Below are 54,289 nucleotides of genomic sequence, written 5' to 3' on the forward strand. Positions count from 1 at the left end.
GATTTCGCCCCGGCAGGCGACCCCCTTTTCTTTGCTGCGCCAAAGAAAAGGGGGGAAAAGAAAGGCGCTGAATGCCGCCTTCGGTCTAGGACCTTCAGGCGATTGCACGGCCAGCTCACATGGCTCCATCACCGCTTCTCTGCCTACCTCGGGCAGGACTTCGAAGGCGCCCGGAGTACCGGTCGTCCCGACCAGAGAGGACCATGGCCGCCAAGCACCGAAGAAGAGACCCCCAACCCGCATCAGCCACCCACAAGCCTCTCGTTGGGGGTCTCGTCATCGCAGAGAGCCCGTGATGGTTTGCAGTGGTCTAGTCGGCCGGTACTCCGGCCAGCTTAGTGCCCGGGTTTTCGCAGTCCCAGAAGGGCTGTGGGAGCCATGTGAACCAGCCGTGCAATCGCGCGCCGCCCTAGGCGGCGTGCGTGCACTGGCGCCTTTCTTTGCCCCGCGTTTCTTTGGCGCCGCAAAGAAATGCGGGTCGGGGTACGGGGGTGAAGCCCCCGAGGGCTGCACCGAAGAAGAACAAGTACATGGCCGCGCTTGACCAACTGATCGACGCCCTGCGCAAGCTCCCCGGCGTGGGCCCGAAGAGCGCCCAGCGCATGGCCTATCACCTGCTGCAGCACGACCGCCTGGGCGCGCAGCAGCTGGCTGCGGGGTTGACCGAGGCGCTGGCGCGGATCCAGACCTGCACGCGCTGCCACAGCTTTGCCGAGGCGCCGGTCTGCGCCGTGTGCAGCGACAGCACGCGCGACCCCGCGCTGCTGGCCGTGGTCGAAAGCCCGGCCGACCAGGCGGTGCTGGAGCGCAGCGGCTCCTACCGCGGCTACTACTTCGTGCTGGGCGGGCGTGTCAGCCCCATCGAGGGGCGTGGCCCCAAGGACATCGGCGCCGAGGCGCTGCTGCACCGGGCCACCGACGGTCTGGTGCGCGAGGTCATCCTGGCCACCAGTTTCACCGCCGAGGGCGAGGCCACGGCCTATCTGCTCGGTGAGGCGCTCAAGGCCCAGGGCCTGAGGGTCAGCCGGCTGGCGCGGGGTGTGCCGGTGGGCAGCGAGCTGGAGTTCGTGGACTTGGGCACGCTGGCGCACGCGCTGGCGGATCGGCGCTGATGGCGCTGCTCGTTCGGGCGCTGAACCCGCAGTCGGCGGCCGAGATCGACCGCGTGGCGCAGGGCATGCAGGCCACCTTGGTCGAGGTGGAGGGTGAGGCGGTGGGCCTTGCACTGCACAGCCTGGACTGGTTGCGCGCGCGCGTGGTCTGGCATCTCGAACACCCCTGCGCGGCGGTCTGGCTGGCCGTGGAAGGCGCCAGCATCCTCGGCCACAGCCTGGTCCGCGCCGAGCCGGCGGGGCCGGAAGAGACGCTGGCGGCCGGCCATTGGGGCCTGGTCACAACCACCTACGTCTGGCCGCCGGCGCGCCGTCGCGGCATCGCCCGGCAACTGCTGTTGCACGACGAAGCCTGGATGCAGGCCCAGGGCCTGAGCCATTCGCGCACCTGGACCGGTGCGAACAACCACCCCCTGATCGCGCTCTACGAGCGCCAGGGCTATGCCATCACGCAGCGGGCCGCGCATGCGAGCTCCGGCAGCCCGATGGTCTGCCTGAGCCGGGCCTTGGCCGCGTCTTGATGCCGTCCCCACGCTTGCCTTGGATTGAACTGGAGTTGCCTGCATGACCACCCTTGCCAACCTCTGCATCCTGACGGCCTGCGCACTGCCCATCGTCTGCGCCGGCCTGGCCAAGTCCAGCGGCTGGGGCCGCCGCCCCAAGGACGGCGGCTACAACAACCGCGATCCGCGTGCCTGGCTGGCGGCCCAGACCGGCCGCGCCGCCCGCGCCAATGCCGCCCAGGCCAACAGCTTCGAGGCCCTGCCGCTCTTCATCGCCGGCGTGCTGATTGCCCAGCAGGCCCATGTGAACCAGGCCACGGTGGATGCGTTGGCGCTGGGCTTCATCGCCGCGCGCCTGGTTTACATCGTCTGCTACATCGCCGATCAGCACTACGCCCGCAGCGCCATCTGGGCGGTGGGCGTGGCCTGCAGCGTGGCGCTGTTCTTCGTTTGAATCAGCTGGTCTTGGCCCGCCGCGTGCTGGCCTTGACCGCCGCCTTCACCGTCTTGCCGGACTTGGCAGCCACCGCCTTGGCGCCGGCCTTCTTGCCGCTGGCGAGCTTGGCGGCCGGGCGGTTCGGCACGTAGCTGGTCAGCTTGGCGCCGGGCTTGACGCGGGCGGTCAGGCTGAGCTGGTTCCACTCGGCGAGCTGGGCCACGGTGACGCCGTTGCGGCGCGCCACGGAGGCCAGGGTGTCGCCCTTGCGCACGGTCACCTTGATGGCACGGCGCGCCGGCGCATCCGGCGCCAGGGCCAGGGCGGCGGTTTCGGCCAGGTGCTCGCTGACATCGTGGTCGCGCTTGGCGGTGCGCGGCACCAGCAGGGTGCTGCCGGCCTTGATGGTCATGCGCGGCGGAATCAGGTTGATCTCGCGTAGCTCGGCTTCGCTCATGCCGGCCCATTTGGCGGCCTCGGCGGGCTTCATGGTCTTGGGCAGCTGCAGCGCCGTCCAGCTGGCCTTCTGGCCCTGGTGCGCTTCTAGTGCCTGCACAAACTGGGCCGCGTTGTCGTACGGCAGCAGCAGCTGGGGCGTGGCGGCGGCCAGGATGATGGGCTTGTTCATCTGCGGGTTGAACTGGCGGAAGCGCTCCACGCTCAGGCCCGCCAGCCGGGCTGCCAGCTCCACATCGATGTCGCCCTCGATCTGCACGCTCAGGAAGTAGGGGTGGTTGGCCAGATCGGGCAGCTGCACGCCGAAGTCCTGCGGGCGCAGCACCAGGTTCTTCACCGCCTGCAGCTTGGGCAGGTAGTCGGCGGTCTCATTGGGCATGCGCAGGTTCGCGTAGCTGCGCTCTTTGCCCTCGCGGTCCAGGCGCTTGATGGCGCGGTCCACATTGCCCAGGCCCCAGTTGTAGGCGGCCAGAGCGAGCTGCCAGTCGCCGCCATAGCGCTTGCCCAGCTGGGCCAGGTAGTCGAGCGCGGCGCGGGTGCTGGCCAGCACATTGCGGCGGTCGTCACGGAACAGGTTCTGCTTGAGCGAGAAATCTTTGCCGGTGGCGCTCATGAACTGCCACATGCCCACGGCCTTGGCGTGGCTCTGGCTTTCCGGGTTGAAGGCCGATTCGATGAAGGGCAGCAGGGCCAGCTCCATGGGCAGGCCGCGCTTTTCCACTTCTTGCACGATGTGGAAGAGGTAGCGGCCGCCGCGCTCGGTCATGCGGCCCACGTACTCGGGCCGCTTGGCGTAGAACTCCTCCCACTTCTGCACGCGCGGGCCGGTCAGTTCTTCGAGCTGCATGGCCGCGCGGATGCGCATCCACAGGTCCTTCTGGGCTTCGGGGGCCTGGAAGTCCACCGCGGGCTGGTCGGGGTTCAGGTCGTCCTGGGCCTTGGCGGTGGCGTGGTCGATCAGCGCAGGGTTGAGTTTGGGCAGCTCTGGCGCCGCGGCCGGGGCGGGGGGCACGGCGGCGGTTTGCGCCGCCTCCTGGGGCTGGGCGCGCAGGCTGCCGCTGGCGCCGTGGTCAGGGGCGGTGGCGCAGCCGCTCAGCAGGGCCAGCACGGCCAGGGTGCTCAGGGTCAGGGCATGTCGCAGGACGGGTTGCATCGGGGGTCCTTCAGAACTGGTTCTTCCATTGGCGCAAGGCGGTGAAGACCGCTACGGCGTCGTCGCTGGGAGCTGGCTGCGGGGCGCGCTGGCGCGCCGCATCACGCACGCCGGGCTCGCTCCAGCGCAGGAAGGGGTTGGTGGCGGCCTCCAGCGCGAGCGTGGAGGGCAGGGTGGGTTGGCCGGCGGCGCGGGCGGCCTCGTCGGCCTGCTGGCGCGCGGCCAGCGCGGGGTTGGCGGGTTCGACGGCCTGGGCGAAGCGCAGGTTGCCGAGCGTGTATTCGTGGGCGCAGCACACGCGGGTGGCGGGTGGCAGCGCCAGCAGCTTGGCCAGCGAGGCCTGCATCTGCGCCGGCGTGCCTTCGAACAGGCGGCCGCAGCCGGCACCGAACAGGGTGTCGCCGCAGAACAGGATGGGAGGCTCGCACTCGACCACAAAAGCAATGTGCCCGGCGGTATGGCCGGGCACATCGAGGACGCGGATGTCCTGCCCCAGCAGCTGCAATCGCTCGCCCTCGTGCACGCGCTGCGTCAAGCCTTCGATCGCCTCGCCGGCCGGCCCGATGACCGGGCCCTCGAAGCCGCTGGCCTTCAGCGCAGCCAGGCCGCCGACGTGATCGCCATGGTGGTGCGTCACTAGAATCGCCGCCAGACTCAGGTCCAGCGCCTGCAGGGCGTGCCGTACAGGCGCCGCCTCGCCGGGGTCCACCGCGAGGGCGTCCCGGCCGTCGTGCAACAACCAGATGTAGTTGTCCGCAAAGGCGGGCACGGGAAGCAGAGACAGCACGGGTGACGGCGGTTCGTGAGAGCAATCAGCGGGGGCCCATTCTAGAAGTCGCCTCCTGGCTGCAGACCCCCTTGGGCCGCTACCTGCTCGATTGGGAGCAGCGCTGCCTGGATGAAGCCGTGGTCGACCTGTTCGGCTTCCATGCGCTGCAACTGGGCTGGCCGCAGCTGGCGGGCCTGCGCGCCAGCCGCATGCCACAGCGCTGGCTGGCGCTGCAAGGTGAGGGCCAGGCCGCCCTGCATTGCGACTTCGACGACCTGCCCTTCGAGAACGACAGCCTGGACCTGCTGGTGCTGCCCCACACGCTGGAATTCGCCCCCGACCCGCACCACCGCCTGCGCGAAGCCGCGCGCGTGCTGCGCCCGGAAGGCCGCCTGCTGCTGCTGGGCCTGAACCCGGCCAGCCTGTGGGCCCTGCGCCAGAAGGTCTCTCCCTGCCTGCCCCAGGCCGGCGAGTTCATCGGTTACTGGCGCCTGCGCGACTGGCTGCGCCTGCTCAGCTTCGAGATCGGCCAGGCCCGCTTCGGCTGCTACCGCCCGCCGGTGAACCGCGAGGCCTGGCTGGCGCGCGGCGCCTTCATGGACCGCCTGGGCCCCACCTGGTGGCCGGTGTTCGGCGCCGTCTACTTCATCGAGGCCATCAAGCGCGTGCACGGCATGCGCCTGATTGGCCTGGCCAAGCCCAATGGCCGGCGCCGCGCCGCACCGGCGGTGGCGCTGCCCTCCAGAACACACCGCAACGATTCGCCATGACCGACACCCCCAAGATCAAGAAGCCTGAGGTCACGCTCTACACGGACGGCGCCTGCAAGGGCAACCCCGGCCCGGGCGGCTGGGGCGTGTGGATGATTGCCGGCGCGCACCAGAAGGAGCTCTGTGGCGGCAAGCGCAGCACCACCAACAACCAGATGGAGATGACCGCCGTCATCGAGGCCCTGGCCACGCTCAAGCGCAGCTGCAAGATCACGCTCTATACCGACAGCGAGTACGTGCTCAAGGGCATGACGGAGTGGATGCCGGGCTGGGTCAAGCGCGGCTGGCGCACCGCCGCCGGCCAGCCGGTCAAGAACGTCGAACTCTGGCAGCGCCTGGCCGCGCTGGCGGCTTTGCACGAGATCGATTGGCACTGGGTCAAGGGCCATGCCGGGCATGAGGGCAATGAGCGGGCGGATCAGCTGGCGAACAAGGGGGTGGAGATGGCGTTGCAGGGCAAGGGCGCTGACTGAGCACCGCAGGGCAGAATCCGGCCCCCCGACCGGAGACAGCCCATGAGCATCAAGAGCGACAAGTGGATCCGCCGCATGGCGGAACAGCACGGGATGATCGAGCCCTTCGAGCCGGGCCAGGTGCGCGAGGTCAATGGCCGGCGCATCGTCAGCTACGGCACCAGTTCCTACGGCTACGACATCCGCTGCGCGCCCGAGTTCAAGGTCTTCACGAATGTGCACAGCACCGTGGTGGACCCGAAGAACTTCGACGAAAAGAGCTTCGTCAACATCGATGCCGAGGTCTGCATCATTCCGCCCAACAGCTTCGCGCTGGCACGCACGGTCGAGTACTTCCGCATCCCGCGCAATGTGCTCACCATCTGCCTGGGCAAGAGCACCTACGCGCGCTGCGGGATCATCGTCAACGTCACGCCCTTCGAGCCCGAGTGGGAAGGCCATGTGACGCTGGAGTTCAGCAACACCACGCCGCTGCCGGCCAAGATCTACGCGGGCGAGGGCTGCGCCCAGGTGCTGTTCTTCGAATCGGACGAGGTCTGCGAGACCAGCTACCGCGACCGCGGCGGCAAGTACCAGGGCCAGAAGGGCGTCACGCTCCCGAAAACTTGACCCCCCCGAAGCGCCTGCGGCGCCTCCCCCCAGGGGGCGCCTCCAGCCTGCACCCGCAGGACGGGTGCAGTCCTTCGGAAGGGGTCGGCCGGCTCGCCGGCCTCGCTCCTTCCTCAGCCAGCGGCCCGGCAAAGCCGGTTCCGCGGTGGCACTTGATCAGACCGGCTTCAGGCCTGCTTTGTGCTTCGTTGGCTCAAGGTGCACTGTCAGAAATGCCCAACGCGTAGCGCGTGTGGAAGCGGCGGCCGGCCGTGTCCACGGCGGTCAGCCAGATGTCGTGCCCCAGTTCGCCCTGGCCGGGCGTGAGGGCCACGCGCAGCACCGGGTCTTCGGTGACGTCCAGTACGTCCAGCGGCAGGCTGGCAATGCGGTCGGGGTAGCGCACCACCAGGCGGATCTGGGCCAGGCGCAGGTCCGGGTTGGCCTGGGCCCAGGTGGCCCATTTGAGCGTCAGGCCTCGGCCGAGCGAGGCGAGGGTCAGTGGCGTGGCGCTGGCCACACCATCCAGCACCGGGTGGCGGGCGGCGGCCACCTCGCTCAGCATGGCCGCATGCAGGTAGGCGCTGCGGGTCTCCTGCACCGCGCCGGTCACATTGCGCGTGAAGATGGCCTTGTAGGCGGCGCCATTGAGGCCGTCGGCATTGCCTAGCCAGCCCACCGAGCTGGCGCGCAGCTGGTGGTCCTGCGGGGCGCCGGTAGGCACCACGCCGGCCGCGCCGGTGGGCGCCACGCAGAGCTGGCGCTGGTTGCAGGCGGCCAGGGGCAGGGCGTAGCCGAGCGGGGTCTGCACCGTGCCGGCCAGCAGCAGATAGCTGGTGAAGGCCTCGTCGGTGGCCTGCAGGCGCACTTCCACGCCCGAGAAGGGGTTGGCGCTGGCGCTGCTGCCGCTGCTGCCGCTGCTCGTTTCTGACGAACCATCGCGCTTGAGCAGCTGGGTGCTGGAGGCGTAGGCCTCGAAGGACAGGGTGTGGCCGTTGCCGATCAGCGACCAGCGCTTGGCGGCGGTGTTGTAAGTGGCGGCGTCGAGCAGGCGGCGCACCGGCTTGCCGCTGCGGTCGCTGAGGGTGCTGGCCACCAGCACGCGCAGGCAGTCGCCCTTCTTGACGACCGTGTCGGCGCAGCCCAGCACCTGCAGCGGGCCGAGCTGCAGGCCGTCGGTGGCGGCTGCCGTCAGGCTGCCCACCAGCGCGTCGACATTGCGGCCGTCGTGCTTGTCGTAGCCCGTCAGTGCGGTGCTGGCCTTGTAGGTGGCGGCGCTGGTGCTGACCTGCGCCAGCAGCGGGTTCAGGGTGCTGACGATGCCGTCCAGCGTGGCCGCGTTCGTCACCACCGAGGCCGCGGCGCTGGTCACCTTCAGCGTGCTGGTGATGGCCGAGGCCGGCGTGCCGGTGCTGCCCTTGGCGAGCTCGGTCTTGGCCGTGGCCAGGCTCACCTCCACCTCGGGCGTGGGGTTGGCCAGGAAGCGCGTGCCCAGCAGCAGCTTGCCGCTGGCGCCGTCCACCTGCAGGCGCAGCCCGGCCAGCATCAGATCGGCAGCGCTCTTGGGCGTGGCCAGGCGGCTGTCGGTCAGCAGGTCGAAGGCGTCGAGGCTGGTGATCTTGGCGTCCGAGGCGGCGGTCTTGATGAGCGTCTTCAGGAACGTGCCGGCGCCGCTGATGAGCGGGGCGGTGTCGGTCAGCTTGGCCTCGGCCGGCTTGGCGAAGGCGGCCTGGGGGGCGGCACCGAGCGCCAGCGCGCTGACGGCCTGCGAGAGCGGCGTCAGGTGCACGGTGGTGCTGGCGTCGTTGGCGGCCGCGGGCACCAGGGCGTGCAGCAGCACGGGCAGGCCAGCGGAATCGATGCCGCGCGCCTGCAGCATCAAGGGCAGGCTGGGGCTGGCGGCCGAAAGCTTGAGGGTGTAACGCCCATCGCCCGCATTGCTGCTGGTGCTGCCCAGGGCCGTGCCCTTGGCGTCCACCACGCTGATCTGCGCCCCACCCAGGGGCACGCCGACCGACACCACGCCGACCAGCGTGGGCGGCACGGCGGGCGTGGTGGGGGTGGTGCCTCCGCCCCCGGTCGAACCGCCGCCCCCACCGCCGCCACCGCAGGCGGTCAGGAGCAGGACGAACAAGAGGGACAGGAGAGCGCGCATGGTCAGAACCGGGGGCAGGGTGTGCAAATTCTCGGCCGCCCCTTGATGCGGCCATGGCAGAACAGGCCGGTGTTCGCCACCCTGATTTGAAGACCCTAGGCCAGACGCTGCACCATCCACAGGCTGCCCATGGCGGCCGCCAGCGTGGAGCCCAGGCCCAGCACCCAGCGCGGGTAGCCGGCCCAGCGCCGCAGCACCCACAGCAGGCCCATGGCCAGCAGCACCAGGCCGACCTGGGCCAGCTCCAACCCCAGGTTGAACTGCAGCAGAGCCCAGGCCAGCGCGCCGGCGGGCAGCTCCAGTTCGGCCAGCACGCCGGCAAAGCCGAAGCCGTGCACCAGGCCGAAGCCCAGGGCCACGCCCCAGCGCGGGCCGGGCAGGAAGGGGCGCAGGTTGTCCAGCGCGGCCAGCACGATGCTGAGCGCGATGGCCGGCTCGATCCACTGCGGCGGCAGCTGCACCCGTCCGTAGGCCGCCAGGGCGAGCGTCAGGCTGTGCGCCAGCGTGAAGGCGCTGACGATGCCCAACACCGCGCCCAGGGCCTGGCCCGGGCGCTGCAGCGGCTTCCAGCCCGGCGCACTGCGCCGCCGCGCCAGCACCGCCGGCAGCAGCAGGCAGAGCAGGAAGAGCAGGTGGTCGTAGCCGGTGATGAGGTGGTGCATGCCCTCGCGCCAAAAAGAGACCGAGGCGGGCCGTTCGGCTGGGAGCGCGACGGCCTGCAGCGGCTGGGTCCGGGGCTCAAGCTGAGCTTGCAGCCGGGGCTGCGTCCTTGCTTCCAGCCATTCGCTCGGTTGCAGCGGGTGCAGCAGGCTCAGCTCCGTCGCCTGTTGTTCGCGCTCGATCCTCAGCAGGGCGCGATGGGTCGGGTCCAGCTCGCCCAGCAGGGTGTAGCGCAGCACCGCACCCACGCCGATCGAACAGGGCGCCTGCAGCCGCAGCGCGGCATACACACCATCGGCGCGCCGCTCCAGGCCAAAGCCCTGGGGGCTGAAGCCGGCTGCGCAGCCTTGCAGGCGCAGGCCGGCCAGGGCGTAGCGCTCGATGGCCGGTTGGGCGGCCTGCACCTCGCCCCAGCTGAGCCGGCCGTCGGCATTGGCGTCCAGGTCCAAGGCGGCGTCCAGATCGCGCAGTGCCAGATCGACGCGCAGCTGCGCGCCGCCTTCGCTGGCGCGCAGGTCCAGATAGGCCTGGCTGCTGGAGTGGGCGCTGGCCAGCAGCGGCAGCGCCAGGAAAAGGCTACAGAGCCAGGGTTTGCAGGCGTTCATCGCGCAGTCCGATCTGCTCACTGAGTTGTAGGGCCTGGCGCAGGGCTTGGGGCTGGCCGGCGGCCTGGGCGGCCTGGGCCAGCAGCAGCAGGTCGGCGCTTTCGCGCTGCTGCCGGGCGTTGCGCTGGGCCAGCGCCAGCGCCTGGCGCGGCGTCTGCTCGACCCACAGCGCGAACTGGGCCTGCTCGCGCAGATGGGGCAGGGGCTCGCGCGGGTCGGCGGCGTGGCGCTCGCGTGCCTGCGCGAAGCGCGCGCGCAGCTCGGCGGCCCAGGGGCCGGCGCGGGCGTCGCCCAGGGCCTGGGCCAGCGCGGCCTGGCGCACCGCCACGGCGTCGCTGCGGGCCTGGCCTTCCAGCAGGGTCAGGGCTTCACGCAGCCGCCCCTGGGCCTGCAGCAGGTCGGCCAGCGCGCAGCGGGTGTAGAGATCGTCCTGCAGCAGCAGGGCGGTGCGCAGGCCGGCCTCGGCCGGGCCGGGCAGACCGGCGCGCTGGGCCTGTTCGGCTTCCGCCAGCCAGAGCCAGGCCTGGGCCGATGCATCGCCGCGAACCTGGGCGCGCAGGCCCGCCCATTCGGGCAGCGACCGCGCCGGCTCGCGCAGGCCGCGCACTTCGAGCGCGCAGGCCTGCAGCAGCCAGCCCGGGGGCAGCTCGGCACAGGCGGCTTCACTGGCCTGCAACTGGCCCTGGGTGCGGCGCACGCCGGCCAGCAGCAGCGCGGCCTGGCTGCGCAGCCGGGCCTCCAGCGCCGGCCGGCCCAGCAGCGCCTGCAGGCCCTGGGCGCTGGCCTCGAAATCATGCAGGTGCTGCTGCACGCGCGCACGCAGCAGGGCGACCTCGGGCGGCGGCGCCGCCTCGGCAAAGCCCTGCAGTGCCGCCAGCGCGCGCCCGCCCAGCCGGGCATCGCCCTCGGCACGGGCGCGCGCCAGCAGGCTCTGGCCCAGGGCCAGCGCGGCCTGCTCGTCGCGCGGCTGCTGCTGCAGGCGGCGCTGCCAGCCGCGTTCGCGCGCGCGGCTGGCGGGGTCGCCGTCCAGCCGCTGCACGATCTCGGCCGCGCTGCGCGGCTGCAGCGGCGCCGCCAGGGCGCCGGCCGTGCAGAGCAGGACCACCAGCAGCAGGGCTTTCATGGCTCCTCGGGCTCCGTGCTGTCGCTGCTGGCCAGCTGCGCCTCGCCCAGCTCCAGCGGCTCGGCCGCCTCGCTGCTGCTGGCGGCGCTGCTGCGCACGAAGGCGGTGGCGGCGCTGGCGCTGGTAGCGGCGCTGCTGGGCACCTGGCTGCCGGGCTGCGGTGGGTCCGCGGGGGCCGGAGCCGGCGCGGGGGCGGGGGGCATGGGTGGGACGCTGTAGTCGTCGCCGCTGCCGCAGGCCGTCAGCAGGGCGGCGGCGCCCAGCGCGAGTAGATGCTTGTGCATGGTCGGCCCCCGCTCAGAAGTTCTTCGCGCCGGGCAGCGGCGTGTTCAGGTAGGGGAAGGCGCTGCGGTAGTCGGCCGCCTGGGTGCGGCTGCCGTCCACGAAGGGCACGGCGCCGGCCGGGGCGTCGGCGGGCTTGCAGCCCACCTTGAGCGCATCGGCCTCGCCGGTCAGCACGCACAGCGCGCCCATGGCCACGCGCAGGGCGACGTCCACCACGTCGTCACCGGGGCGGCGGCCGTTCGGGAAGCCGGCGTTGTCACCCCCCGCCACGCCCAGCGGTTTTTGCTGCGCGATTGGGGTGATGGCGATGCTGGTGTTCAGGCGCAGCATTTCGGCCAGCGGGCCGCCGGTGCCGAGGCCGGTGATGCGGGCCGGCCGGTTGACGCCGGGCAGGCCCGTCAGGAAGGCCGTCATCAGATCGGTGCGCGGGAAGTTGGTCGGTGCCTTGGCGCCGAACAGCACCTCGATGAGTGCCGGCAGCGTGGGATGGGTGACGTAATCGGCGAAGTTGGCGGCGTCGTCCTTGGGCTTGCTGGCGTTGAACTTGTCCTTGTCCTTGAGGCCGATGACGACCTCATTGACCAAGGGCATGCCCAGCCGTGAAACCTGTACCCAGGCGCCACCGGTCTTCTCGCTGGCCTGCAGGCCGGAAGCCGGCTTGCCATTCAGCAGCCGGGCCTGACGCAGGCTGGCTGTGGTCCAGGCGCCGACCACCGGGTCGCTGCCGGCGGTCAGGCAGGCCGCGGGCAGTTCCAGCGCCAGCGTGGTGACGTTCTTGTCGGCGATCGTGCCGGCGCCGAAGGCCGCGGCATTGGCCTCGTTGGTGATGACGGCGGCCGGGGCGTTGACGAGGTCGAAGATCGTGCCCAGGGTCACCGGGAAGGGGTCCTGGCGCTGGCCGACGAACACCTTGCCCGGCGTGCTGCAGCCGGGGATGCTGATCGGGTGCACATGGCGCTGCGCGTAGGCTTCGTAGCTGGCTGCATTGCCCAGCGTCTTCTCGCCGAAGTAGTCGATCGGCTTGGCGAAGCTGGTGGCGCCGCTGCCGGCGTGGGTGATGGCCTGGCGCTGGCCGCTGCGGCGGTCGCCACGCACCAGGCTGAGCTCGAAGCTCTCGGTGTAGGCCAGCGGGTCCGTGGCGGCGCCGCTCACCGGCCCGGCCTGGCGCAGCGGAATGGCGACCGACTTGCCACCCACGTTCAGCGCGATGCCGCCTCCGTTGGCCGCCAGCGTGTTCTTGAAGCGGAACTGGAAGCTCAGGTCTTCGACGCCGTCGCCGTTGTTGTCGACATGGATCTCATACAGCGCGTTCGGGTCCAGACTGAAGTAGTTCGGGCCGCCGTAGCCATCCTGCAGCGGCAGGTAGTTGGCGATCAGCGTGACGAAGCCCTCGCGACCGGATTCATACGAGCGGAACAGATAGAAGTCGGTGCCGTCCACCTTGGGGGCGGTGGTGATGAAGGGCGCCTCTCGGTGCGAAGAGGCTTGGGCCGCGGGCGTGACCAGGGCAGCCAGCAGCAGGGCGCTGGCCAGGGCGGTGGGCTTGAAAAGCATCGAGGGGCTCCGTGGGATGGCCGGGATTGGCCATGGCAACCCTTACGGCGGGGAACCGGGCGGTGGATTCGCGCCAGCGCTGCGGACATGCCCCTGCATCCAGCCCGGTGCCGCCCGCGTAGCGCGCGCCCGCCCCGGGTGCGGCGCCGAAATGGCGGGTTTTCGGGCCGCTTTTCCGGCTCAAGTCCGGCGCTGCGCCGCGGCAGCATGGCGGCCATGGTGATCGACCTCCGCCCCCAAGCCGACCCGGATGCTCCCGGCGCCTCCTGGTTCGATGCGCGCCTGGACGGCCTGTTTTCGCTCGGCAGCCTGGGCGCGCCGGCCCGCCTGGACGAGCTGCAGGGTTTTGCCCGCCTGATGCAGACCCAGGGCCAGGGCGTGGAGGCCACGCGCATGCTGTTCGACGCCCCTTACGCCCACACCTTGCTGCAGCAGGGCCGGCTGAGCGCCTGCGCGCCCCTGGCCGAGCTGGCCGAGGCGCTGTTCCAGCGCTACCAGCGCGCCGGGCAGTGGCTCGGCCTGGTGAACTGAAGGCGGCTGGGACGACAGGGACAATGGGCCAATGGCCCTCAAATCCACCATCTTCAAGGCGAACGTTGCGATCGCCGACATCGACCACGGCTACTACGCCGACCACAACCTGACCCTGGCCCGCCACCCGAGCGAGACCGACGAGCGCATGATGGTGCGCCTGGTGGCGCTGGCCCTGCACGCCCACGAACTGCAGACGCGCTGCAATGGCGATGCCACGCTGGCCTTCGGCGCCGGCCTGTGCGACCCCGACGACCCCGATGTGGTGCTGACCGACTACACCGGCGCCAAGCGCCTGTGGATCGAGGTGGGCCAGCCCGATGACAAGGCGCTCAGCAAGGCCTGCAGCAAGAGCGAAGCGGTGGTGGTGTACGCCTACGGCCCGGCGGCCGAGGTGTGGTGGAAGGGCATCGAGACCAAGCTGACGCGCCTGGACAAGCTGCAGGTCTGGCGCCTGCCGCACGAGGCCATGGCCGAGCTGAACCGCCTGGCCGAGCGCAGCATGCAACTGCAGGCCACCATCCAGGAAGGGCATCTGATGCTGACCAGCGGGCTGGGCAGCGTGGACCTTCAGCCGCTGCGCTGGAAGTGAGGCCGGAACGGCGGCGTGACGGGGTGATCCTCCTGGTCTGAGCGCCGGCGGCGGGGGGTGTTGGAGGCGGCCGCACGGGCCGCGGCGGGCCGCGTCGCTGGCAGGGCCTGTTCCTGCAGCAGCCAGCTCCCCAGCTCGGTCACGCTCGCGAAGCTGTGCCGGCGGCCGCTCAGCACATGTTCGATGGAGCCGGCCACGCCGTTGGCGGGGGTGCGGGCGACCTGGACTTGCAGGGCATACAGGTGAGGGGCAGGGCAGTTCATGGCGCAGGCCGGGGCAGCAATCAATGCCACCATGCTGGCAAAGCCCGCGCGCCAAGTCGTCAGGAAGCGGTTTGTTTCAGGTCGGGCTTCTCCACACGAGCCCCGGAGGCCATGCAACCCCTGCACTTCGAACCCTTCTGCCTGGACATCGCCAACGCCCGCCTGACAAGGGCCGGCGCGCCGGTCGAACTGCCGCCCAAGGCTTTTGCCGTGCTCGCCCATCTGGCCCAGCGGCCGGGCGAGCTGGTGCTCAAGGATCAGCTGCTGGATGCGGTGTGGGGGCGGCGCTTCGTCAGCGAGGGGGCCATCAAGACCGTGGTCAGCGAGCTGCGCGCCGCCCTGGGGGATGACCCCCGCGCGCCGCGCTGGATCGAGACCGTGCAGCGGCGCGGCTACCGCTTCGTGGCGGCGGTGCAGGGCCAGCAGCAGGAGCCTGCTGAAGCCGCGGCGCCGCAGCCGCCGCAGGGGCCGGAGCGCTCTCCGCCACGCCCCGGCAACCTGCCCACCGGCCTGGGCGCGCTGCTGGGCCGTGCGGACGAGCTGCGCACGCTCGCCAGTCTGGGCCGCGCGGCTCGGCTGATCACCGTGACAGGCACGGCCGGTGTGGGCAAGACCCGCCTGGCCCTGGAGGCCGCCGCCGCGCGCCGTGCCGCGCAGGCCGACGGCGTCTGGCTGCTGGAACTGGCGCCGCTGCAGGCGCCCACGGCGCAGATGCTGCGCGCCACCATTGCGCGGACCGTGCTGGGCAGTTCCATCGGCAGCGAAAGCGACGCGGGCCTGGTGCGGGCACTGCACGGCCTGGAGCTGCTGCTGGTGGTGGACAACGCCGAGCATGTGCTGGAGCCGCTGGCGCCGTTGCTGGCTCATCTGCACACCCAGCTGCCGGGCCTGCACCTGCTCGTCACCAGCCGCGAGCCGCTGCACATCCCCGGCGAACAGCTGCTGAACCTCGCCCCCCTGGCGCTGCCGCGCGAGGAAGCCGGCGGCACCACCCCGCCCGCCCCGGCGGACGGGGCGGCGTCGTTGCGCCTGCTGGTGGCCCGCATCGAGGCCCGACTGCCGGGCTTTGCGCCCGATGCCGCGCAGCAGGCGGCGCTGGCACGGCTGTGCCGGCTGCTGGATGGCCTGCCCTTGGCCCTGGAGCTGGCCGCCGCGCGCGTGCCGGTGCTGGGCGTGCATGGCCTGGTCGAGCACCTGGAGGCCGACGACCGAGCGGCCATGCGCCTGCAGCTGCTCACCCAGGGCCCGCGTACGGCCGTGCCGCACCAGCGCACGCTGCGCGCCACGCTCGATTGGAGCCATGCGCTGCTGACACCGGACGAGCGACGCCTGTTTCGCCGCCTGGCGGTGTTCCGCGGCGGCTTCACCCTGGCTGCAGCCCAGGCGGTGGCGGCGGACAACGGGGAGCCGCCCTGGTCGGTGCTGGACCGGCTGGATGCGCTGGTGGCCAAGTCCCTGGTGGTGGCGCAGCGCGCGGGCGATGCGGCCCCGCGCTTCGGCCTGCTGGAGAGCCTGCGCGAGTACGCGTGGGAGCAGTTGGACGCCGCGGGCGAAGGCCCCGGCACCGCGCGGCGGCATCTGGCCTGGGCCTGCGCCCACTGGCGCGAGGCCGCGCGCACGGCCCTGAGCGAGCCCGTGCTGCCCTGGAGCGAGCGCCTGCTGCCGGAGCTCGACAACCTGCGCGCCGCCCTGCGCTGGGGAGCCGAGGCCTGTGGCGCCGCCAGCGCGGAAGCCACCGTGGTGGACGACGTGCTGGGCCTGCTGGCTGCCTCGGCCCCGTTCTGGCAGCGGGTGGGCCTGAGCGCCGAGGGCGGGCGCTGGTGCCAGACGCTCGGCGAGTGGGCCGCCGGCCACCCGGACCCGCTGCGCCGCGCCGACCACGATCTGACGGTCGCCACGCTGTGTCGCTTCACCCCGCTGGGCACGGCCGAGGACAACCTGGCCCGCGCCCATCGGGCCGCCGCCGCCTACGCCGCGCGGGGCGACATCGACAACGAGTACCTGGCGCAGTACCTGTGCTGGGTGCTCGCTTTGGAAGTGAGCGAGGCCGTCGACCGCCAGGAGGCCTTGGCTCGGCTGCAGGCCCTCGTGCAGCCGCACTGGGGGCCGCTGGAAACCCGCTTCGTGCGCTCCATCGTGGCTCAGGAGGCGCGCCTGCGCGGCGACACCGAAGCCTTCCTGGCCACCAGCCGCGCGCTGGTGGCGGACCTGCAGGCGGCGGGTGCGCAGGTCGAGAGCTGGACCACCACCTTCATGCTGATGCTGGCCGAGCACGACCAGGGCTCCGCCGAGCGCGCGCTGGCGCTGGGGCAGGCGGCCTTGGATGACATCCGAGCCGCCGGGCTGCTGCGCAGCCAGGCCCAGCTGCTGTGCATGCACACCGCCATGCGGGCCGAGGCGGGTGACTGTGCCGGCACCCGCACGGCGCTGGTGGACGCGCTGCCGTTGCTGGGGGGCATGCAGGCCTGCGAGGTGCTGCTGCTGGCGCTGGCCTGGCTGGCCTGGCACGAGGGCCGTGCGTCGGATGCCGCGCGCGTGCTGGCCTGGTTCCGTTCGCCCCAGCGCCCGAGCGGCAGCTACGGCCCGCGCACCTTCACCCAGCGCACGGCCCAGGCCTTGGCGCAGCAGCTGGAAGCCCGGCTCGGCACGGCGGAATGCACCCGCCTGGCAACCGACGGCGCGGCCCTGGGCGACGCCGAGGCGGTGCGCCTGGGAACCCGCTGAGGCCTGCCCGCCCCGCAGCCGGGGGGGGCTTGGGCACCAAATCCTGACCAAAGCCTGACGACTCGAACGGGTGACCCGCAAACACTGCGGCCATCGCAATGCCCAGGAGTCGTCATGCATCCCACCGCTGCCCTGCTCAAGGCCGCCCGATGGGCACTGGTCTCGGCCGCCACCCTGCTCGGCGCGGGGGCGGCCACGGCCCAGCCCGTGCACCACCTCAGCGCCCAGCTGCTGCTCGGGCAGATCCAGCAGTTCCAGGCGCAGGGCGTGTTCGCAGACGCGCAGGGCGTCTCGATCAACCGCTACGGCGGTAGTTGGAGCGGCAGCGACCCCTCCTTCATCCGCTTCGCCGGCGCGCAGAACGGCGTGCTGCCCGGCAACCACAGCAGGTGCTCGTCCTTCCTGACGCGGCTGTTCCAGTACCAGTACGCCTGGAGCTGGAACCAGGAGGCCTATCGCTTCACCGACCCCAAGACCCAGGGCTCCGTAAAAACCGCCAGCCCCGAGGCCTATCAGTACGTGGGCCTGATCCAGCAGGGCAAGGGCTTCACCGAGATCCAGGCTCTGAACCTGGCGCAGCCGGGCGATGTGCTGGCCTGGTGGGTGGTGGGCAGCAGCTCGAACGACCACGCCATGCTGATCGACGAGGTGCGCTGGAACACCCTGAAGACCTACCCCGGCGGCCTGCCCAACAGCAACCCGGCCCTGGTGGGCACGCAGTACGTGGAGGTGCGGGTGATCGACAGCTCCAGCGACACCCACACCCAGGACACCCGCTTCGTCATGAAGGACGGGGAGCTGACCCACATCGCCGGCCTGGGCGGCGGCACCATCGGCCTGCTGCTGGACGCCAATCTGCGCGTCATCGGCCGCACCTGGAGCCTGCCGACCAGCGACTACTACGCCAAGCCCGACACCTGGGTGAAGAGCCTGAACGAGCGGCTCAAGCTGGCCCCCAGCTGGGGCTTTGCCATCGGGCGCCTGCAGGCACCCTGAGCCGACCCGGCCGCGCCGTCCGTCCCTGCCATTCCTTTCGTTTCCCCTTGAACCTTGGGAGCATCCCTGTGAAACAAGCCCTCCAGCAAGTTCTGGCCGCCACCGGCCTTTGCCTCAGCAGCTTTGCCTGCCACGCCGCCCTGACCGTGTACGCCGGAGGCGGTGGCGGCATCCCGGTGCAGGGCCTGGTCAATCCCTATCCGCTGGTCATCGAGGCCGGCGGCGGCACCATCGTCGATGTCGATGTGAAGCTCAAAGGTTTGTGGCACACCTACCCGGATGACCTGGACATCCTCTTGGTCGGGCCGCAGGGCCAGCAGGTGATGCTGATGAGCGATGTGGGGGGGCAGTTCGACGTGTTCGGCGTCCATCTGCTGTTCGACGATGGTGCGGCCGACTCGATTCCCGACAAGGATCAGTTGGTGTCCGGAACCTACAAGCCCAGTGACAACAACCTGCAGGTCGAGGTGCCCTTCGAAGCCCCCGCGCCGGCAGGCCCTTACGGCTCCATGCTGTCGGTCTTCAACGGACTGGACGCGGCCGGCGCCTGGTCGCTCTTCATCCGCGACGACACCAGCGGCGATTCAGGGGCCTTCAATGGCTGGGAGCTGCACATCACCACCGCTGACCCGGCCCGCGCGGTGCCCGAACCCGCCTCGGCGGCCCTGTTCGGCCTGGCCGGGCTCGCCGCCCTGGGCGTGCGGCGCCGGCGCGGCTGAGAGCCCGGCCAGGCTCAGCGCGGCAGGGTGTGCGGCACCAGCACGCTGGCATCCACTTCGCTGAGCTTGCGCCGGCCGCAGAAAGCCATCGTCAGGTCCAGTTCCTTCTGGATGATCTCCAGGCACTTGGTGACGCCGGCCTCGCCCAGCGCGCCCAGGCCGTACAGGAAGGCGCGGCCGATGTAGGTGCCGCGCGCGCCCAGCGCCCAGGCCTTGAGCACGTCCTGGCCGCTGCGGATGCCGCCATCGAAATGCACCTCGATCTGTGAACCGACGGCCGCCACGATGCGCGGCAGCACGGCAATCGAGCTCTCCGCGCCATCCAACTGCCGCCCGCCGTGGTTGCTGACGATCAGCGCATCCGCGCCGCTGGCTACGGCCAGGCGGGCATCCTCCTCGTCCAGGATGCCCTTGATGATCAGCTTGCCGCCCCAGCGCTTCTTGATCCACTCCACATCGCCCCAGTTCAGCGCGGGGTCGAACTGCGCGTGCGTCCACTCGGACAGGCTGGTGAGCGAATCCACCCCCTTGGCGTGGCCAACGATGTTGCCGAACTGGCGTCGTTTGGTGCCCAGCATGCCGAGGCACCAGCGCGGCTTGGTGGCCAGGTCGAGCAGATTGGCCAACGTGGGCTTGGGCGGTGAGCTCAGGCCGTTCTTCAGGTCCTTGTGGCGCTGGCCGAGGATCTGCAGATCCAGCGTCAGCACCAGGGCGCCGCAGCGGGCGGCCTTGGCGCGGTCGATCAGGGCTTCGATGAAGGCGCGGTCCTTCATCACGTAGAGCTGGAACCAGAAGGGCTGCGTGGTGACCGAGCGCACGTCCTCGATCGAACAAATGCTCATGGTGGAGAGCGTGAAGGGCACGCCGAAGGCCTCGGCGGCGCGTGCGGCCAGCATCTCGCCGTCGGCGTGCTGCATGCCCGTCAGGCCCGTGGGCGCCAGCGCCACCGGCATCGCTACAGGCGTTCCGATCATCTGGGCGGCGGTGCTGCGCTGCGTCAGGTCCACCGCCACACGCTGGCGCAGCTTGATGGCGGCCAGCTCGGCCTCGTTGGCGCGGTAGGTGCTCTCGGTCCAGCTGCCGGCATCGGCATAGTCGTAGAACATGCGCGGCACGCGGCGGCGCGCCAGCTGGCGCAGGTCTTCGATGCAGGTGATGACAGGGCTCATGGGCGGTTTGCGGGGCGGGGGGGCCTTGGAGAGATCAACGGCCATAGGCCGCCAGGATGCGCTGCAGCTCACCGTCGGCCACCATCTCGGCCAGCGCGGCATTCACGTCGTCCAGCTTGAGCGGGCTGCGCGGGGACAGCGCGCAGGGCGCGGTGTAGGCGTTCAGCACCACGTCTTCGCGCAGGCCGTCCTCGGGCCGGCGGCGCTGGTGCTCGCGCAGCACCAGGCGGTCGGTGATGGCGTAGTCCATGCGCCGGGCCACCAGCTTGCGCAGATTGGCCTGCATGTCGGGCGCGTCCTGGCGGCGCAGGCGCTCGCCCAGCGCGGCCTCGGCCTCGGCATAGCGGTAGCCCAGCACCGTGCCCACGGGGCGGTCGGCCAGGTCGGCCAGGGTGCGCAGGCGCGGCGCCTCCGGCCGCGCGGCCACCACCTCGGCGTTCGGAATCAGCGGCAGGGTGAAGCGAAAGTCCGGGCCGATCCACTGCGGCCGCGTGTAGCAGAGCAGATCGCCCTCGCCCTGGCGCAGGGCCATCGGGGCGCGCTTGCTGGGCATCAGCAGGTAGCGCGGGCGCAGGCCCATGCGCCTTGCCAACGCATCGCCCAGGTCCTTGATGATCCCGCCGGTGAGCTGGCCACGCTCGAAGCGTGACAGCGGCTCGGTGTGGTTGGTGGCCGTGACATAGACGATCTCCTGCGCCCACAGCGGCAGCCACAGCAGGCTCAGCAGCAGGAAAAGCGTCGGGGTTCGGCAGAGGCGCACGCGTCGAGGTCCTCGGGCGGCCAGGGGCTCACTGACCATGCCGGCGCAGGATAGCGCGCAGCTCCCCACTGCGCTGCATCGCCTCCAGCGCAGCGTCGACCTCCTGCAGGCTGAGGAAGGATTGCGGCGACAGCGCGCAGGCGCTCCGGTAGTTTTCGAGCACCAGTTCCTCGCGCAGCCCGGCGGCCGGGTGGCGGCGCTGCCACTCGCGCAGGGTGATGCGGTCGGTGAAGGCATAGGGCATGCGTCCGGCCAGCAGCTTGTCCAGGTTGGCACGCATGTCATTGGCCTCCAGCCGCAGGACCTCATCACCGAGCTGGCGCTCGACCGCCGGGTAGCGGTAGCCGCGCACGATGCCGACCGGCTTGCCGCGCAACTCGGTCAGCTGGTGCAGCGCCGGGGCATCGCCACGGGCGGCCAGCACCTCGGCGTTGTCGAACAACGGGCGGCTCCAGCGGAACTCGCCATCCACCCATTGCGGCCGGCTATGGCAGAGCAGATCGGCATGGCCATTGCGCAGCGCCGGCGCCACCCGCAGGCTGGGCAGGGGGATGTGGCGGGCCTGCAGGCCCAGCCGGCGCGCCAGTGCGTCTTCGGTCTCCACCAGCAGGCCGCCCTTGAGTTCGCCCGCCTCGAACAACACCAGGGGCGGGGCGTGGTTGGTGGCGGTGATGAAGCGCAGTTCGCCCTGCGGCCAGGCGCAAGTCGGCAGCAGCAGGCAGGCCAGCAGAACACGCAGTCGGGGCATCGCAGCGGGGCGGTGTGACCGGGGGCGCGCAGTGTCACTCAGACCGAGGCAGCAGCAGCCCGGTGCGAAGATGAAGCCATGCGCGACTCCCTGCCCGAGACCTTGCCGAACGGCCCGCGCGCTGCCGCTTGGCTGCGGCCGCTGTGGCTGGCCGCCGGCGCGGCCTGCCTGCTGCTGGGGGTGGCAGGCCTGGTGCTGCCACTGCTCCCGGGTGTGCCCTTTCTGCTGCTGGCGGCCTTCTGCTTTTCGCGCGGCAGCCCGCGCTGGGAGGCCTGGCTGGTCGCCCACCCGAAACTGGGCCCGGTGGTGCTGGACTGGCGCCGCCACCGGGTCATTCCGCGCCGGGCCAAGTTGCTGGCCTGGACCATGATGGCGCTGGGCTGCGCGCTGGCGGCCTGGCGTGCGCCCTGGTGGGCTGCCAGCCTGGCGGCCCTCACCTGCCTGTGCGTAGCCCTGTGGATGGCGCGTCAGGCCGAACACGCTCCGACCCCATGAACCCTTTGCCTTCCACCTGCGACCTCTGCGATGCGCGCAAGGCCGACAGCAGCGGTGTGCTGCGTGTATTTGCCGGCAGTGGCTGGCGCAACTACGGCGGCGCCGAGCGCATGGCCGGGCCCATCAGCACGGTGCGCTGCCTGGACGACAACAGCCAGGTCAAGGCCGCCGTCGAGGGGCCGGGCGAGGGCCGGGTGCTGGTGGTGGATGGGGCGGCCAGCCTGCGCCGCGCGCTGTTGGGGGGCAACCTGGCCGCCGCGGCGGCGCGCAACGGCTGGGCCGGGCTGTGGATCCACGGCGCGGTGCGCGACCTGGCCGAGCTGCGCGCCGTGCCGATCGCCATCTGGGCCCTGGGCCACCTGCCCATGCCCTGCGACCGCAAGGGCCAGGGTGAGCGCGACGTGGCGATCTGGATCGAAGGCCAGCCCATCCGCCCCGGCGAATGGCTGCTGGCCGATGCGGATGGGCTGCTGGTGCACCCCACGCCGCTGGGCTGATCACTCGGCGGGGCTGGCGGGCGCAGGCGGGGGCGCAGGCTTCGGGCCCAGCCCGTTGATGGTGGCCAGGCCGGAGCTGCGCCGGCTGACCTTGGCATTGCCCCAGTGGTCCACCGTGCCGATGCCGGAGATCGACACCTCCAGCTCCTGCTCCACCCACAGCTTGGCCTTGCCCAGGCCGCTGATGCTGACCTTGGCCTGCTGCACCTGCAGGCCCTGAGCGAGGAAGTCGCTGCGGCCGGAAATGCTGAGCGAGAGGCGCTGGACCTGGCCGGCGAACTGGCCATCGCCCGCGCCGGAGACGCCGAACTTCAGGTCCTCGGTGCGCAGCTGGTCGAAGCGCACCAGGCCGGCACCCGAGATGCTGACGCGCAGCTCCGGCAGCTGCACCGGCTCGGGCGCCTGGAAGTTCACCGAGCCGGAGACGCTCAGGCGCTTGAGCTCGCGCGCCATCACCTGTACGCGCAGCCGGGTGTCGCGCCAGAACCACCAGGTGCCGCGCGTGTGCAGGCTGAGCTGGCCGTCGCGCAGCTGCAGGCGCACGTCCTTCTGCACGTCCTCGTCGCCCTCGATGAAGAGCTCATCGCGGTCGCCCTGGCGGAAGCTCACCTGGGCGGCACCACTGAAGCTCAGGCTGTCGAAAGGCCCGGGCGTGTAGAGCTTGCCCACCGGCTGGGCTTGGCTCCAGGCCGCCAGCGGCAGCATCAAAACGAGGGAGAGGTAGAGCGGTTTCATAGCGAGTCGGCCCTCAGTTGCTTGGACACCTCGCGGCTGGCGGTGAAGCGGTTGCCGTCGCGCAGGTGCACGACGAGCTGGGAGCTCTCGTCCGGCACCAGGGCTTCGACGAAGTCCAGGTTCACGATGCAGCTGCGGTTCACCTTCAGGAAGCGCTGCGGGTCCAGGCGCTGCCCGAAGTGGCTGATGGGCAGGCGCACCAGGTAGGTACGGCCCTGCGTGACGATGGCGGTGTACTTGGTGTCCGAGCGCAGGTGCTCGATGCGCTCGACCTGCAGCGGCACGATGCGGCCCATGTCGCGCACCAGCAGGCGCTGCAGCGGCGCCTCGGGGCTCGCGGTGTGCACGGCCTCCAGCGCGGCCAGCTCGCGGCCGCCGCCGCTCTCGTCCTCGCTCGGGCGCACGGTCTGGGTCTGCAGCACATGGGAGATGGCCTCGTCGAAGCGCTCGCGCGAGAAGGGCTTGAGCAGATAGTCCACCGCGTGCAGCTCGAAGGCGGTGAGGGCGTGCTCGTCGTAGGCGGTGGTGAAGATCACGGCCGGCAGTGCGGCACCCGGGCGCTCCTGGCTGAGCGTGCGCAGCACCTGCAGGCCGGTCAGGCCGGGCATCTGGATGTCCATCAGCACCAGCTCCGGCTGCTGGCTGCGGATGGCCTGCAGCGCGGCCGGGCCGTCGCCCACCGCGCCCAGCAGCTCCAGCTCCGGGTGGGCCTGCACCCAGTCCACCAGGCCCTCGCGGGCCAGCAGTTCGTCTTCGGCGATCAGGGTTTTGAGCATGGCTTCAGCTTCTTGGAATGCGGAGTTCGACGGCAAAGCCCTGGCCCGGTGCGGTCTGCACCTGCAGCCGGGCCTGGCCTTCGAAGTCCAGCGCAAAGCGGCGCTGCAGGGTGCCCAGGCCCAGGCCCTGGCGGGCCGTGGGGGCAGGCGGCCAGGGGCAGCCGGGGCCGTCGTCGGCCACGCGCAGCAGCAGCCAGTCGCCTTCGCAGCGGGCCTGCAGGCTCAGCGTGCCGCCGCCCACCTGCGGGGCGATGCCGTGCTGGATGGCGTTCTCCACCAGCGGCTGCAGCGTCAGCGGCGGCACCGCCTCGGCCAGCGCGGCATCCTCGACCTGCCAGTCCACGCGCAGGCGCTCGCCCAGGCGCAGGGTCTCCAGCGCCAGGTAGTCGCGCACGAAGTCCAGCTCCTCGGACAGGCTGACGCGCTCCTCGTTGTTGCGCTTGCTGTCCAGCACATGGCGCATCAGGCGCGAAAAGCCCAGCAGCGCCTGCTCGGCGCGGCTGGCGTCGCGCCGCACCAGCATCAGCAGCGAGTTCAGGGTGTTGAAGAGGAAATGCGGGTTGAGCTTGCCGCTCAGGGCCGAGAGCTCGGCGCGCACGCGTGCGGCCTCGGCCTGTGCCGCCTGCAGCGCGGCGGCCTGGGCGCGCCGCGCATGCAGCACGCCGCCAAAGCCGAATACCAGCACGCCATAGGCCACGGCTCCGCCGGCACTGCGCCATACCAGGCCCTGCTCCAGCCGGGCGTGGGCGTGGTCGGCACTGAAGAGCAGGGCGGCGGCGCCGGCGTCCAGCAGCTGCCAGCTCAGGCCAAAGGCGGCGGCGCCCAGCGCATGGCCGGCCAAGCGGCGCCACGGGCTGACGGCCTGCAGCCGGCGCGTCCAGGGCAGCACGGCCGGCCCCAGGGCGAGGATGGGGCCGAGGTTCCAGGTGGCGTCGTACAGGCCCTCCCAGACGCTGCGGCTGCCGTACTGCCAGTCGGTGGCGGCAATCGCATACAGCGCCCAGCACAGCAGGCCCAGCCCGGCATAGGCCAGGGCGGTGCGGCGTGTGGCGGAGGGCAGGGCAGTGGACATGGGCGGCATCCTAGGCAGGCGCGGGCCGGAGGGCCGGCGCCCGGCGATGAACTGCGGGGCCAGGGTTGAGAACTGCGGCGCGGCGGGTTCTCAGCTGCCGTAGCGGGCCAGGATGCGGCGGATCTCGCCCTCCTGCACCATCGCCGCCAGCTGCTGGTTGATGCCCTCGAAATCCAGCCGCGACTGCAGCGACTGGGCGCACTGCGCGGTGTAGCGCGCCACCGTCATCACCACGCGCAGGCGGCTCTTGGGGTAGCGCCGCACGTAGTCGCGCAGCGTCAACTCCTCGCTGATGGCTTAGCCCATGCGGCCGGCGGCCAGCTTGTCGAGGTTGGAGCGGGTGTTCAGCGCGTCCTGACGGACGAAGGGCAGGGGCTGCCTGGGATCGGCCAGCAGGTGCGTGTAGCGGTAGCCGATCACGGTGCCGACCTGCCGGCCCTGCAAGTCCTCCAGGCGCTCGATGTCGGGCGCCTCGGGCCGCGCGGCCACCACCTCGGCATTGGGCAGCACCGGCACGCTCCAGCGGTATTCGCCCTCCAGCCAGCCCGGCAGCACATAGCAAACCAGGTCGGCCTCGCCCTTGCGCAGGGTTTCGGACACGCGCCGGCTCGGCACCGGAAGGTAGCGCGCCTTGCGCTGCAGGCGCTCGGCCAGGCGGTCGCCGATGTCCTTGAGGATGCCGCTCTCCAGCAGCCCGCCTGGGCCGAAGTACGCGATGGGCTCAGTGTGGTTCGTCGGAGCGACGAACACGATCTCCTGCGCCTGCGCAGTGGCGCACAGGCAGCTGGCGAGCAGGAGGGCGCGCAGGCGGGTCATCCGGCGTCCAGTGCCTCCAGCAGGCGCTCCAGCCCGCCGCTTTCGATCGACACGCGGGCCTGCTCACGCACCCGGGGCTTGGCATGGAAGGCCACCGAGAGCCCGGCCGCACCCATCATCGGCAGGTCGTTGGCGCCGTCGCCCACGGCCATGGCCTGCTGCTGGCTGCAGCCCAGGCGCTCGCAGTGTTCGAGCAGGAACAGGCGCTTCTGCTCGCCGTCCACCACATCGCCCCAGGCCTGCCGGCGCACCCGGCCGGTGAGCCGGCCGTCCACGACCTCGAGTTCGTTGGCGCGCACGAAATCCATGCCCAATTCGGCTGCGACGAAGCGCGTGAAGTGGGTGAAGCCGCCCGACACCAGGCCCAGCTTCAGCCCGGCCGCCTTCAGCGCCGCGCACAGCTCGCGTGCGCCCGGGTTGAAGCGCAGGCGCTCCTGCAGCACGCGCTCCAGCAGGCTCTCGGGCTGGCCGGCCAGCAGGGCCAGCCGGCGGCGCAGGGATTCACGGAAGTCGGTGATCTCGCCGCGCATCGCCGCTTCGGTGATGGCGGCCACCTGTTCGCCCACCCCCGCCAGGGCGGCGATCTCGTCAATGCACTCGATCGCGATCAGCGTCGAGTCCATGTCGAAGGCGGCGAAGCGGAAATCGGCCAGGCGCGGGCGGGGGCCGCGCAGGATCAGGCCGGGGGCGATCTCGGTCATGCGGTGGCTTTCGGTGGGCCGATCAGGCGGAGGACCTCGCGCACACAGTGCGCACGATCGGCCGGGTCGGAGAGGGATTTGTCGATGCGCAGCTTGTCGTTGCCGACCAGCTTGATGGACGGGTTCTTCTGCACCAGCTGAATCACCTTGATCGCCTCGATCGGCGGGTTGGGCTTGAACAGCACATTGATGACGCCCGGTGCGGCGTCGATGCGCGTCACGCCGTGGGCTTGCGCCAGCACGCGCAGGCGGTGCGTGTCAAAGAGCGTCTGGCCCTGCGGCGGCAGGGTGCCGAAGCGGTCGGTGATCTCCTCCAGCAGCGCGTCGATGTGCTCGGCCTTGCTGGCGCTGGCCAGGCGCTTGTAGAGCGACAGGCGCGTCTGCACGTCGCCGCAGTAGGCGTCGGGCAGCAGGGCGGGGGCGAACAGGTTGATCTCGGTGACGGCGGCCAGCGGGTTGGCCAGGTCCGGCTCCTTGCCGCTCTTGAGGGCACGCACCGCCTCGGCCAGCATGTCGTGGTAGAGCTGGTAGCCCACCTCCATCATGTTGCCGCTCTGTTTTTCGCCCAGCACCTCGCCAGCGCCGCGGATCTCCAGGTCGTGCATGGCCAGGTAGAAGCCGCTGCCCAGCTCCTCCATGGCCTGGATGGCCTCCAGGCGCTGGGCGGCCTGTTTGGTCAGGCCCTCCAGGTCCGGCACCATCAGGTAGGCATAGGCTTGGTGGTGGCTGCGGCCCACGCGGCCGCGCAGCTGGTGCAGCTGGGCCAGACCGAACTTGTCGGCGCGGCTGATGACGATGGTGTTGGCCGAAGGCACGTCGATGCCGGTCTCGATGATGGTCGAGCACAGCAGCAGGTTGTGGCGCTGGGCCACGAAGTCGCGCATCACCTTTTCCAGCTCGCGCTCGGGCATCTGGCCGTGCGCCACGGCGATGCGTGCCTCGGGAATCAGCTCTTCCAGCGCCTGGCGGCGGTTCTCGATCGTCTCGACCTCGTTGTGCAGGAAGTAGACCTGGCCGCCGCGCTTGAGTTCGCGCAGCACGGCCTCGCGGATCACGCCCTTGCCCTCGTTGCGCACGAAGGTCTTGATGGCCAGACGGCGCTGCGGCGCGGTGGCGATGACGGAGAGGTCGCGCAGGCCCTCCATCGCCATGCCGAGCGTGCGCGGAATGGGCGTGGCGGTGAGCGTCAGCACGTCCACTTCCGCGCGCAGGGCCTTCATGGCCTCCTTGTGGCGCACGCCGAAGCGGTGTTCCTCGTCAATGATGACCAGGCCCAGGCGCTTGAACTTGGTGTCGGGGCTGAGCAGCTTGTGAGTGCCGACGACGATGTCGATGCTGCCGTCCTCCAGCCCCTGCTGCGCAGCCTTGATCTCCTTGGTGGTGCGGAAGCGGCTCATCTCGGCCACCTTCACCGGCCACTGGCTGAAGCGGTCGCTGATGTTCTGGGCGTGCTGCTCGGCCAGCAGGGTGGTGGGCGCCAGCACGGCCACCTGCTTGCCGCCCATCACGGCCACGAAGGCGGCACGCAGCGCGACCTCGGTCTTGCCGAAACCCACGTCGCCGCACACCAGCCGGTCCATCGGCCGTGGGCTGATCAGGTCCTGCACCACGGCGTGGATGGCGGCGCGCTGGTCCGGCGTCTCCTCGAAGCCGAAGCTGGCGGCGAAGGCCTCGTAGTCGTGCGGGCTGTAGCGGAAGGCGTGGCCCTCGCGGGCGGCGCGGCGGGCGTACAGGTTCAGCAGCTCGGCGGCGGTGTCGCGCACCTGCTCGGCGGCCTTGCGCTTGGCCTTTTCCCATTGCCCCGAACCCAGTCGATGGAGTGGGGCTTCCTCGGCGCTCACCCCCGTGTAGCGCTGGATCAGGTGCAGCTGTGCCACCGGCACGTAGAGCACGGCGTCGTCCGCATACACGAGGTGCAGGAACTCCGAGTTGCCCTGCCCCAGGTCCATGTGCTTGAGACCCTGGTAGCGGCCGATGCCATGGCTGACATGCACCACCGGGTCGCCGATCTTGAGCTCGCTGAGGTCCTTGATCAGCGCGTCGACGTTGCTGACCTGCTCCTGGCGGCGCCGGCGGCGTGCGGCCGGCGCGGTGGCGAAGAGCTCGGTCTCGGTCAGCAGCTGTAGCTGCCGCTCGCCCTCGATCCAGAAGAAGCCTTCGGACAGGGGCGCGGCCAGCAGTGCGAACTTCTCGCCCGAGTCGTCAAACTCCTGCAGGGTCTTGAACGAAGGCGCGTCGAGCTTGTGCTCGCGCAGCAGGTCCAGCAGGCTTTCGCGCCGGCCTTCGCTCTCGGCCAGCAACAGCACCTTGTGCGGGGTGCTGTCCAGGTGCCGGCCCAGCTTGGCCAGCGGCTCCTGGGCGCCGCGCTCGATGCTCAGGTCCGGCAGGGGGCGCGCGAAGTCCACCGCCTCGCGCTGGTTCAGCGTCAGCACCGCCAGCGGGTGGGTGCAGGCGAACAGCTCCTCGGGGCGCAGGAAGATGGCTTCCGGCGGCAGGATCGGGCGTTCGGGGTCGGTGGCGAGCAGCTTGTGGCGCTCGCGCGTGTCCTGCCAGAAGCGCTGCAGCGCTTCGTCCACGCTGCCCAGCAGGGCCACGGCGGCCTGATTGCCGAGGTAGTCGAAGAAGGTCGCGGTCTGCTCGAAGAACAGCGGCAGGTAGTACTCGATGCCGGCGCCAGCCAGGCCTTCGCCCATGTCCTTGTAGAGCCGCGCCTTGCTCGGGTCGCCGTCCATCGCTTCGCGCCAGCGGCTGCGGAACAGCTGGCGCGAGGCCTCGGTCATCGGGAACTCGCGGCCGGGCAGCAGGCGCACCTCGGGCACGGGGTAGAGGCTGCGCTGGCTGTCGGGGTCGAACACACGGATCGAGTCGATCTCATCGCCGAACAGGTCGACCCGGTAGGGCACGGCCGAGCCCATCGGGAACAGATCGATCAGACTGCCGCGCACCGCGTACTCGCCGGGGCTCACCACCTGGCTGACATGCTGGTAGCCGGCCAGCAGCAGTTGGGCGCGCAAGGCCGCCTCGTCCAGGGCCTGGCCCTTCTTGAACTGGAAGGTCGTGCCGGCCAGGAAGCTGGGCGGGGCCAGGCGGGTCAGCGCCGTCGTGGCCGGCAGCAGCACGACGTCGATCTCGCGCTGGCTGGCCGGCTTGCCCTGCGACTGCAGCAGCTGCCAGAGCGTGGCCAGGCGCTCGGAGATCAGGTCATGGTGCGGACTGAAGCGGTCCCAGGGCAGGGTTTCCCAGTCCGGGAACACGGCCACGCGCAGGCCCGGCGCGAAGAAAGGCAGTTCGGCTTCCAGGCGCTGGGTGTCGCCAGGGTCCGCACACACGATGGCCGTGACGCGCTCCACCTGGCTCTGACAAAAGCGCGCCAGCAGCAGCGCGTCAGCAGCGCCAAGGGGCCGGGGCGCCTGGTGGCGTTTGCCCAGGGCAATCGAGGGGAGAAGGGTCATCGGGACAGCACAAACAACGAAGCCCCAGGACGGGGCGGGCGAATTGTCTCAAAGGGCTTGGACAACTCTCACCACGCTTCGTTCCCGATGAAAGCTTGAATCGCCAGGGGCGCGATTGATGAAGTTGGGGCAGGTGCGGCACATGCTCGGCGGCTGGTTCGAGAGAATTGCTTGCCGCAAATTGCGCAGCGTAGGTCCGGCCCACAGTCTGGGAAAGCTGTCTCCTGCTAACAAGTTGCCGATTTCCTGGATGCGGCAATCCGGATACGGAAACACGTCGCCCGTGCTGTTGACGTAGACGCTGTTGAACGGTTTGCGGCAGAAGGCGGTCTCTGCGCCGACGCTCGGAGAGTCGGGCGCAAGCTGGAGTTCACGGCTACCGATGCAGCCGATTGCGCCTCCCGCGGTCTTCGCCAGGACTTCCAGGCACACGGCGCCATGCAATTGGGCTGCCTGCAGTTCGGCGGATTCGAACCGGCAAATCCAGCCCGCGCGTGAAGACTGCGGGTAGCCCGGGCGGGCCAGGGCGACGTCTGGCCGCGAGCCGTGGATGCGTTTGGCCACCTTTTGCAGGCTGGTTCCTGCCGCTGTAGACAAACGAACCGTGACAGCGTCGATGCCGTCACGCGCCAGCGCCCACCCCGCAACATCTAGCGCCCCGCGCACCTCAGCGCATTGCGCGGCAGGCAAGTCAACGCAGCCGATGGGCTGTGGTTCCAGGTGGCGGAGAAGCGGCAAGCGGGTCCAGCGCGTCCAAGCCCAACACCGTGTGCGCGGCGACCGACCGAGTTCACTTCTCGATGGGTGGGACGGAATGGGCGGGCTGGTTTGATCTCCCGGGAAAAAATCCGGAAACGTGATCAATTGGACGGAGGGAGAGCGTTCCACGCGTCGCATGAAGCGTTCGAAATGCTGGTTCGCCTCATGCGGCATGTGCACCAGCGATTGCGCTTCCATGTCGAGGCCGGCATAGGGCATGAGCAGTCGACACCCAATGCGCGCGACACCAAGCGCCTCCGCCAAGTCGACAAACTCGTCGAGCTCTTCCAGGTTGTCTCGCATCAAGGTCACATTGAATTGCACCAGGGGCGTGCTTCGACCCAGTGCAGCCTTCATGTCGCGCAGACGCGCGAGATTGGTGGTCAAGCGCTCGAAGCTGGCGCCGCGCCGAATGCGTTCGTAGGTCTGCGCGCGAGCGCCATCGATCGATACATCGATCTGGGTGACCTTCGATCGCAGGATGGCGGCACACAAGTCCGTTGTGAGCTTGATGCCGTTGGTCAGGAACTTCAGTTCCTTCAGCGGCCATTGGGAGGCTCGATCCAGGATTTCTTGGAAATGAGGTGAGACCGTGGGCTCGCTACCCGCCGAGAGCACCACCGTGTGCGCGAAGGGGAAAATTTGCGCGGCAATCCGGTCGAATTGCTCCGGATTCAGGTGCTCCGCCGGGCGGTAGAAAAATTCATCAAAACTGAAGTGGCACATCGTGCAGCGCAAGTTGCACTTGTTGGACACATCGATGAGGACCTTCAATTGCCCTAGCCCCAGCGGGGGCGAAAGATCGGCAAGGTCCAGTTTCTGCATGTGTGTCTCCCATCGACAATCCGCGCCCATTCGGGATGGGTTGCTATCCCCAATCAGCTTGAGGGGCGGCGATTCTTGACTAACAAGGGCATTGGTAGCACCAACCACTTCACCTTTTTGCGCACGGCCGCGGCCTTGCTCGTTCTTTGGTCGCATCAGCATGCTCTGTCTGGCATCCCTGAAAGCGGCGTCTTGGGCGTGCACAGCTGGGGTGGGTTGGGCGTGTTGATCTTTTTTACGGTCAGCGGCTTCCTGGTGACCCAGAGCTGGCAGTCGGATCCCCACATGGGGCGGTTTGCGCTTCGGCGCCTGCTGCGCATCTGGCCGGCTTTTGCCGTCGCGATCCTGTTGAGCGCCTTGGTGCTCGGGCCAGCCCTGAGTGATTTGAGCCTGCGTGCGTATTTTTATGACCACCGGTTCACCGAATACTTGAACAACCTGGTCTTTCGCTTGCGTGGCGAGTTGCCACTGCGATTTGAGGGCAACGCGCTTCCGACGGCGATCAACGGCTCGTTGTGGACCATTCCGCTGGAGCTGCGCTGCTACGCGATCCTCGCGGTGGTCGGGGCGATGGGCCTGTTGAACCGACGGGCCCTGGTGCTGGCGATCACCTTGGGGCTGGCCCTCTTGCACGCGGGGGTTCAATTGCGCGGTGAGCTTTTCACCCAGTGGGTCAGCCCGAAGATTGAAGAGCTGTATTTCGTCGAGTTTGGTATTGCCTTCTTGATGGGCGTCTCGGTGCGCTTGTACTGGACTGAGCTGGCGCCTCGCATGCATTGGGTGCTGCTGGCGACGCTGGTGCTGGGCGGCGGATCTTGGTGGCTCGGCCGGCCGGTTCTGAGCATGCTCCTGGTGGTGCCCGTCGCGACCTTGATGTTTGCCACCCGCAGTTGGCTCGGGCTGCGGGACATGGACCGCGTCGGTGATTTCTCCTACGGCATTTACCTGTACGCCTTCCTGGTTCAACAGCTGTTGATCTGGGCGTTCCGGGACCATCTGGGGTGGTGGCCGCTGTTGGGGCTGACGATCTTGGTGACCGTGTCCCTGGCGGCTGCGTCTTGGTATGGCGTTGAGCGGCCGCTGCAGCGCTTCAAGCCCCGGGCGCGACGCGTTGCGGTGCCTGTGCCAGTGGCTCCTGGCGCAGGCGTGGTGCCCCTCAGCCCTTGACCTTGGGCAACCGCCCCATCACGTAGAACTCTGCGTTCGGCATCAGCGAAATGGTGTTCGCGATCCGGTTGCTCATGCCGAAGAGGCCGACGATGCTGGTGATGTCCCAGGCGTCCTCGTCGTCGAAGCCGGCGGCGTGCAGGGCGGCGTAGTCGGTCTCGCCGATGGACTGCGCGTCCAGGCAGACCTTCATGGCAAAGGCCAGCATGGCGGCCTGGCGAGGCGTCACCTCGGCCTTCAACGGATTGGTGGCGAGCTGGTCCGCCAGCAGCGGCGCCTTGGCGTAAATGCGCAGGATGGCGCCATGCGCCACCACGCAGTACAGGCAGCGGTTGGCGCCGCTGGTGGCCACGATGATCATTTCCTTCTCGGCCTTGCTCAGGCCCCCTTCCCGCAGCAGCAGGGCGTCGTGGTAGGCCAGAAAGGCACGCAGCTCGTCCGGCCGACGCGCCAGCGCCAGGAAGACGTTGGGCACGAAGCCGGTCTTCTCCTGCACCTCCAGGATGCGGGTGCGCAGGTCCTCGGGCAGTTCGGCCACGGCGGGCACGGGATAGCGGCAGATGGCGGTCATGGCGTGCGTCCTTTCGGCCGGGATTGTGGTCGGGGTCACAATCGCGCCCGCCTTCCCAAGCTGTACCGCGCATGAGCCTGAACCCCCGCCTCAACCGTCGCCACCTGTTTGCCGCCCTGGGCGCCAGCTGTCTGCCCGCCTGGGCGCAGTTCCGAGTCGAGATCTCCGGCGTGGGTGCCACCCAGCTGCCGATCGCCATCGGCGAGTTTCGCGACGAATCCCGCACCGGCGTGGCCACCATCGTGCGCGCCGATCTGGAGCGCAGTGGCCAGTTCAAGCTGATCGACGCCGGCCTCGCGCCCATCACCGAACTGAGCAGCCCCGCCTTCACCGAGTGGCGCACCAAGGCCGCCGACGCGCTGGTGGGCGGCTCCATCACCCGGCTGGCGGATGGCCGCTTTGATGTGCGTTTCCGGCTCTGGGACGTGGTCTCGGGCAAGGATCTTGGCGGCGAGAGCCAGTTGGTGATGCAGGACGATCTGCGCCTGGCAGCGCACCGCATGGCCGATGCCATTTACCTGAAGCTGACCGGGGAGCGCGGCGTGTTCGCCACCCGTCTGGCCTATGTGACCAAGGCCGGCCGCCAGTACGCGCTGCGCATTGCCGACGCCGACGGCGAGGGCGGTCAGGTGGCGGTGACCAGCCCCGAGCCGCTGATCTCGCCGGCCTGGGCGCCCGATGGCCACACCATCGCCTATGTGAGCTTCCACACCGGCAAGGCGGTGGTCTATCTGCAGGACCTGGCCACCGGCCAGCGCCGTACCTTGGCGGACTTCCGCGGCACCAACAGTGCCCCGACCTTCTCGCCCGACGGCCAGCGCCTCGCGCTCTCGCTCTCGCGCGACGGCGGCACCCAGCTGTTCATGATCAACCGCGATGGTTCCGGCCTACAGCGCCTAGCCAAGAACCTGGCCATCGACACCGAACCGGTGTTCACTCCCGACGGCCGCACGCTGTATTTCGTCAGCGACCGGGGGGGCGGCCCGCAGATCTACCGCATGCCGGCGGAGGGTGGCTCGGCCGAACGTGTCAGCTTCAATGGCCCTTACAACGTCAGCCCGGCCATCAGCCCGGACGGCCGCACTCTGGCCTATGTGGCGCGCCAGGACGGTGCCTTTCGCGTCTGCGTGATGGATCTGGCCAATGGCGGCGGCACCCGCGTCATCAGCGACACGGCGGACGACGAATCGCCCAGCTTCGCGCCCAATGGCAAGCTGCTCGTCTACGCCACCCGCTCGCAGGGCCGCGACGTGCTGATGACTTCGACCTTGGATGGCAAGGTCAAGGCCAAGCTCATCATCACCAGTGCCGATGTGCGTGAGCCCGCTTGGGGGCCGTTCGGGCGCTGAATGCCGCTGGGACATGCCGCATTGCCAAATCTGTGCCGGAATCGGCAGGGGCATGAATCCTGACGCCAAGCTAAACCGGCCAGGAATCCGCGACAATAACGGGTTTTCCGTCCTACCCACGCCGGTCCGCCGGCCTCATTCATTCGAGAGTTCGACATGACGATGTCCCGCTTTGCCCTGGCCGCCGTGGCCGCCGCTGTCCTCGCCGGTTGCAGCACCACCAAGCTGGAAGAGACCCCGAAGGCTCCGGTCGAAACCCGTCAGCCCACCCCGGCCCAGCCGACCCAGCCGAAGGCCCCGGAATCGGCCGTCAAGACCGTCGACCTGGCCGCCGAGCAGCTGGCTGCCGTGGCGGACAAGCGCGTCATCTACTTCGACTTCGACAGCTATGTGGTGAAGGACGAGTTCCGCCCCACCGTCGAGGCCCACGCCAAGCGCCTGAACCTGATCAAGACCCAGAAGGTCAGCCTGGAAGGCCATGCCGACGAGCGCGGCAGCCGCGAGTACAACTTGGCCCTGGGCCAGAAGCGTGCCGAGGCCGTGAGCCAGCAGCTGGGCCTGCTGGGCGTGGCCGCCGGCCAGGCCGAGCCGGTCAGCTTCGGCAAGGAGCGCCCGGCCGTTCAGGGCACCGGCGAAGCCGTGTGGGCCAAGAACCGTCGCGTCGAAGTCAAGGACAAGTGATGCAACAGCGCCTGCGTCAGCTCTGTGCGGTTCTGGCCCTGGCCGGCGCACTGCCGGCGCAGGCCGCGCTGTTCTCCGACGATGAGGCGCGCAAGGCCATCCTGGAATTGCGCGCCAAGGTCACTGCGCTGGAGGAGGCGCAAAAGCGCCTGGCCTCCAGCCAGGACGTGCAGGATCAGCTGCAGACCCTGCGTCGCAGCCTGCTCGAGATTTCCAACCAGAACGAGGCGCTGCGCGCCGAGATGGCCCGCCTGCGCGGCGCCAACGAGCAGCTCACGCGCGATCTGGCGGACACCCAACGTCGCCTGAGCGACCAGCTGCAGGGCTTTGATGCCCGCATCAAGCAGTTCGAGCCGCAGAAGGTCGCGCTGGATGGCCAGGAGTTCAAGGTCGAACCCGAGGAGCAGCGCCAGTACGAGGCCGCAATGGGCCTGCTGCGCCGCGGCGAGTTCGCCCAGGCCGCAAGCGCCTACGAGAGCTTCCTCAAGCGCTTCTCGGCCAGCGGCTATGGCGCGGTGGTGCGCTTTTGGCTGGGCAATGCTCAGTACGGTCAGCGTGCCTACGCGCCGGCCATTGCCACCTTCCGCGAGTTCCTGAAGCTCAACCCTCAGCACCCGCGCGTGCCTGAGGCCCTGCTGGCCCTGGCCAATTGCCAGATCGAGCTCAAGGACAGCAAGTCGGCGCGCAAGACCCTGGACGAGCTCATCAAGGCGCACCCAGGCAGCGAGGCTGCCCAGGCCGCGAAAGAGCGCCGCGCCAGCTTGAAGTGAGGCCTCGCGGCCTGATCCCCACCTGGCCCGCCGCCTCCGCCGCGGGCCTTCTTTTTTGGCAGCGATGAACGAAGCCGAGCTGTTGACGCGCACCCAGCAGGTGCTGGCCCTGGGCTTTGGGCTCGGAGCGCTTTTGGGCGCGCTGGCCCAGCGCACCCAGTTCTGTGTAATGGGGGCGATCAGCGACGCCGCCTTGCTGGGCGAACAGGCGCGGCTGCGCCAGTGGGTGCTGGCCATCGCCGTGGCGCTGATCGGCTTCAATCTGCTGGTAGCGGCCGGCTGGGTCAGCGCGGCACAGACCGTCTACGGTGCGCGCACGCTGCTCTGGGTGTCGCATCCAGTCGGGGGCCTGCTATTCGGCTTCGGCATGGTTCTGGCCTCGGGCTGCGGCACCAAGACCCTGGTGCGTGTGGGTGGCGGCAACCTCAAGTCCCTGGTGGTGCTGCTGGTGATGGGCCTGGCGGCCTTCATGACGCTGCGCGGGCTGACCGCGGTGCTGCGCCACCATGGGCTCGACCGCTGGGTGATCGAACTGCCCACGGGCCAGGATCTGCCCGGCCTGCTTGCGCAGGCGCTGGGCCTGCCGGTGCCACAGCTGGCATTGGGCCTGGGGCTTGGCCTGGGCGTTCTGCTGCTGACCTGGGTGCTCCGCCACCCCGAAGGCCGCCGTGCGGACGTGTGGGTTGGTGGGGCAGGCGTCGGATTGCTGGTGTGCGCGCTGTGGGCGCTGAGCAGCCGCTTCGCCTTCGTGCCCGAGCACCCGGCCACGTTGGAGCCGGCCTACCTGGCCACCGCGGGCAACCGCCCGGAGTCCTTTAGCTTTGTTTCGCCCAGTGCCGGCCTGCTGGATTACCTGCTGCTCTTCAGCGACCGCAGCAAGACCCTGAGCCTGGGCGTGGCGGTGCTGCTGGGGGTGATTGCGGGCGCGGCGCTCAGCAGCCTGCTTCGGCGCGAGTTCCGCTGGGAAGGCTTTCGCCAGACCGAGGATCTGGCCAACCACCTGGTGGGTGCGCTGCTGATGGGCGTGGGCGGCGTCACCGCGCTGGGCTGCACCTTCGGCCAGGGCATCAGCGGCCTGTCCACGCTCAGCCTGGGCAGCCTGCTGGCCACCGCGGGCATCGTGCTCGGTGCGCTGGGTGCGCTGCGTTACCAACTCTGGCGGGCCGACCATGCAGGCTGAGGACCTGGAGCGCCGCTTCGGTGGCCTGCGCCGGCTTTACGGTGCCCCCGGCTACGCGGCCCTGCGCGGGCTGCGTCTGGGGGTGGTGGGCCTGGGTGGCGTGGGCTCCTGGGCGGTGGAGGCGCTGGCGCGCAGCGGCGTGGCGGGGCTCACCCTGGTCGACCTCGACCATGTGGCCGAGTCCAACATCAACCGCCAGGTGCAGGCGCTGAGCAGCAGCCTGGGGCAGCACAAGGGTGAGGCCCTGCGCGCGCGCATTGCGGAGATCCACCCCGGCTGCGAGGTGCGCGTGATCGACGCCTTCGTCGAGCCTGGCAACTGGCCGGGGCTGCTCGACGGCGCGCCGCTGGATGGCCTCATCGACGCCTGCGACCAGGTGCGTGCCAAGGCCGCGCTGGCGGCCTGGGCGCTGCAGCAGCGCAGCGCGTTCGTCAGCGTGGGAGCAGCGGGCGGCAAGCAGCGCCCCGAGGCGCTGGAGCTGGCCGATCTGGCCGAGACCACACACGACCCGCTGCTTGCTTCGCTGCGCGCCCGTCTGCGCCGCGAGCAGGCCGCGCCGCGGCAGGGGCGCATCGGGCTGCGCTGCGTGTTTTCGCGCGAGGCGGTGGCGCGGCCAGTTCAGGAGGGCGAGGCCTGCGCCGTGGATGGCAGCCTGAATTGCGCCGGCTATGGCTCCAGCGTGATGGTGACCGCCGCCTTCGGCATGGCCGCCGCTGCGGAGCTCATCCGGCAAAGTTTGAAAGAAATTTCGACGGGCGCTTGAAGACTTCAAAAAGTATGCATATACTGACTGGCTTTCCTGACGCGGGTCGGTAGCTCAGTCGGTAGAGCAGCGGACTTTTAATCCGTTGGTCGCGAGTTCGAGTCTCGCCCGACCCACCACCGCCATAATGGCGGACGGAAAAATTCAGGGCTCTTAGCTCAGTTGGTAGAGCAGCGGACTCTTAATCCGTTGGTCGTAGGTTCGAATCCTACAGGGCCCACCAAATACCTGAATGAAATCAACGGCTTGCACCGGAAACGGGGCAGGCCGTTGGTCCATTTTCGGCTTGCAAACTGCGACCCGGACGAATTGCCGCGGCAAAGTGCATGGGCAGTCCGGGCTTGCGAAAAGCGCGCCGGAAAGGCTCGGCTAGAGTCATCCGCTTTGTGCGCGCCTTCTGGTGCGCGTGGGCGCCTTGCGGGCGCTTTGTGCAGAGCGATCGCGATGTCTGAATCCGAACTTTTTCAGCGCCACCTTGACCACATGCGGGCGGCCGCCCAGCCGGTGGCCGAGCAATGGCTGGCGGCCTGCGTGCGCAGGTTGGCAGAACCTGCGATGGACCGTGCTGCCGCCCAGCCGGTGTTGGTCTTGATCCGCTCCGCGCACGCGCGCTGGGTGGGTGATCTGGCGATGCGCATTCGGCAGGGCATCACGGCTGCGCAGCTGAAGCGGCGGCCCGCCCCCGCGGCTGCGCGCCCGGCCGCACCGCGCAGCCTCAGCGATCTGACCCTGGTCGACGAGGACCAGGCCGAACGCGAGATCGAGGTCTCGCGCGTGATCCAGGTGGTGGACCTGGAGGCCGAATGGGTATTGCGCGAGCTGGTGGGCCTGGCGAGTGCCCTGCAGGTGGCGCATGGCGAACCGATGGGCCTGGCGCAGTACCCGGCCGGCCCGGCGGTCTACGCCCGCGCCTTCGGCGAGATGGCCCAGGCCATGCAATTGACGCCGGTGCAACGCGCCGCCCTGATGCGGGCCGCCTGCGCGGGTGCGGCCGAGGTGCTGAAGGCCGCCTATACCGAGGCGGCGCAGCAGATCCGCTCCTGGGGTGTACAGGAGGCGCGCTACCAGCGCAGTGCCGCGCCGGGGTCGAGCCAGGAGGCCCGCTTGTCCCTGGGCCCCTCGATGCAGCGTTTGCTGTCCAGCCCGAGGCTGCAAGCGGGTGGGGACGACCCCAGCGTGGCCCTGCTGGCGCGCCTGTTTCAGGAGATGCTGACCGACCCCCGCCTGAACGGCCCGATGCGCCGCGTGGTGGCGCGCTTGCAGGGCACGGTGCAGCAAACCGCGCAGCGCGACCGCAGCGTGCTGGCCAGCCAGGATCACCCGGTGTGGCAGCTGATCGAGCAGATTGCCAGCTATGCCGAGGAGCACGGCCAGCCCGAGGACGCCGCGGCCTCCGATTTCATGCAGTTCGTGGAGCCGCTGGTGGACCGCCTGGTCGCCGGCCCTGCACCGGGCCGCGAGGCCTATGACCAGGCCTTGGGCGAGCTGCGCGGCTACGTGGCGCAGGACGAGGCGGCCGAGCTGGCACGCGAAGCCGAAGCGCGCCGCCTGCTGGACCAGGCCGAGCATGAGGATGCGCTGCGGCCGGTGCTGCGCGAGCAGGTGCAGCTCTCCCTGCGCAAGGCACCCCAGGTGGGTGAGAACCTGCGGCTCTTCCTGCTCGGCCCCTGGACGGATGTGATGGTGCATGCCGTCGTGCATCTCGGTGATGGCCACGCGGAGACGCAGGGCATGCTGTCCGCGGTGGACGAGTTGCTGTCCAGCCTGCAACCCCTGCAGGACGCCGCGCAGCGCCAGCAGCGCATGCGCGAGCTGCCCGGGCTCGTGGCCCGCCTGCAGCGTGGCATGCAGCTGGTGGGCATGTCCAAGGCGCGCGCCGAGGCCATGCTGGACGAACTGATGGACGTGCATCGCAAGCTGTTGCTGGCTCCCACTGCGGCACCGACGCCGGAACCTGCTGCGCCCGCAGCGCCGGCCGCGCCGGACACCGACATCCAGTGGGACGACGACGACGCCTATTTGCGCGAACAGCCGACCGACCGCTGGGGCCACAGCGACACCAATCTGGGCCATCTGCCCACCGTGCCCATGGGCCTGGACGCCGAAGCCGCCGGTGCGGCGGTGGCGCAGTGGGTCAAGGGCCTGCGCGAAGGCCAGCGCTGCAAGATCTTCCTGCAGGGTCAGTGGGTGACGGCGCGCCTGATGTGGCAGAGCGAGAACGGCGGCTTCTTCATGTTCTCGTCGCCGCTTGAAGGCGGCTCGCACTCGCTCACGCGCCGTGCGCTGGAGCGCCTGCGTGCGGAGGGCCTGGTCACCGATTTGGCCGAGCCCAGTCTGCTGCAGCGTGCGGTGGACAGCCTGATGCAGGATCTTTAACTGACGCTGGGCTCCAGCAACTGCAGCGTGCCAGCGTCGGCGTCGATCTCGGCCAGCGCCCCCACCGGCACGGTGAACTTGCGGCGGATGTGGCCGATCATGGCGCCGCGGTAGACCGGTACGTTCAACGGCAGGAAGTACTCGTCGAACAGCTCGTCGAGCGTGAGCGCGCCATAACCCTCGCCGGGCTCGCACTTGGTGAACTGGCCCAGCACCACGCCGGCCACCTGGCCCAGCGCGCCCGTCAGGCGCAGCGTGGAGAGCATGCGGTCCACGCGGTAGATGTACTCGTTGATGTCTTCCAGGAACAGGATGGCGCCGCGGAAGTCTGGCCAGTAGGCCGAGCCGGCCATGGCCGTCAGCACCGCCAGGTTGCCGCCCACCAGGCGGCCGCGCGCACGGCCGCCGCGGATGGTCTGGATGCGGTCATTCGTCTGCACCAGGTGCTCGCCCAGCTCGCCCGTGGGGTTCTTCAAGAGCGGCGTGCCGGCCTGCATCACCAGGGCCTTGAAATGTTCGACGCTGAAGCCGTTCCATTGCGACAGCGCGGTGGGGCTGTGGAAGGTGATCAGCCCGGTTTGCTGATGAATGGCGTTGACCAGCGCCGTGAGGTCCGAGAAGCCGCCGAAGAACTTGGGCGTGCGGCGGATCTGCGCGTAGTCGATGGCCGGCAGGATGCGCGTGCCGCCGCTGCCGCCGGTGAGCGCGATCAGGCCCTGCACGCCGTCGTCGGCAAAGAAGCGGTTGATGTCCTCGGCGCGCTGGGCGTCGGTGCCGGCCAGGTGGCCGTGGCGGGCGCGCAGGTGCAGCCCGGGCTTGACCTTGAAGCCCAGGGCCTGCAGGGCCTCGGTGGCGATCTGGAAGGGCTCGCGCTCGTAGGTGGCGTGGGCGGGGCTGATCAGGCCCAGGGTGTCGCCGGGCTTGAGGCGCGGGGCACGCAGCACCGGTTTGGTTTCCGCAAAGGCGGGCAGGGCGGCGCTGGCCGCGGCCAGGCTCAGCAGATGACGGCGCGAAACGCTCATAGCACGCGGGGCAGTTGGGCGCGCACCAGGGTGCGGTCGCCGAAGTCGAAATGCCACCACTCGGTGGTGATGGGGTGAAAGCCGGCCTGGCGCATGGCCGCGCGCAGCCAGCCGCGCGCCTGCAGCTGCGCGTGCGTGAGACGCCCCTGCGCCAGCAGCTCGGCCTCGAACTCGGGGTGGGAGAGGGCGTCCATCTCGTCGAAGCCCGAGCCCATGTCGAGTTCCTGGCCTTGCGCGTCCAGCAGGGTCACGTCCACCGCCATGCCGAAGCTGTGGATGGAGCCTCGCTCCGGGTGGGCCAGGTAGATGGCCAGCGGCGTGCCGGCCAGCTCCTGGTAGAGCGCCTCCTGCACGCGCTGCGGGCGCAGGGCGTCGAGCACGCGCAGGCGCAGGCCCGGCTGGTGGGCAGCAAGCCAGGCGGCGGCCTGCTGCAGGCCGGTAGCGGCTTCGCGGCGCAGCCAGGCGCAGTCCAGCCCGCCGTAGACGGCGCGGCCGACGAAGTTGTCGCGCGTGGCGTAGCGCAGGTCCAGATCCAGTTCGGGCAGGCTGAGCAGGTGCACGAAGTCCGGGTGGCCGGGCACGTCCTCGCAGAGCAGGGTGAGCGGCGCGTTCATAGCGTGGCCAGGCTGGCGCGCGTGGCGTCGGCAATCTGCTTCACCAGCTTGCGGCCCACCTGGGGCAGGGGGGCGTTGGCGGCGCTCAGCAGCACCAGGTTCACCGGCGCGCTGGGCTTGAGCGGGCGCACACGCACGCGGCTGCGGTCGGCCGCGGTGGCGGTGAAGGGGTCCACCACGGAAAGGCCCAGTCCGGCCTCGACGAGCGAACGTGCCAGCTGATAGGTCTGCACGGTGAAGCGGCTGCGCGGGTGCAGGCCGGCCGCTTCGAAGCCGGCCATCAGCTGGCTGCCCAGCGGGTCGTCCTCGGCCATGGCGATCAGCTCGGTCTCGATCTCGGCCAGCGCCAGCGGGCCTTCGGCCTGGGCCTCGGGGCTGCCCAGCGGGCACAGGGCCATCAGCGGGCCGCTGGCCAGCACCTCGGCCTTGATGCCGGGGTGGCGCGGGTCCTGCAGGCTCAGGCCCAGGTCGGCCTCGCCCACCAGCAGGGCACTGACGATCTCGCGCGTGTGGTGCGTGGCCAGCCGGCAATGGTTGTTTGGAAATGCCTTGGCCCAGGCGGACATGGCGGCCGGCAGCACCGAAGCACCCAGTGCTGGCGTGGCCATCACGCGCAGGCTTTCCGATTCCCCCGCGCGCAGGCTGGCGGCCAGGCGGCGGATGCCGATCAGGTCGCGGTTGAGCTTGTCCACCTCGACGAACAGGCGCTGCGCCTCGGGCGTGGGCACCAGCTTGCCCTTGACGCGGTCGAACAGCGGCAGGCCCAGTTGCAGCTCGGCGTGCTGCAGCACCTTGGTGACGGCGGGCTGCGAGATGTGCAGCACCTGGGCCGCGCCGCTGATGGAGCCGGCCTGCATGATGGCGTGGAAGACTTCGATGTGGCGCAGTCTCACTCTCTGTAAACCCCCTCGAAATCGACGCTGCCATTCGGCGCCATCGTGAAGCCGCGCACGTCCTGGCGCACGGGAATGTAGATCGTCGAGTGCGCCATGGTGATCCAGGGCCGCTCGCGTTTGAAGATCTCCTGTGCCTGCTCGTACAGCTGCTTGCGCGCCTGCGGGTCGGTGGTGGCGCGGGCCTGGTCGATCAGGCGCTCGAACTCGGGGTGGCAGAACTTGATGCCGGTTTTGTTGGCCGCGCAGCTCAGGTTGGGCGTGAGGAAGTCGTCGGCATCGCCGCTGTCGCCGCTCCAGCCGCTCATGTAGACATCGTGCTCGCCCTTGTTGGCACGCTTCAGGTACTCGCCCCACTCGTAGGTCTTGATGCGCGCGCGCACGCCGATGCGCGCCCAGTCCTGCTGGATCAGCTGGGCCATCAGCTGGCCGTTCGGGTTGGTGGGCCGCGCCACCGGCAGCGCCCAGAGGTCCAGCTCAAAGCCCTGGCCCAGGCCGGCTTCGGCCAGCAGCTGGCGCGCCCGCTCGGGGTTGAACTCGTTCTTCAGGCCCTGGTGGAAGCCGGGGATGACGGGCGGAAAGGCGCTGACGGCCTGCAGCGCGTCGCCGCGCGGGAACAGGGCCTTGAAGATGGCATCGCGGTCCACCGCGATGTCCAGGGCCTCGCGCACGCGGCGGTCGGTCAGCGGGGCTTTCCTCAAGTTGAAGGCCAGGTAGGAGATGTTCAGCGCCTGGATCTTTTCCAGCCGCACGCCGGGCCGCCTCATCACCGAGGCCACGTCCACGTCGCGGATCGGGCTGGTGACCTGGCACTCGCCGGCAATCAGCTTTTGCACCCGCACCGCCGGCTCGCGGCTGATGCTGTACAGCAGCGCGGGTGTGCGCTGCGCCCCGCCCCAGTAGCCGGGGTGGGCCTGCATGCGCACCACATGGTCTTTCTCGTAGCGCTTGAACTGGTACGGCCCGGTGCCCACCGGCAGGCGGTTGATCTGCGCGGCCTGCCCTTGCTTAAGAAGCTGCGCACCGTACTCAGCCGACTGGATGCCGGCAAAGCTCATCGCAAAGGTGCTGAGGAAGGTGACGTTGGGCGCGCGCAGTGTGAAGCGCACGCGCAAGTCATCCAGTTTCTCGATCGACGCAATCTGCCGGGCCAGGCCCAGGTTCTGCGGGTAGATGAAGTTGGCCGCAAAGGCCTGGTTGAACGGGTGCTGGGGGTTGATGAAGCGCTGGTAGGTGAACAGCACGTCATCGGCATTGAAGGGGCGCGTGGGCGTGAACCAGGCGGTGCGGTGGAACTGCACCCCGGGGCGCAGCGTGAAGGTGAACGCCGTGGCGTCGGGCGAGACCTCCCAGGCCGTGGCCAGCTTGGGGATGAGCTCGGTGCCGCCGCGCTTGAAGCCCAGCAGACCCTGGAACATCTGGTTGTTCACGTTGCTGGTGCTGCTGCTGTCCCACAGGCCGGGGTCGAAGCCCTCGGGGCTGGCGTCGGCGCAATAGACCAGGGGCTTGGCGGCCAGGACGGGGCCGGCCAGGGCCAGTAGCAGGAAGAGAAGACGGGGCAACTGCATGCGCGCGATTGTGGTCAGGCACCGGCTCCGTTTCGCTGCCAAGCACCGCGCGGGCCATAACCCCAGGCTATGTAGGGAATGGGGCTTGACCTTGCACCGGCTCCAGGCTTTCCAATCGGCTTCCCTGACTTGATCTGCAACAGGGTCATCCCTCCCGCCCTCGATAGACTGCGACCCCTGATGAAGCGCCTGCTGCTGCTCCTGCTCACCCTGCTGCTGCCCCTGCAGGTCAGCTGGGCCTTGCTGGGCCCCTACTGCGGGGATGAGCACGAAGGCGCGACGGCCCATGCCCTGCATGCCGAGCAGGGCGGCCACCATCATGCCCAGGTCGATGCCACCGACGCGGACGACCCCGGCGCCAGCCTGGACTGCAGCCATTGCCACGGTCACATGACCCTCTTGCCGCCCGCCGAGGGCCAGGCGCCGCAGGTGCAGCTGCCTATGCCCTGGCTGGAAGAGGGCGGCACCGCCACGCCGGCCCGCGCCGGCCCGCGGCCCGAACGCCCGAAGTGGACAGCCCTCGCCTGAACGGCGAGGGACTGCCGAACTGATTCCGCCCGCGGGCTGCAGCGCAGCCCGCCCCTCGCCGATCGCCCCCGTGGTTTGTTTCCACCCTGGAGCATCGGATGCATTCGATTTTTCAAGCCCGGCTGCTGCCGTTGGCCCTGCTGTGCGCGGCCATGGCGGCCGCCAGCCCGGCCCCAGCCTCGGCCGGGCCTGAGCCGCTGAGCCTGCCGCAGGCCTTTGAGCGCGCCTGGGCACGCCAGCCCGAGGCGCAGGCCCTGGCCGCGCGCCGCGAGGCTGCGCAGGCGTTGCGCGCCGCGGCCGACGCCTGGACCCCCGAGCCCGCCGCGCTGGAGGCTTCGCTGCGCAGCGACCGCTTCAACCGCCGCCAGGGCGCGCAGGAACTGGAGCTGGGCCTGGCCCTGCCGCTATGGCTGCCGAACGAGCGCGCGCGCAGCCAGGCGCTGGCGGCGGCGCAGGCGCAGAGCGTCGAAGCCGAGGCCCTGCGCGCGCAGTGGCAGCTGGCCCAGCAGTTGCGCGAGCACTGGTGGGCGCTGGCCCTGGCGCGCGAAGAGCAGCAGGCCGCGCAGGAGCGCTGGCAGGCCAGCCAGGCCCTGGCGGCCGATGTGGCGCGCCGCACCCAGGCCGGCGAGCTGGCCCGCGCCGACCAGCACCAGGCCGAAGCCGCCGCTGCGGGCGCGCGCGCCGAGCAGTTGCTGGCGCAGGCCCGCAGCACGGCCGCCGAGCAGGATTTGCGTGCCCTGCTGGGCCTCGCGCCCGATGAGCCGCTGCCGCTGGCGGAGGCCCCCGAGCCCGAACCGGCCGAGGACAGCAGCGCCCACCCGCTGCTGGCCGCCCTGGCCGCCAAGGCCCAGAGCGCGCGCAGCGCCGCCGCCCTGGCGCAGGCGCAATCGCGCGCCAACCCCGAGCTGACCCTGCTGCAGACCCGCGAGCGCGGCGCCCGGGGTGAGGCCAGCAACGGCACGCTGAGCCTGGGGCTGCGCATCCCGCTGGGTGGCGGGCAGCGCCAGCGCGCCGCGCTGGCCAGCGCAACGGCCGAGCAGACCGAGGCCGAGATCGCCTTGGCGCGCGAGCGCGAACGCGTGCAGGCCCAGGTGCTGAGCGCCCGCGCCGCCCTGACCGCCGCCCGTGCCGTGCTGCAGCTTGCCGCCGAGCGCGCCCGCCTAGCCGGCGAAACCCGCGCCTTCTTCGACAAATCCTTCCGCCTGGGCGAGACCGACCTGCCCACCCGCCTGCGCGTCGAACTGGAAGCCGCCCAGGCCCAGCGCGAGCAGGCGCGGGCGCGCATCGCCCTGCACCAGGCCATTGCCCAAGTGCGCCAGGCCCTGGGCCTGCTGCCGCAGTGAAGTCACCGAAAGATTGCTGATGAACCCCAAACACCTGTTGATCGCGCTGGCCCTGCTGCTGGTGCACCCCGCCTGGGCTGGCCCGGGCCATGACCACGACCATGACCACGACGCCCCGCTCGCCAGCGCCCCGGCCCAGCCGCGTTTCGTCGCCAGCTCCGAGCTCTTCGAGCTGGTGGGCGTGCTGGATGGCAAGGCCCTGACGCTCTACCTGGACCGCGCCGACAGCAACGAGCCCGTCACCGCCGCCACGCTGGAGCTGGAACTGGCCGGTGCCAAGCTCAAGCCGCAACCCCAGGCCGACGGCAGCTTCCGCGCCGAGCTGGCCGCCGTGCCGGCTGCCGGCGTGCACCCCATTACCGCCACGGTGAGGGCGGGCGAGGACGCCGACCTGCTGGCCGGCGAGCTGGACCTGCATGCCGACGGGCATGACGAGCACGAGCACTTCAACTGGCAGCGCGCGGGGCTTTGGATCGGCCTCGGGCTGCTGGGTCTGCTCGGCGCCGTTGCAGGCTTGCGTCTGCGCCAGAAGGGCGGTGCCGCATGAAGCGCGCCCTTCTGCTGCTGAGCGCCAGCCTGCTGCTCATCCCCGCCTGGGCCGGCCCCGGGCACGACCATGGCGATGAAGCCGCCCCGGTCACGGCCGGCGGCCCGCGGCGCCTGCCCGATGGCTCGGTCTTCCTGCCCAAGCCGGCGCAGCGCCAGCTGGGCCTGCGCACCCAGGCCGTGGCAGCCGCCGAGCTGCCGCGCAGCCAGGAGCTGCAGGGCCAGGTGGTGATGGACCCGAACGCCGGCGGCCCGGTGCAGGCCGCGCAAAGCGGCCGCTTGATTGCGCCGCCGCAAGGCCTGCCCACGCTGGGCCAGCGCGTGCAGCGTGGCCAGCTGCTGGGCTATGTGGAACCGCTGGCCGGTGCGCTGGAGCGTTCGGCCCAGGCCGCCCAGCTGGCCGAGTTGCGCGCCGCGCTGCGCCTGGCCGAGCAGCGCGCGCAGCGCCTGCGGGAGCTGGCGGACACCGTGCCGCGCCGCGAGATTGAGGCCGTGCAGGCGGAAGTGGAGGGCTTGCGCGCGCGCATTGCCGCGCTGGGCCAGGGCCTGAGCGGGCGCGAGGCCCTGCACGCCCCGGTCAGCGGCGTCATCGCCTCGGCCCATGCCGTGGCGGGCCAGATCGTCGAGGCGCGCGAGCTGCTGTTCGAGGTGGTGGACCCGCAGCGCCTGCGCATCGAGGCGTTGGCCTATGACATCTCGCTGGCGAACGACATCGGCGCCGCCTTTGTCGCGGGCGAATCGGCGCAGCCGCTGCGCTTCCTGGGTGCCGGCAGCCGCCTGCGCGAGCAGGCCTTGCCCTTGAACTTCAACGGTGCCCAGGGTTTGGCCCTGGGCCAGAGCGTGCGCGTGGTGGTGCAAAGCCGCAGCCGCATCCAGGGCCACGCCGTGCCCGCGCAGGCGCTGGTGAAGAACCCATCGAACCAGACCATCGTCTGGGTCAAGCAGGCGCCCGAGCGCTTTGTGCCGCGCGTGGTGCAGGTGCAGGCGCTGGATGGTGCGCGTGTGGCCGTGACCCAGGGCCTGAACGACGGCGAACGCGTCGTCACGAAGGCCGCCACCTTGCTCAACCAGGTGCGCTGACATGTTCGAGTTCCTGGTTCACAGCAGCTTGCGCAACCGGCTGATGGTGATGGCCCTGGCCGCCGCCCTGATGGTGCTGGGTGCGTTGACGCTGACGCGCACGCCGGTCGATGTCTTCCCCAGCCTGGATCGCCCGCAGGTGACGCTGCAGATCGAGGCCGGCGGCATGGCGCCCGAGGAGGTGGAGCAGCTCGTCACCCTGCCGCTGGAGCAGGCCATGAGCGGTCTGCCCGGTGTCACGGCGGTGCGCTCGGTGTCCTCGGTCGGGCTGGCCTTCGTCTACGTCACGTTTGACTGGGGCACCGACATCTACCGCGCGCGGCAGATCGTCAACGAGCGCTTCACCACCGCGCGCGATGCGCTGCCGGCCGGCGTGCAGCACGCGGCCATGGGGCCCATCAGCTCCATCATGGGCGAAGTGATGCTGGTCGCCATCCCCATCGACGAGGCCAAGATCAGCGCCATGGCCACGCGCGAGTACGCGGACTTCGTGCTGCGCCCGCGCCTGCTGGCCATCCCCGGCGTGGCGCAGGTCATTCCGATTGGCGGCGAGGTGCGCCAGGTCCAGGTTCAGCCTGACAGCGCGCGCATGGCCCAGCTGGGCGTCAGCGTGGAGCAGGTGCGCACCGCGCTGCAGGGCCATGCCGGCAACAGCAGCGGTGGCTTTGTGGAACTGAATGCGCGCGAGTACCTGATTCGCAATCTGGGCCGCACGACGCGGCTGGAAGATCTGCAGCAGCTGCCGGTGGCGTGGAAGAACGGCCAGTCCATTCTTCTAAGTCAGGTCGCCGCCGTGCGCTTCGCCCCGGCCATCAAGCGCGGCGATGCCGGCTTCAACGGAGTCCCCGCCGTCATCCTGGGCGTGCAGAAGCAGCCCGATGCCGACACCGTGGCGCTGACGCGCACCATTGAAACCGCGCTGGCCGAGCTCAAGCCCGGCCTGCCCGCCGGCATGCAGACGCCACGCGTCACCTTCCGCCAGGCCAGCTTCATCGAGGCCAGCATCGGCAATCTGCAGGGCAAGCTGATGGCGGCGGCGGCCATCGTGGCGGTGGTGCTGTACCTGTTTCTGGCGAATGTGCGCACCACCCTGATCTCGCTGGCGGCCATGCCGGCCTCGATCCTGATCACGGTGCTGGTGTTCCGCCACTTCGGTCTGTCCATCAACACCATGACGCTCGGCGGCCTGGCGATTGCCATCGGCGAGCTGGTGGACGACGCGGTGGTGGGCGTGGAGAACGTGCTGCGGCGCCTGAAGCTGAACCGCCAGCATGCGCATGGCCTCGGCCCGGTGGAGCTGATCGCCAAGGCCACGCTGGAGGTGCGCAGTGCCATCGTCGTGGCCACCTTGATCATCGTGCTGGTGTTCGTGCCGCTGTTCGTGTTGCCGGGCATCGAGGGGCGGCTGTTCGTGCCGCTGGGCGTGGCCTACATCACGTCCATCCTGGCCTCGATGCTGGTGTCCATCACGCTCACGCCCGTGATGGCCTACTACCTGCTGCCCAAGCTCAAGAGTCTGGACCATGGCGATCCGAAGCTGGTGCAGTGGCTCAAGGGCCGGTACGCCCGCGCCCTGGCCTGGGTGTTCAACCACACCCGCGCCGTGCTGGCGGCGGGGCTGCTGGCGGTGCTGGGTGCGCTGGCCCTGCTGCCTTTCTTCCCCACCACCTTCCTGCCGCCCTTCAACGAGGGCTCGGTGCTGGTGGGCCTGCGCCTGAACCCGGGCACCACCTTGCAGGAATCGGTGCAGCTGGCGCGCCAGGCCGAACGCCTGCTGAAAGAGGTGCCCGAGGTCGTCTACGTGGGCCGCCGCTCCGGCCGCGCCGAGATGGACGAGCACGCCGAGGGTGTGCATGTGTCCGAGCTCGACATCGGCCTGCGCGAAAGCCAGCGCCCGCTGGAGGCGGTGTACGCCGACATGCGCCAGCGCCTGGCCCATCTGCCCGCCGCCATCGGCCTTGGGCAGCCCATCAGCCACCGCATCGACCACATGCTCTCGGGCGTGCGCAGCGCCATCGCCATCAAGCTGTTTGGCGAGGACCTGGACACCCTGCGGGGCCAGGCCGAGGCCCTGCGCGCCCGGCTGGCCGGCATCCCGGGCATTGCCGACCTGGAGGTGGAAAAGCAGGTGCTCACCCCGCAGATCCAGGTGCGCGTGGACCACGCCGCCGCCCGGGCCTACGGCCTGGCGCCAGGGCAGTTGCTGGCCGAGTTGCAGCAGCTCATCGACGGCGAACGCATCACCCAGGTGGTGGAGGGAAACCGCCGCTTCGACCTGGTGCTGCGCCTGGCCGAGCCGGCGCGCAGCCTGCAGGCCCTGCCGCAGCTCTTGATCGACACCCCGGCCGGCCGCGTGCCCTTGGCCAAGCTCGCGCAGATCGAGGAGGGCGATGGTCCCAACCAGATCAACCGCGACGACGGCAAGCGGCGCATCGTGCTCTCGGCCAATGCCTCCCAGCGGCCGCTCTCAGACGTGGTGGCGGACATTCGCGCCGTGCTGGCCCAGCACCCGCTGCCCGAAGGCATGTTCGTTACCTTGGGTGGCCAGTTCGAGGCGCAGGAACAGTCCAGCCGGCTGATCGCGGGCCTGAGCCTGGTCTCGGCCGCGCTGGTCTTTCTGGTGCTCTACAGCCGCTACCAGAGCGGCCTGCTGACCCTGCTGATCATGGCCAACATCCCGCTGGCCCTGGTGGGGGCGGTGATTGGCCTGAAGCTCAGCGGCCAGCCGCTGTCGGTGGCGGCGCTGATCGGCTTCATCACCCTGGCCGGCATCTCCGTGCGCAACGGCATCCTCAAGCTCAGCCACTACATCAACTTGTGCGCCTTCGAGGGCGAGCGCTTCGACACCGCGATGCTGACCCGCGGCTCGCTGGAGCGCCTGAGCCCCGTGCTGATGACCGCGCTGGTGGCCGCCTTTGCGCTGGCGCCGCTGCTGTTCGAAGCCGGCCAGCCCGGCACCGAGGTGCTCTACCCGGTGGCCGTGGTGATCTTCAGCGGCCTGATCAGCGCCACCCTGCTCGACAGCTTCCTCACCCCGGCGATGGTCTGGCGCTTCGGGCGCGTCCCCATCGAGCGCCTGGCGGCCGATGCCGGCGGCCAGGTTTACTGATTTCCCCACCCCACAAGGAGTTCCCCATGAAGAAGTTCAGCCTCATCGGCAGCCTGCTGCTCGCCCTGACCCAACCCGCCTGGGCCAGTGGCGACCACGACCACGCCCACGAACACAAGCCCCTGCACGGCGGCATCGTCGTCGAGGCCGCCCACATGGACTGGGAGTTGGTGGCCAGCCCCGAGCGCATCGTCATCCATGTGCGCGACCACGGCAAAAAGGCCAGCACCGCCGGCGCCACCGGCAAGCTCACGCTGCTGAGCGGCGGGCACAAGAGCGAAGCGGTGCTGAAGCCCGCTGGCGAAGACCGCCTGGAAGCCCAGGGCCCCTTCACCCTGGGGCCGGGCACCAAGATCGTGGCGACGGTGCAGTTGCAGGGGAAGAAGGGGGCGAATGTGCGCTTCAGTTTGAAGTGAGCCTTAGAACCCCGCTGCCGCCGCCTGCGCCAGGAAGTCCCCCACCGCCCCCACATCCTGCAAATTCCACTGCCTGCCGTTGTGCAGCACCATGCGCGCGCCATCGCTGCCCAGGTAGTTGCCGGTGGCAGGGTAGTAGCGGTAGCTGTAGGGCGCGTAGGTACCGCGCGTGGCGCCGCGGGGGAAGAGCTGGGGGTAGACGTACTCGGCCCAGTTCATCACGCGCTCCATGGCGCTGCTGGGCTGGGCCTGGTCGGCGCCGTAGTCCACCTGGCCGCCGCTGCGGGGCTGGCGGTCGATGTCTTCGTTGACCTGGGGCAGGGCGGGGGCCTGGTTGCTGGCCGGGCTGCCGGGGGGCAGGTGGCCGTCGGGGCTGGTGGCCACGGCACCGCTGCGGCTGCTGCGGTCGGCGTTCAGGTGCTGCTGCCGCTCGGTCAGGCTGCCGCCGTCCTGGATCGGGCTGCCGGGGCGGCCATCGAAGAAGCGGCATGCGCTTTGCGCCTGCAGCCAGTTGTGCTCGCTGCCCGGGCTGCCCACCAGGCCGTAGACGCCGGCGGCGCTGATCTCATTGGCCCAGCGGATGCCGATGCAGGCGCCGCCCTGCTGCAGCACCAGGTTGTTGCGCAGCGTGGGGTTCACCGAGCCCGGGCGCTTGGCCACGGGGTCGAAATCTTGCAGGGTGACGCCGAAGTACAGCGCGGCGTGCCCCAGGCGGGCGGTGTCGATGATGGTGTTGTGGGCCACCAGCGCGTCCTGCGCGGCAAAGAGGCCGATGCCCGCGTAGCCGGTCTCGCGCACCACGTTGTTCACCACCACGCCGCGGATGCTTTCGTAGTAGTTCGGGTTCAGTGCGGTGTCGAAGAACTCGGGGCTGGTGTCGTAGCCGACCATGATGCCGCCCTCGCCGGTGCGCTCGATGCGGTTGCGCTGCACGCGCACATCGGCCGCGCCACCCTTGAAGTACAGCCCGTTGGTGGCGATGTCGTGGATCCAGTTGTCCTCCACCACCATGCGGCTGCCATTGACGTTGTCGATGCCCTCGGCGTTCTTCTCTTCGAGCGGCGTGCCGGCGGGGTAGATGCGGCCGCTGTTGTAGATCTCGCAGCGGCGGATGGTGATGTCGTCGCTCTTGGGGGTGATCTTGATGGCGTCGCGCCCGGTGTCGTGGATGCGGCAGTCCTCCACCAGCACGTTGGAGGCGCCGCGGCCGCTGCGGTTGTTGCGGGAATCCCAATCGGTCTGGAAGAACAGGCCGTAGAGGTTGCCGCCCATCACCTCCAGGCGCGAGATCGTGCTGCCGGAGGCTTCGGGGTCGATCTGGATGCAGACCCCGTCTTCCAGGTTCAGCGGGCAGCGGATGACGGCCCATTCGCCGGGGTAGGAGCGCAGCGTCAGCGGCAGGCGCAGGCGCACCTCGGTTTCGTCGAACACATTGGCGCCCTCGGGGCCGCGCAGGGTCACGGTGTCGCCCGCGCGCACCAGGGCGCGGGCGGGGTCCAGCAGATGGCCCAGGGTGCGGTAGGGCGCGGCCAGGCTGCCGTTGCCGGTGGTGTCACTGCCGCTGGTGGCCACGAACCATTCAGCGGCTGGTGTTGCCATTGGCGTGGCGGCCAGCGCCAGGGTGGCGATCCAGTTCCAAACGCTTCTTGCCATGCGGCCCCCTTTTGATGTGGGCCGCATGGTGCCGGCTTTCGATGGCGCGCGCGAGCCCCCCGTTCAGGGCCGTGGTGAATGCGCCAAGCGCGCGCACAGATACGACCACACCGCATGCGCCGCCGCCAGGCTGGTGAGCTGGGCGTGGTCGTAGGGCGGTGAAACCTCCATGCAGTCCAGCCCGACGCAGTTCAGCGTGGCCAGGTCCTCCAGCAACGTGAGCAGCTGGCCGCTGCTCAGGCCGCCGGGCTCGGGGGTGCCGGTGCCGGGGGCGCAGGCGGGATCCAGGCAGTCGATGTCCAGGCTGATGTAGACGGGCGGGTGGCCGAGTGCGGCCATGCGTTCGCGCACGGTACGCAGCAGCGGGGCCAAGGCGGCGCCTTCCAGCCCGCGCAGGCTGCGGCCGTCGAACACCAGGCCGCCGACGGCGCTGACGCGCTCGCGCGCGGCGCGCTCGGCGGCCGAGCGGATGCCGATCTGCACCACGCCTTCGGGGCGCAGCAGACCCTCTTGCAGCGCCTCATGCACCCAGGTGCCATGGCCGCTGGGCTCGCCGAAGTGCTCGGTCCAGGTGTCGCAATGGGCGTCGAAGTGGACCAGCGCCAGCGGCTGCCCCAGGTGCTGGCGGTAGGCGCGCAGCAGCGAAAGGGTGAGCGAGTGGTCGCCGCCCAGCCACACCATGTGGTGGCGCGCCAGCAGCGCCGGCACTTGCGCGGCCAGGGCCTGGCGTACGGCGGCCAGGCTGGTGTTGGGCAGGGGCAGGTCGCCCAGATCGGCCAGCTGGCCTTGCGGGCTGGTGTCGAACAGGGGGTGGGTGCCGTCGCACAGCAGCTGGCTGGCGGCGCGGATGGCGCCCGGCCCCAGGCGTGCGCCGGGGCGGTTGGTGGTGGCGCCGTCCCAGCACAGGCCGGCCAGGGCGAAGGGCTCGTCGCCGCGCGGCGGCGGGCACTGCAGGAAGTGCGGGTGGTGCTGGAAGGGGAAGGTCATCGGAGCTGGCCCAACAGGGTTTCAAGGACGAGTTCCTCGCAGCGGCTAAAGCTGGAGTGGCGGCCGCGTTCGGGCTGCGCCAAGGTGCCGTTGAAGGCGTAGAGCAGGCTCCAGCCGGGCTGCTGCCCGTCGGCCGGTTGGAACAGCAGGCCGGAGAGCAGGCCGTAGGCCTCGCCCAGGTGACCGTAGGCGCGCCAGCCACCACGCGGGTGCAGGCGGTCGCCGCCCTCGGCGTCGTGCACGTCGGCAAAGATCTGCAGGCCCAGGCCCCAGGCGCGGAACAGGCCGCCCAGGGTGTCGGCACCGTCGCCCGCGCGGTGCACCCAGCTGGGCTGCAGCAGGCTCGCAAAGCCGGTGGGGCTGATGAGCGCGTGGCCCTGCCACCGGCCGCGCTGCTGCAG

Annotated in this window: 53 protein-coding genes and 2 tRNA genes (1 of these 55 cut by a window edge); 28 read left to right on the forward strand and 27 right to left on the reverse strand. The window is 70.1% G+C overall.

Annotated features, from left to right (window positions below; genetic code table 11):
* The first annotated feature begins 530 nt into the window (after window positions 1-530).
* From recR to ACE3QP_RS04715, 3 genes are read left to right on the forward strand one after another with little or no spacing between them, the layout of a single operon-like run.
* Window positions 531-1,112 carry a recombination mediator RecR gene (recR, locus tag ACE3QP_RS04705; RefSeq protein ID WP_374433970.1) on the forward strand — a complete coding sequence of 194 codons (582 nt, stop codon included), beginning with the start codon at window positions 531-533 and terminating at the stop codon, window positions 1,110-1,112.
* Complete coding sequence (locus ACE3QP_RS04710) at window positions 1,112-1,633, forward strand: GNAT family N-acetyltransferase (protein WP_374433973.1); 522 nt, start codon at window positions 1,112-1,114, stop codon at window positions 1,631-1,633. Before recR ends, ACE3QP_RS04710 begins: the two co-directional genes overlap by 1 nt.
* A gap of 43 nt (window positions 1,634-1,676) precedes the next feature.
* The gene (locus tag ACE3QP_RS04715; RefSeq protein WP_374433975.1) at window positions 1,677-2,069 is read left to right on the forward strand and encodes an MAPEG family protein; all 393 of its coding nucleotides are present in this window, start codon (window positions 1,677-1,679) and stop codon (window positions 2,067-2,069) included.
* A 1-nt stretch (window position 2,070) separates the two neighbouring features.
* Here ACE3QP_RS04715 and ACE3QP_RS04720 read toward each other — a convergent pair whose 3' ends face one another.
* Together ACE3QP_RS04720 and gloB are read right to left on the reverse strand one after the other, a co-directional pair.
* Window positions 2,071-3,660 (reverse strand): transglycosylase SLT domain-containing protein, encoded by a 1,590-nt coding sequence (locus tag ACE3QP_RS04720; RefSeq protein ID WP_374433976.1) that lies wholly within the window; start codon window positions 3,658-3,660, stop codon window positions 2,071-2,073.
* A gap of 10 nt (window positions 3,661-3,670) precedes the next feature.
* Entirely contained in the window at window positions 3,671-4,444 is a 774-nt protein-coding gene (gene gloB, locus ACE3QP_RS04725; RefSeq protein ID WP_374434226.1) for a hydroxyacylglutathione hydrolase, read from the reverse strand.
* Window positions 4,445-4,518: 74 nt separating this feature from the next.
* Between gloB and ACE3QP_RS04730 the strand changes: the two genes are divergently transcribed.
* Genes ACE3QP_RS04730 through dcd form a run of 3 tightly spaced genes read left to right on the forward strand, consistent with a single transcriptional unit; the run spans window position 4,519 to window position 6,281 of the window.
* Window positions 4,519-5,199: a class I SAM-dependent methyltransferase gene (locus tag ACE3QP_RS04730; RefSeq protein WP_374433978.1), complete on the forward strand. Its 681-nt coding sequence runs from the start codon at window positions 4,519-4,521 to the stop codon at window positions 5,197-5,199.
* The gene (gene rnhA / locus ACE3QP_RS04735) at window positions 5,196-5,672 is read left to right on the forward strand and encodes a ribonuclease HI (RefSeq protein WP_374433980.1); all 477 of its coding nucleotides are present in this window, start codon (window positions 5,196-5,198) and stop codon (window positions 5,670-5,672) included. The genes ACE3QP_RS04730 and rnhA overlap by 4 nt, the downstream gene beginning before the upstream one ends.
* Before the next feature lie 42 nt (window positions 5,673-5,714).
* Entirely contained in the window at window positions 5,715-6,281 is a 567-nt protein-coding gene (dcd, locus tag ACE3QP_RS04740; protein ID WP_374433982.1) for a dCTP deaminase, read from the forward strand.
* Between the two features lie 193 nt (window positions 6,282-6,474).
* Here the strand turns inward: dcd and ACE3QP_RS04745 are convergent, their stop codons facing one another.
* The 5 genes from ACE3QP_RS04745 to ACE3QP_RS04765 form a co-directional block, all read right to left on the reverse strand.
* Complete coding sequence (locus ACE3QP_RS04745; RefSeq protein ID WP_374433984.1) at window positions 6,475-8,415, reverse strand: hypothetical protein; 1,941 nt, start codon at window positions 8,413-8,415, stop codon at window positions 6,475-6,477.
* 95 nt (window positions 8,416-8,510) lie between these two features.
* Complete coding sequence (locus tag ACE3QP_RS04750) at window positions 8,511-9,680, reverse strand: HupE/UreJ family protein (RefSeq protein WP_374433985.1); 1,170 nt, start codon at window positions 9,678-9,680, stop codon at window positions 8,511-8,513.
* Complete coding sequence (locus ACE3QP_RS04755) at window positions 9,652-10,803, reverse strand: hypothetical protein (protein ID WP_374433987.1); 1,152 nt, start codon at window positions 10,801-10,803, stop codon at window positions 9,652-9,654. The genes ACE3QP_RS04750 and ACE3QP_RS04755 overlap by 29 nt, the downstream gene beginning before the upstream one ends.
* Window positions 10,800-11,087, reverse strand: coding sequence for a hypothetical protein (locus ACE3QP_RS04760; protein WP_374433988.1), 288 nt, complete (start codon window positions 11,085-11,087; stop codon window positions 10,800-10,802). Before ACE3QP_RS04760 ends, ACE3QP_RS04755 begins: the two co-directional genes overlap by 4 nt.
* A 13-nt stretch (window positions 11,088-11,100) precedes the next feature.
* Window positions 11,101-12,642: a DUF4331 domain-containing protein gene (locus tag ACE3QP_RS04765; RefSeq protein WP_374433990.1), complete on the reverse strand. Its 1,542-nt coding sequence runs from the start codon at window positions 12,640-12,642 to the stop codon at window positions 11,101-11,103.
* 216 nt (window positions 12,643-12,858) lie between these two features.
* On the opposite strand from ACE3QP_RS04765, the gene ACE3QP_RS04770 reads away from it, so the two are divergent.
* Window positions 12,859-13,173: a hypothetical protein gene (locus tag ACE3QP_RS04770; RefSeq protein ID WP_198110221.1), complete on the forward strand. Its 315-nt coding sequence runs from the start codon at window positions 12,859-12,861 to the stop codon at window positions 13,171-13,173.
* Window positions 13,174-13,204: 31 nt separating this feature from the next.
* A complete protein-coding gene (locus tag ACE3QP_RS04775; RefSeq protein ID WP_374433992.1) occupies window positions 13,205-13,765 on the forward strand; it encodes a YaeQ family protein in 561 nt (186 codons plus the stop codon).
* On the opposite strand, the gene ACE3QP_RS04780 is transcribed toward ACE3QP_RS04775, so the two are convergent.
* Window positions 13,744-14,028: a hypothetical protein gene (locus ACE3QP_RS04780; protein WP_374433994.1), complete on the reverse strand. Its 285-nt coding sequence runs from the start codon at window positions 14,026-14,028 to the stop codon at window positions 13,744-13,746. The two genes, ACE3QP_RS04775 and ACE3QP_RS04780, sit on opposite strands and share 22 nt — an antisense overlap.
* A 111-nt stretch (window positions 14,029-14,139) precedes the next feature.
* On the opposite strand from ACE3QP_RS04780, the gene ACE3QP_RS04785 reads away from it, so the two are divergent.
* The 3 genes from ACE3QP_RS04785 (at window position 14,140) to ACE3QP_RS04795 (ending at window position 18,467) form a co-directional block, all read left to right on the forward strand.
* Complete coding sequence (locus ACE3QP_RS04785; protein WP_374433995.1) at window positions 14,140-16,752, forward strand: winged helix-turn-helix domain-containing protein; 2,613 nt, start codon at window positions 14,140-14,142, stop codon at window positions 16,750-16,752.
* Between the two features lie 114 nt (window positions 16,753-16,866).
* Window positions 16,867-17,748: a hypothetical protein gene (locus tag ACE3QP_RS04790; RefSeq protein ID WP_374433997.1), complete on the forward strand. Its 882-nt coding sequence runs from the start codon at window positions 16,867-16,869 to the stop codon at window positions 17,746-17,748.
* A 68-nt stretch (window positions 17,749-17,816) separates the two neighbouring features.
* Complete coding sequence (locus tag ACE3QP_RS04795) at window positions 17,817-18,467, forward strand: PEP-CTERM sorting domain-containing protein (RefSeq protein ID WP_374433998.1); 651 nt, start codon at window positions 17,817-17,819, stop codon at window positions 18,465-18,467.
* A 14-nt stretch (window positions 18,468-18,481) separates the two neighbouring features.
* Here ACE3QP_RS04795 and ACE3QP_RS04800 read toward each other — a convergent pair whose 3' ends face one another.
* The 3 genes from ACE3QP_RS04800 to ACE3QP_RS04810 are packed head-to-tail and all read right to left on the reverse strand — an operon-like array spanning window position 18,482 to window position 21,144.
* Window positions 18,482-19,636, reverse strand: coding sequence for an L-lactate dehydrogenase (locus ACE3QP_RS04800; protein WP_374434000.1), 1,155 nt, complete (start codon window positions 19,634-19,636; stop codon window positions 18,482-18,484).
* Between the two features lie 34 nt (window positions 19,637-19,670).
* On the reverse strand, window positions 19,671-20,435 hold the full coding sequence (locus tag ACE3QP_RS04805; protein WP_374434002.1) for a substrate-binding periplasmic protein: 765 nt from the start codon (window positions 20,433-20,435) through the stop codon (window positions 19,671-19,673).
* Complete coding sequence (locus tag ACE3QP_RS04810; RefSeq protein ID WP_374434004.1) at window positions 20,425-21,144, reverse strand: substrate-binding periplasmic protein; 720 nt, start codon at window positions 21,142-21,144, stop codon at window positions 20,425-20,427. Before ACE3QP_RS04810 ends, ACE3QP_RS04805 begins: the two co-directional genes overlap by 11 nt.
* A gap of 78 nt (window positions 21,145-21,222) precedes the next feature.
* On the opposite strand from ACE3QP_RS04810, the gene ACE3QP_RS04815 reads away from it, so the two are divergent.
* Entirely contained in the window at window positions 21,223-21,639 is a 417-nt protein-coding gene (locus tag ACE3QP_RS04815) for a YbaN family protein (protein ID WP_374434006.1), read from the forward strand.
* Window positions 21,636-22,136, forward strand: coding sequence for a ribonuclease E activity regulator RraA (rraA, locus tag ACE3QP_RS04820; RefSeq protein WP_374434007.1), 501 nt, complete (start codon window positions 21,636-21,638; stop codon window positions 22,134-22,136). Before ACE3QP_RS04815 ends, rraA begins: the two co-directional genes overlap by 4 nt.
* Here the strand turns inward: rraA and ACE3QP_RS04825 are convergent, their stop codons facing one another.
* The 8 genes from ACE3QP_RS04825 to ACE3QP_RS04860 form a co-directional block, all read right to left on the reverse strand.
* Window positions 22,137-22,871: a head GIN domain-containing protein gene (locus ACE3QP_RS04825; RefSeq protein ID WP_374434009.1), complete on the reverse strand. Its 735-nt coding sequence runs from the start codon at window positions 22,869-22,871 to the stop codon at window positions 22,137-22,139.
* Complete coding sequence (locus tag ACE3QP_RS04830) at window positions 22,868-23,647, reverse strand: LytR/AlgR family response regulator transcription factor (RefSeq protein ID WP_374434011.1); 780 nt, start codon at window positions 23,645-23,647, stop codon at window positions 22,868-22,870. The genes ACE3QP_RS04825 and ACE3QP_RS04830 overlap by 4 nt, the downstream gene beginning before the upstream one ends.
* A gap of 4 nt (window positions 23,648-23,651) precedes the next feature.
* Window positions 23,652-24,719, reverse strand: coding sequence for a sensor histidine kinase (locus tag ACE3QP_RS04835; RefSeq protein WP_374434014.1), 1,068 nt, complete (start codon window positions 24,717-24,719; stop codon window positions 23,652-23,654).
* 90 nt (window positions 24,720-24,809) lie between these two features.
* Window positions 24,810-25,001, reverse strand: a complete 192-nt coding sequence (locus ACE3QP_RS04840) for a hypothetical protein (protein WP_374434016.1) — start codon at window positions 24,999-25,001, stop codon at window positions 24,810-24,812.
* A gap of 15 nt (window positions 25,002-25,016) precedes the next feature.
* A complete protein-coding gene (locus tag ACE3QP_RS04845) occupies window positions 25,017-25,535 on the reverse strand; it encodes a substrate-binding periplasmic protein (protein WP_374434018.1) in 519 nt (172 codons plus the stop codon).
* Window positions 25,532-26,236, reverse strand: a complete 705-nt coding sequence (serB, locus tag ACE3QP_RS04850; RefSeq protein ID WP_374434020.1) for a phosphoserine phosphatase SerB — start codon at window positions 26,234-26,236, stop codon at window positions 25,532-25,534. The genes ACE3QP_RS04845 and serB overlap by 4 nt, the downstream gene beginning before the upstream one ends.
* Window positions 26,233-29,688 (reverse strand): transcription-repair coupling factor, encoded by a 3,456-nt coding sequence (gene mfd / locus ACE3QP_RS04855; RefSeq protein ID WP_374434022.1) that lies wholly within the window; start codon window positions 29,686-29,688, stop codon window positions 26,233-26,235. The genes serB and mfd overlap by 4 nt, the downstream gene beginning before the upstream one ends.
* Before the next feature lie 48 nt (window positions 29,689-29,736).
* Entirely contained in the window at window positions 29,737-31,272 is a 1,536-nt protein-coding gene (locus ACE3QP_RS04860; protein WP_374434024.1) for a radical SAM/SPASM domain-containing protein, read from the reverse strand.
* Window positions 31,273-31,347: 75 nt separating this feature from the next.
* On the opposite strand from ACE3QP_RS04860, the gene ACE3QP_RS04865 reads away from it, so the two are divergent.
* Window positions 31,348-32,439: an acyltransferase family protein gene (locus tag ACE3QP_RS04865; RefSeq protein WP_374434026.1), complete on the forward strand. Its 1,092-nt coding sequence runs from the start codon at window positions 31,348-31,350 to the stop codon at window positions 32,437-32,439.
* Here ACE3QP_RS04865 and ACE3QP_RS04870 read toward each other — a convergent pair.
* Window positions 32,429-33,010: a peroxidase-related enzyme gene (locus tag ACE3QP_RS04870; protein WP_374434027.1), complete on the reverse strand. Its 582-nt coding sequence runs from the start codon at window positions 33,008-33,010 to the stop codon at window positions 32,429-32,431. The two genes, ACE3QP_RS04865 and ACE3QP_RS04870, sit on opposite strands and share 11 nt — an antisense overlap.
* Before the next feature lie 71 nt (window positions 33,011-33,081).
* Here ACE3QP_RS04870 and tolB point away from each other — a divergent pair, with 71 nt between their 5' ends.
* The 8 genes from tolB (at window position 33,082) to ACE3QP_RS04910 (ending at window position 40,129) form a co-directional block, all read left to right on the forward strand.
* Window positions 33,082-34,359: a Tol-Pal system beta propeller repeat protein TolB gene (tolB, locus tag ACE3QP_RS04875; protein WP_374434029.1), complete on the forward strand. Its 1,278-nt coding sequence runs from the start codon at window positions 33,082-33,084 to the stop codon at window positions 34,357-34,359.
* A gap of 156 nt (window positions 34,360-34,515) precedes the next feature.
* A complete protein-coding gene (gene pal / locus ACE3QP_RS04880; protein WP_374434031.1) occupies window positions 34,516-35,040 on the forward strand; it encodes a peptidoglycan-associated lipoprotein Pal in 525 nt (174 codons plus the stop codon).
* On the forward strand, window positions 35,040-35,810 hold the full coding sequence (gene ybgF, locus ACE3QP_RS04885; protein ID WP_374434033.1) for a tol-pal system protein YbgF: 771 nt from the start codon (window positions 35,040-35,042) through the stop codon (window positions 35,808-35,810). Before pal ends, ybgF begins: the two co-directional genes overlap by 1 nt.
* A 64-nt stretch (window positions 35,811-35,874) precedes the next feature.
* Window positions 35,875-36,990 carry a YeeE/YedE family protein gene (locus tag ACE3QP_RS04890; RefSeq protein ID WP_374434034.1) on the forward strand — a complete coding sequence of 372 codons (1,116 nt, stop codon included), beginning with the start codon at window positions 35,875-35,877 and terminating at the stop codon, window positions 36,988-36,990.
* On the forward strand, window positions 36,980-37,753 hold the full coding sequence (locus ACE3QP_RS04895; RefSeq protein WP_374434036.1) for a ThiF family adenylyltransferase: 774 nt from the start codon (window positions 36,980-36,982) through the stop codon (window positions 37,751-37,753). Before ACE3QP_RS04890 ends, ACE3QP_RS04895 begins: the two co-directional genes overlap by 11 nt.
* Before the next feature lie 43 nt (window positions 37,754-37,796).
* Window positions 37,797-37,872, forward strand: a tRNA-Lys gene (locus tag ACE3QP_RS04900).
* 28 nt (window positions 37,873-37,900) lie between these two features.
* Window positions 37,901-37,976, forward strand: a tRNA-Lys gene (locus ACE3QP_RS04905).
* 260 nt (window positions 37,977-38,236) lie between these two features.
* Window positions 38,237-40,129 carry a DUF1631 family protein gene (locus tag ACE3QP_RS04910; RefSeq protein WP_374434038.1) on the forward strand — a complete coding sequence of 631 codons (1,893 nt, stop codon included), beginning with the start codon at window positions 38,237-38,239 and terminating at the stop codon, window positions 40,127-40,129.
* On the opposite strand, the gene ACE3QP_RS04915 is transcribed toward ACE3QP_RS04910, so the two are convergent.
* The 4 genes from ACE3QP_RS04915 to ACE3QP_RS04930 are packed head-to-tail and all read right to left on the reverse strand — an operon-like array spanning window position 40,126 to window position 44,226.
* The gene (locus tag ACE3QP_RS04915) at window positions 40,126-41,151 is read right to left on the reverse strand and encodes an LD-carboxypeptidase (protein ID WP_374434040.1); all 1,026 of its coding nucleotides are present in this window, start codon (window positions 41,149-41,151) and stop codon (window positions 40,126-40,128) included. The two genes, ACE3QP_RS04910 and ACE3QP_RS04915, sit on opposite strands and share 4 nt — an antisense overlap.
* Window positions 41,148-41,765: a M15 family metallopeptidase gene (locus tag ACE3QP_RS04920; protein WP_374434042.1), complete on the reverse strand. Its 618-nt coding sequence runs from the start codon at window positions 41,763-41,765 to the stop codon at window positions 41,148-41,150. Before ACE3QP_RS04920 ends, ACE3QP_RS04915 begins: the two co-directional genes overlap by 4 nt.
* Entirely contained in the window at window positions 41,762-42,658 is an 897-nt protein-coding gene (locus tag ACE3QP_RS04925; RefSeq protein WP_374434044.1) for a LysR family transcriptional regulator, read from the reverse strand. Before ACE3QP_RS04925 ends, ACE3QP_RS04920 begins: the two co-directional genes overlap by 4 nt.
* The gene (locus ACE3QP_RS04930; RefSeq protein WP_374434046.1) at window positions 42,655-44,226 is read right to left on the reverse strand and encodes an ABC transporter substrate-binding protein; all 1,572 of its coding nucleotides are present in this window, start codon (window positions 44,224-44,226) and stop codon (window positions 42,655-42,657) included. Before ACE3QP_RS04930 ends, ACE3QP_RS04925 begins: the two co-directional genes overlap by 4 nt.
* A 180-nt stretch (window positions 44,227-44,406) precedes the next feature.
* Between ACE3QP_RS04930 and ACE3QP_RS04935 the strand changes: the two genes are divergently transcribed.
* The 6 genes from ACE3QP_RS04935 (at window position 44,407) to ACE3QP_RS04960 (ending at window position 51,248) form a co-directional block, all read left to right on the forward strand.
* Window positions 44,407-44,754: a hypothetical protein gene (locus ACE3QP_RS04935; protein WP_374434048.1), complete on the forward strand. Its 348-nt coding sequence runs from the start codon at window positions 44,407-44,409 to the stop codon at window positions 44,752-44,754.
* Between the two features lie 98 nt (window positions 44,755-44,852).
* Window positions 44,853-46,097: a TolC family protein gene (locus ACE3QP_RS04940; RefSeq protein ID WP_374434049.1), complete on the forward strand. Its 1,245-nt coding sequence runs from the start codon at window positions 44,853-44,855 to the stop codon at window positions 46,095-46,097.
* Window positions 46,098-46,116: 19 nt separating this feature from the next.
* Entirely contained in the window at window positions 46,117-46,644 is a 528-nt protein-coding gene (locus ACE3QP_RS04945; protein WP_374434051.1) for a hypothetical protein, read from the forward strand.
* Entirely contained in the window at window positions 46,641-47,723 is a 1,083-nt protein-coding gene (locus ACE3QP_RS04950) for an efflux RND transporter periplasmic adaptor subunit (protein WP_374434053.1), read from the forward strand. Before ACE3QP_RS04945 ends, ACE3QP_RS04950 begins: the two co-directional genes overlap by 4 nt.
* 1 nt (window position 47,724) lies before the next feature.
* Complete coding sequence (locus ACE3QP_RS04955; protein WP_374434054.1) at window positions 47,725-50,832, forward strand: efflux RND transporter permease subunit; 3,108 nt, start codon at window positions 47,725-47,727, stop codon at window positions 50,830-50,832.
* Between the two features lie 26 nt (window positions 50,833-50,858).
* Window positions 50,859-51,248, forward strand: coding sequence for a hypothetical protein (locus tag ACE3QP_RS04960; RefSeq protein ID WP_374434056.1), 390 nt, complete (start codon window positions 50,859-50,861; stop codon window positions 51,246-51,248).
* A 3-nt stretch (window positions 51,249-51,251) separates the two neighbouring features.
* Here ACE3QP_RS04960 and ACE3QP_RS04965 read toward each other — a convergent pair whose 3' ends face one another.
* The 3 genes from ACE3QP_RS04965 to ACE3QP_RS04975 all read right to left on the reverse strand — a co-directional run.
* A complete protein-coding gene (locus tag ACE3QP_RS04965; protein ID WP_374434057.1) occupies window positions 51,252-52,901 on the reverse strand; it encodes a right-handed parallel beta-helix repeat-containing protein in 1,650 nt (549 codons plus the stop codon).
* A gap of 63 nt (window positions 52,902-52,964) precedes the next feature.
* Window positions 52,965-53,888 carry an agmatinase gene (locus ACE3QP_RS04970; RefSeq protein WP_374434059.1) on the reverse strand — a complete coding sequence of 308 codons (924 nt, stop codon included), beginning with the start codon at window positions 53,886-53,888 and terminating at the stop codon, window positions 52,965-52,967.
* Window positions 53,885-54,289: the final stretch of a serine hydrolase domain-containing protein gene (locus tag ACE3QP_RS04975; protein WP_374434061.1), read on the reverse strand. It continues 855 nt past the right edge of the window; the window shows 405 of its 1,260 coding nt (coding positions 856-1,260); its start codon lies beyond the right edge, outside the window; the stop codon is at window positions 53,885-53,887. Before ACE3QP_RS04975 ends, ACE3QP_RS04970 begins: the two co-directional genes overlap by 4 nt.

Source organism: Inhella sp. (genome assembly GCF_041912635.1).
Classification (GTDB): Bacteria; Pseudomonadota; Gammaproteobacteria; order Burkholderiales; family Burkholderiaceae_C; genus Inhella.

Coding starts and splice junctions, on each gene's coding strand:
- recR (WP_374433970.1), top strand. CDS start 531: ATGGCCGCGCTTGACCAACTGATCGACGCCCTGCGCAAGCTCCCCGGC.
- ACE3QP_RS04710 (WP_374433973.1), top strand. CDS start 1,112: ATGGCGCTGCTCGTTCGGGCGCTGAACCCGCAGTCGGCGGCCGAGATC.
- ACE3QP_RS04715 (WP_374433975.1), top strand. CDS start 1,677: ATGACCACCCTTGCCAACCTCTGCATCCTGACGGCCTGCGCACTGCCC.
- ACE3QP_RS04720 (WP_374433976.1), bottom strand. CDS start 3,660: ATGCAACCCGTCCTGCGACATGCCCTGACCCTGAGCACCCTGGCCGTG.
- rnhA (WP_374433980.1), top strand. CDS start 5,196: ATGACCGACACCCCCAAGATCAAGAAGCCTGAGGTCACGCTCTACACG.
- dcd (WP_374433982.1), top strand. CDS start 5,715: ATGAGCATCAAGAGCGACAAGTGGATCCGCCGCATGGCGGAACAGCAC.
- ACE3QP_RS04745 (WP_374433984.1), bottom strand. CDS start 8,415: ATGCGCGCTCTCCTGTCCCTCTTGTTCGTCCTGCTCCTGACCGCCTGC.
- ACE3QP_RS04750 (WP_374433985.1), bottom strand. CDS start 9,680: ATGAACGCCTGCAAACCCTGGCTCTGTAGCCTTTTCCTGGCGCTGCCG.
- ACE3QP_RS04755 (WP_374433987.1), bottom strand. CDS start 10,803: ATGAAAGCCCTGCTGCTGGTGGTCCTGCTCTGCACGGCCGGCGCCCTG.
- ACE3QP_RS04760 (WP_374433988.1), bottom strand. CDS start 11,087: ATGCACAAGCATCTACTCGCGCTGGGCGCCGCCGCCCTGCTGACGGCC.
- ACE3QP_RS04765 (WP_374433990.1), bottom strand. CDS start 12,642: ATGCTTTTCAAGCCCACCGCCCTGGCCAGCGCCCTGCTGCTGGCTGCC.
- ACE3QP_RS04770 (WP_198110221.1), top strand. CDS start 12,859: ATGGTGATCGACCTCCGCCCCCAAGCCGACCCGGATGCTCCCGGCGCC.
- ACE3QP_RS04775 (WP_374433992.1), top strand. CDS start 13,205: ATGGCCCTCAAATCCACCATCTTCAAGGCGAACGTTGCGATCGCCGAC.
- ACE3QP_RS04780 (WP_374433994.1), bottom strand. CDS start 14,028: ATGAACTGCCCTGCCCCTCACCTGTATGCCCTGCAAGTCCAGGTCGCC.
- ACE3QP_RS04785 (WP_374433995.1), top strand. CDS start 14,140: ATGCAACCCCTGCACTTCGAACCCTTCTGCCTGGACATCGCCAACGCC.
- ACE3QP_RS04790 (WP_374433997.1), top strand. CDS start 16,867: ATGCATCCCACCGCTGCCCTGCTCAAGGCCGCCCGATGGGCACTGGTC.
- ACE3QP_RS04800 (WP_374434000.1), bottom strand. CDS start 19,636: ATGAGCCCTGTCATCACCTGCATCGAAGACCTGCGCCAGCTGGCGCGC.
- ACE3QP_RS04805 (WP_374434002.1), bottom strand. CDS start 20,435: ATGGTCAGTGAGCCCCTGGCCGCCCGAGGACCTCGACGCGTGCGCCTC.
- ACE3QP_RS04810 (WP_374434004.1), bottom strand. CDS start 21,144: ATGCCCCGACTGCGTGTTCTGCTGGCCTGCCTGCTGCTGCCGACTTGC.
- ACE3QP_RS04815 (WP_374434006.1), top strand. CDS start 21,223: ATGCGCGACTCCCTGCCCGAGACCTTGCCGAACGGCCCGCGCGCTGCC.
- rraA (WP_374434007.1), top strand. CDS start 21,636: ATGAACCCTTTGCCTTCCACCTGCGACCTCTGCGATGCGCGCAAGGCC.
- ACE3QP_RS04825 (WP_374434009.1), bottom strand. CDS start 22,871: ATGAAACCGCTCTACCTCTCCCTCGTTTTGATGCTGCCGCTGGCGGCC.
- ACE3QP_RS04830 (WP_374434011.1), bottom strand. CDS start 23,647: ATGCTCAAAACCCTGATCGCCGAAGACGAACTGCTGGCCCGCGAGGGC.
- ACE3QP_RS04835 (WP_374434014.1), bottom strand. CDS start 24,719: ATGTCCACTGCCCTGCCCTCCGCCACACGCCGCACCGCCCTGGCCTAT.
- ACE3QP_RS04845 (WP_374434018.1), bottom strand. CDS start 25,535: ATGACCCGCCTGCGCGCCCTCCTGCTCGCCAGCTGCCTGTGCGCCACT.
- serB (WP_374434020.1), bottom strand. CDS start 26,236: ATGACCGAGATCGCCCCCGGCCTGATCCTGCGCGGCCCCCGCCCGCGC.
- mfd (WP_374434022.1), bottom strand. CDS start 29,688: ATGACCCTTCTCCCCTCGATTGCCCTGGGCAAACGCCACCAGGCGCCC.
- ACE3QP_RS04860 (WP_374434024.1), bottom strand. CDS start 31,272: ATGCAGAAACTGGACCTTGCCGATCTTTCGCCCCCGCTGGGGCTAGGG.
- ACE3QP_RS04870 (WP_374434027.1), bottom strand. CDS start 33,010: ATGACCGCCATCTGCCGCTATCCCGTGCCCGCCGTGGCCGAACTGCCC.
- tolB (WP_374434029.1), top strand. CDS start 33,082: ATGAGCCTGAACCCCCGCCTCAACCGTCGCCACCTGTTTGCCGCCCTG.
- pal (WP_374434031.1), top strand. CDS start 34,516: ATGACGATGTCCCGCTTTGCCCTGGCCGCCGTGGCCGCCGCTGTCCTC.
- ybgF (WP_374434033.1), top strand. CDS start 35,040: ATGCAACAGCGCCTGCGTCAGCTCTGTGCGGTTCTGGCCCTGGCCGGC.
- ACE3QP_RS04890 (WP_374434034.1), top strand. CDS start 35,875: ATGAACGAAGCCGAGCTGTTGACGCGCACCCAGCAGGTGCTGGCCCTG.
- ACE3QP_RS04895 (WP_374434036.1), top strand. CDS start 36,980: ATGCAGGCTGAGGACCTGGAGCGCCGCTTCGGTGGCCTGCGCCGGCTT.
- ACE3QP_RS04910 (WP_374434038.1), top strand. CDS start 38,237: ATGCGGGCGGCCGCCCAGCCGGTGGCCGAGCAATGGCTGGCGGCCTGC.
- ACE3QP_RS04915 (WP_374434040.1), bottom strand. CDS start 41,151: ATGAGCGTTTCGCGCCGTCATCTGCTGAGCCTGGCCGCGGCCAGCGCC.
- ACE3QP_RS04920 (WP_374434042.1), bottom strand. CDS start 41,765: ATGAACGCGCCGCTCACCCTGCTCTGCGAGGACGTGCCCGGCCACCCG.
- ACE3QP_RS04930 (WP_374434046.1), bottom strand. CDS start 44,226: ATGCAGTTGCCCCGTCTTCTCTTCCTGCTACTGGCCCTGGCCGGCCCC.
- ACE3QP_RS04935 (WP_374434048.1), top strand. CDS start 44,407: ATGAAGCGCCTGCTGCTGCTCCTGCTCACCCTGCTGCTGCCCCTGCAG.
- ACE3QP_RS04940 (WP_374434049.1), top strand. CDS start 44,853: ATGCATTCGATTTTTCAAGCCCGGCTGCTGCCGTTGGCCCTGCTGTGC.
- ACE3QP_RS04945 (WP_374434051.1), top strand. CDS start 46,117: ATGAACCCCAAACACCTGTTGATCGCGCTGGCCCTGCTGCTGGTGCAC.
- ACE3QP_RS04950 (WP_374434053.1), top strand. CDS start 46,641: ATGAAGCGCGCCCTTCTGCTGCTGAGCGCCAGCCTGCTGCTCATCCCC.
- ACE3QP_RS04955 (WP_374434054.1), top strand. CDS start 47,725: ATGTTCGAGTTCCTGGTTCACAGCAGCTTGCGCAACCGGCTGATGGTG.
- ACE3QP_RS04960 (WP_374434056.1), top strand. CDS start 50,859: ATGAAGAAGTTCAGCCTCATCGGCAGCCTGCTGCTCGCCCTGACCCAA.
- ACE3QP_RS04965 (WP_374434057.1), bottom strand. CDS start 52,901: ATGGCAAGAAGCGTTTGGAACTGGATCGCCACCCTGGCGCTGGCCGCC.
- ACE3QP_RS04970 (WP_374434059.1), bottom strand. CDS start 53,888: ATGACCTTCCCCTTCCAGCACCACCCGCACTTCCTGCAGTGCCCGCCG.